The organism is Marinobacter orientalis (genome assembly GCF_004792665.1).
In the GTDB taxonomy this organism is placed as follows: Bacteria; Pseudomonadota; Gammaproteobacteria; order Pseudomonadales; family Oleiphilaceae; genus Marinobacter; species Marinobacter orientalis.
Map to the genome: position 1 here is coordinate 1,720,922 of NZ_SRZX01000001.1, position 56,228 is coordinate 1,777,149.

General features: G+C 58.4%; 52 protein-coding genes and 1 tRNA gene (2 of these 53 running past the window's edge). 24 read left to right on the plus strand and 29 right to left on the minus strand.

Translation table 11 applies throughout. The annotated features are described in order from the left end of the window. Together DIT72_RS07970 and DIT72_RS07975 are read left to right on the plus strand one after the other, a co-directional pair. Positions 1-245, plus strand: partial view of a PilT/PilU family type 4a pilus ATPase gene (locus DIT72_RS07970; protein ID WP_135954618.1) — the final stretch only. It extends 877 nt beyond the left edge of the window; 245 of the gene's 1,122 nt are visible here — the last part of the coding sequence; the start codon falls outside the window, past its left edge; its stop codon occupies positions 243-245. A gap of 122 nt (positions 246-367) precedes the next feature. Continuing rightward, positions 368-1,774, plus strand: a complete 1,407-nt coding sequence (locus DIT72_RS07975) for an OmpP1/FadL family transporter (RefSeq protein WP_135954619.1) — start codon at positions 368-370, stop codon at positions 1,772-1,774. Between the two features lie 48 nt (positions 1,775-1,822). Here DIT72_RS07975 and polA read toward each other — a convergent pair whose 3' ends face one another. Next, on the minus strand, positions 1,823-4,561 hold the full coding sequence (polA, locus tag DIT72_RS07980; protein WP_135954620.1) for a DNA polymerase I: 2,739 nt from the start codon (positions 4,559-4,561) through the stop codon (positions 1,823-1,825). Between the two features lie 128 nt (positions 4,562-4,689). On the opposite strand from polA, the gene DIT72_RS07985 reads away from it, so the two are divergent. Then, positions 4,690-5,025 (plus strand): DUF2782 domain-containing protein, encoded by a 336-nt coding sequence (locus tag DIT72_RS07985; protein ID WP_135954773.1) that lies wholly within the window; start codon positions 4,690-4,692, stop codon positions 5,023-5,025. Between the two features lie 136 nt (positions 5,026-5,161). After that, complete coding sequence (locus tag DIT72_RS07990) at positions 5,162-5,584, plus strand: hypothetical protein (RefSeq protein WP_135954621.1); 423 nt, start codon at positions 5,162-5,164, stop codon at positions 5,582-5,584. Positions 5,585-5,681: 97 nt separating this feature from the next. Here DIT72_RS07990 and DIT72_RS07995 read toward each other — a convergent pair whose 3' ends face one another. Together DIT72_RS07995 and pyrE are read right to left on the minus strand one after the other, a co-directional pair. Next, positions 5,682-6,281 (minus strand): DUF4124 domain-containing protein, encoded by a 600-nt coding sequence (locus tag DIT72_RS07995; protein WP_228260752.1) that lies wholly within the window; start codon positions 6,279-6,281, stop codon positions 5,682-5,684. Positions 6,282-6,411: 130 nt separating this feature from the next. Then, complete coding sequence (pyrE, locus tag DIT72_RS08000; protein ID WP_135954623.1) at positions 6,412-7,050, minus strand: orotate phosphoribosyltransferase; 639 nt, start codon at positions 7,048-7,050, stop codon at positions 6,412-6,414. A gap of 81 nt (positions 7,051-7,131) precedes the next feature. Here pyrE and DIT72_RS08005 point away from each other — a divergent pair, with 81 nt between their 5' ends. Continuing rightward, entirely contained in the window at positions 7,132-7,938 is an 807-nt protein-coding gene (locus tag DIT72_RS08005; protein WP_135954624.1) for an exodeoxyribonuclease III, read from the plus strand. A gap of 46 nt (positions 7,939-7,984) precedes the next feature. Here the strand turns inward: DIT72_RS08005 and rph are convergent, their stop codons facing one another. After that, complete coding sequence (gene rph, locus DIT72_RS08010; RefSeq protein WP_135954625.1) at positions 7,985-8,701, minus strand: ribonuclease PH; 717 nt, start codon at positions 8,699-8,701, stop codon at positions 7,985-7,987. Positions 8,702-8,866: 165 nt separating this feature from the next. On the opposite strand from rph, the gene DIT72_RS08015 reads away from it, so the two are divergent. The 5 genes from DIT72_RS08015 to DIT72_RS08035 all read left to right on the plus strand — a co-directional run bounded on the left by DIT72_RS08015 (position 8,867) and on the right by DIT72_RS08035 (position 13,602). After that, positions 8,867-9,733, plus strand: coding sequence for a YicC/YloC family endoribonuclease (locus DIT72_RS08015; RefSeq protein ID WP_135954626.1), 867 nt, complete (start codon positions 8,867-8,869; stop codon positions 9,731-9,733). A 117-nt stretch (positions 9,734-9,850) separates the two neighbouring features. Next, complete coding sequence (gene gmk, locus DIT72_RS08020; protein WP_135954627.1) at positions 9,851-10,483, plus strand: guanylate kinase; 633 nt, start codon at positions 9,851-9,853, stop codon at positions 10,481-10,483. 92 nt (positions 10,484-10,575) lie between these two features. Further along, positions 10,576-10,788 carry a DNA-directed RNA polymerase subunit omega gene (rpoZ, locus tag DIT72_RS08025; protein ID WP_135954628.1) on the plus strand — a complete coding sequence of 71 codons (213 nt, stop codon included), beginning with the start codon at positions 10,576-10,578 and terminating at the stop codon, positions 10,786-10,788. 176 nt (positions 10,789-10,964) lie between these two features. Beyond that, positions 10,965-13,112 (plus strand): RelA/SpoT family protein, encoded by a 2,148-nt coding sequence (locus tag DIT72_RS08030; RefSeq protein WP_135954774.1) that lies wholly within the window; start codon positions 10,965-10,967, stop codon positions 13,110-13,112. 103 nt (positions 13,113-13,215) lie between these two features. Beyond that, on the plus strand, positions 13,216-13,602 hold the full coding sequence (locus DIT72_RS08035) for a RidA family protein (RefSeq protein ID WP_135954629.1): 387 nt from the start codon (positions 13,216-13,218) through the stop codon (positions 13,600-13,602). A gap of 50 nt (positions 13,603-13,652) precedes the next feature. Here DIT72_RS08035 and DIT72_RS08040 read toward each other — a convergent pair whose 3' ends face one another. Further along, entirely contained in the window at positions 13,653-14,522 is an 870-nt protein-coding gene (locus tag DIT72_RS08040) for an NAD-dependent epimerase/dehydratase family protein (RefSeq protein WP_135954630.1), read from the minus strand. 87 nt (positions 14,523-14,609) lie between these two features. Here DIT72_RS08040 and DIT72_RS08045 point away from each other — a divergent pair, with 87 nt between their 5' ends. The 3 genes from DIT72_RS08045 to DIT72_RS08055 all read left to right on the plus strand — a co-directional run bounded on the left by DIT72_RS08045 (position 14,610) and on the right by DIT72_RS08055 (position 19,147). Then, on the plus strand, positions 14,610-15,569 hold the full coding sequence (locus tag DIT72_RS08045) for a hydrogen peroxide-inducible genes activator (RefSeq protein ID WP_135954631.1): 960 nt from the start codon (positions 14,610-14,612) through the stop codon (positions 15,567-15,569). 8 nt (positions 15,570-15,577) lie between these two features. Beyond that, positions 15,578-17,653, plus strand: coding sequence for an ATP-dependent DNA helicase RecG (gene recG / locus DIT72_RS08050; protein ID WP_135954632.1), 2,076 nt, complete (start codon positions 15,578-15,580; stop codon positions 17,651-17,653). 129 nt (positions 17,654-17,782) lie between these two features. Further along, positions 17,783-19,147, plus strand: coding sequence for an HDOD domain-containing protein (locus tag DIT72_RS08055; protein ID WP_135954633.1), 1,365 nt, complete (start codon positions 17,783-17,785; stop codon positions 19,145-19,147). A gap of 317 nt (positions 19,148-19,464) precedes the next feature. Here DIT72_RS08055 and DIT72_RS08060 read toward each other — a convergent pair whose 3' ends face one another. From DIT72_RS08060 to DIT72_RS08075, 4 genes are all read right to left on the minus strand, one after another. Next, complete coding sequence (locus DIT72_RS08060; RefSeq protein WP_135954634.1) at positions 19,465-19,920, minus strand: DUF2489 domain-containing protein; 456 nt, start codon at positions 19,918-19,920, stop codon at positions 19,465-19,467. Positions 19,921-19,940: 20 nt separating this feature from the next. Beyond that, positions 19,941-22,235 carry a molybdopterin-dependent oxidoreductase gene (locus DIT72_RS08065; protein WP_135954635.1) on the minus strand — a complete coding sequence of 765 codons (2,295 nt, stop codon included), beginning with the start codon at positions 22,233-22,235 and terminating at the stop codon, positions 19,941-19,943. 299 nt (positions 22,236-22,534) lie between these two features. After that, positions 22,535-23,137, minus strand: coding sequence for a PEP-CTERM sorting domain-containing protein (locus DIT72_RS08070; protein WP_135954636.1), 603 nt, complete (start codon positions 23,135-23,137; stop codon positions 22,535-22,537). A 166-nt stretch (positions 23,138-23,303) separates the two neighbouring features. Continuing rightward, positions 23,304-23,540 carry a TIGR02647 family protein gene (locus DIT72_RS08075; protein ID WP_135954637.1) on the minus strand — a complete coding sequence of 79 codons (237 nt, stop codon included), beginning with the start codon at positions 23,538-23,540 and terminating at the stop codon, positions 23,304-23,306. A gap of 95 nt (positions 23,541-23,635) precedes the next feature. Here DIT72_RS08075 and DIT72_RS08080 point away from each other — a divergent pair, with 95 nt between their 5' ends. Then, positions 23,636-23,968: a tRNA-binding protein gene (locus tag DIT72_RS08080; RefSeq protein WP_135954638.1), complete on the plus strand. Its 333-nt coding sequence runs from the start codon at positions 23,636-23,638 to the stop codon at positions 23,966-23,968. A gap of 12 nt (positions 23,969-23,980) precedes the next feature. On the opposite strand, the gene DIT72_RS08085 is transcribed toward DIT72_RS08080, so the two are convergent. From DIT72_RS08085 to rpsU, 4 genes are all read right to left on the minus strand, one after another. Continuing rightward, a tRNA-Ile gene (locus DIT72_RS08085) sits at positions 23,981-24,057 on the minus strand. A 114-nt stretch (positions 24,058-24,171) separates the two neighbouring features. Next, on the minus strand, positions 24,172-26,019 hold the full coding sequence (gene rpoD / locus DIT72_RS08090) for an RNA polymerase sigma factor RpoD (RefSeq protein WP_135954639.1): 1,848 nt from the start codon (positions 26,017-26,019) through the stop codon (positions 24,172-24,174). A gap of 181 nt (positions 26,020-26,200) precedes the next feature. Beyond that, complete coding sequence (gene dnaG, locus DIT72_RS08095; RefSeq protein ID WP_135954640.1) at positions 26,201-27,934, minus strand: DNA primase; 1,734 nt, start codon at positions 27,932-27,934, stop codon at positions 26,201-26,203. 153 nt (positions 27,935-28,087) lie between these two features. Beyond that, complete coding sequence (gene rpsU / locus DIT72_RS08100) at positions 28,088-28,303, minus strand: 30S ribosomal protein S21 (protein WP_007153483.1); 216 nt, start codon at positions 28,301-28,303, stop codon at positions 28,088-28,090. A 239-nt stretch (positions 28,304-28,542) separates the two neighbouring features. Here rpsU and tsaD point away from each other — a divergent pair, with 239 nt between their 5' ends. Then, positions 28,543-29,598: a tRNA (adenosine(37)-N6)-threonylcarbamoyltransferase complex transferase subunit TsaD gene (gene tsaD / locus DIT72_RS08105; RefSeq protein ID WP_135954641.1), complete on the plus strand. Its 1,056-nt coding sequence runs from the start codon at positions 28,543-28,545 to the stop codon at positions 29,596-29,598. On the opposite strand, the gene plsY is transcribed toward tsaD, so the two are convergent. Continuing rightward, positions 29,595-30,188 (minus strand): glycerol-3-phosphate 1-O-acyltransferase PlsY, encoded by a 594-nt coding sequence (plsY, locus tag DIT72_RS08110; protein WP_135954642.1) that lies wholly within the window; start codon positions 30,186-30,188, stop codon positions 29,595-29,597. The genes tsaD and plsY overlap by 4 nt on opposite strands. 151 nt (positions 30,189-30,339) lie before the next feature. Here plsY and folB point away from each other — a divergent pair, with 151 nt between their 5' ends. After that, complete coding sequence (gene folB, locus DIT72_RS08115) at positions 30,340-30,696, plus strand: dihydroneopterin aldolase (protein WP_169449989.1); 357 nt, start codon at positions 30,340-30,342, stop codon at positions 30,694-30,696. Further along, positions 30,696-31,214 carry a 2-amino-4-hydroxy-6-hydroxymethyldihydropteridine diphosphokinase gene (gene folK, locus DIT72_RS08120; protein ID WP_135954644.1) on the plus strand — a complete coding sequence of 173 codons (519 nt, stop codon included), beginning with the start codon at positions 30,696-30,698 and terminating at the stop codon, positions 31,212-31,214. Before folB ends, folK (DIT72_RS08120) begins: the two co-directional genes overlap by 1 nt. A gap of 15 nt (positions 31,215-31,229) precedes the next feature. Here the strand turns inward: folK (DIT72_RS08120) and pgi are convergent, their stop codons facing one another. From pgi to dksA, 10 genes are all read right to left on the minus strand, one after another. Further along, entirely contained in the window at positions 31,230-32,894 is a 1,665-nt protein-coding gene (gene pgi, locus DIT72_RS08125; protein ID WP_135954645.1) for a glucose-6-phosphate isomerase, read from the minus strand. 28 nt (positions 32,895-32,922) lie between these two features. After that, positions 32,923-33,771 (minus strand): pantoate--beta-alanine ligase, encoded by an 849-nt coding sequence (gene panC / locus DIT72_RS08130; RefSeq protein ID WP_135954646.1) that lies wholly within the window; start codon positions 33,769-33,771, stop codon positions 32,923-32,925. Continuing rightward, positions 33,768-34,562 (minus strand): 3-methyl-2-oxobutanoate hydroxymethyltransferase, encoded by a 795-nt coding sequence (gene panB / locus DIT72_RS08135; RefSeq protein ID WP_135954647.1) that lies wholly within the window; start codon positions 34,560-34,562, stop codon positions 33,768-33,770. Before panB ends, panC begins: the two co-directional genes overlap by 4 nt. 118 nt (positions 34,563-34,680) lie before the next feature. Further along, on the minus strand, positions 34,681-35,196 hold the full coding sequence (gene folK / locus DIT72_RS08140; RefSeq protein WP_135954648.1) for a 2-amino-4-hydroxy-6-hydroxymethyldihydropteridine diphosphokinase: 516 nt from the start codon (positions 35,194-35,196) through the stop codon (positions 34,681-34,683). Between the two features lie 2 nt (positions 35,197-35,198). Continuing rightward, positions 35,199-36,578 carry a polynucleotide adenylyltransferase PcnB gene (pcnB, locus tag DIT72_RS08145; protein WP_135954649.1) on the minus strand — a complete coding sequence of 460 codons (1,380 nt, stop codon included), beginning with the start codon at positions 36,576-36,578 and terminating at the stop codon, positions 35,199-35,201. 753 nt (positions 36,579-37,331) lie between these two features. Then, the gene (locus tag DIT72_RS08155; RefSeq protein WP_135954650.1) at positions 37,332-38,741 is read right to left on the minus strand and encodes a sigma-54-dependent transcriptional regulator; all 1,410 of its coding nucleotides are present in this window, start codon (positions 38,739-38,741) and stop codon (positions 37,332-37,334) included. A 7-nt stretch (positions 38,742-38,748) separates the two neighbouring features. Continuing rightward, positions 38,749-41,709: an ATP-binding protein gene (locus DIT72_RS08160; RefSeq protein WP_135954651.1), complete on the minus strand. Its 2,961-nt coding sequence runs from the start codon at positions 41,707-41,709 to the stop codon at positions 38,749-38,751. After that, entirely contained in the window at positions 41,699-41,875 is a 177-nt protein-coding gene (locus DIT72_RS18265) for a hypothetical protein (protein WP_168355032.1), read from the minus strand. Before DIT72_RS18265 ends, DIT72_RS08160 begins: the two co-directional genes overlap by 11 nt. A gap of 50 nt (positions 41,876-41,925) precedes the next feature. After that, positions 41,926-42,798, minus strand: coding sequence for a tRNA glutamyl-Q(34) synthetase GluQRS (gluQRS, locus tag DIT72_RS08165; RefSeq protein ID WP_135954652.1), 873 nt, complete (start codon positions 42,796-42,798; stop codon positions 41,926-41,928). 53 nt (positions 42,799-42,851) lie between these two features. Then, positions 42,852-43,292, minus strand: coding sequence for an RNA polymerase-binding protein DksA (gene dksA / locus DIT72_RS08170; protein ID WP_135954653.1), 441 nt, complete (start codon positions 43,290-43,292; stop codon positions 42,852-42,854). Positions 43,293-43,410: 118 nt separating this feature from the next. On the opposite strand from dksA, the gene sfsA reads away from it, so the two are divergent. Then, positions 43,411-44,139 carry a DNA/RNA nuclease SfsA gene (gene sfsA / locus DIT72_RS08175; protein WP_135954654.1) on the plus strand — a complete coding sequence of 243 codons (729 nt, stop codon included), beginning with the start codon at positions 43,411-43,413 and terminating at the stop codon, positions 44,137-44,139. A gap of 38 nt (positions 44,140-44,177) precedes the next feature. Here sfsA and DIT72_RS08180 read toward each other — a convergent pair whose 3' ends face one another. Next, the gene (locus DIT72_RS08180) at positions 44,178-45,803 is read right to left on the minus strand and encodes a bifunctional aminoglycoside phosphotransferase/ATP-binding protein (protein ID WP_169449990.1); all 1,626 of its coding nucleotides are present in this window, start codon (positions 45,801-45,803) and stop codon (positions 44,178-44,180) included. Between the two features lie 71 nt (positions 45,804-45,874). Between DIT72_RS08180 and mrcB the strand changes: the two genes are divergently transcribed. Together mrcB and DIT72_RS08190 are read left to right on the plus strand one after the other, a co-directional pair. Continuing rightward, positions 45,875-48,199 (plus strand): penicillin-binding protein 1B, encoded by a 2,325-nt coding sequence (gene mrcB / locus DIT72_RS08185; RefSeq protein WP_135954656.1) that lies wholly within the window; start codon positions 45,875-45,877, stop codon positions 48,197-48,199. Beyond that, positions 48,196-48,771 (plus strand): tetratricopeptide repeat protein, encoded by a 576-nt coding sequence (locus tag DIT72_RS08190; RefSeq protein ID WP_135954657.1) that lies wholly within the window; start codon positions 48,196-48,198, stop codon positions 48,769-48,771. Before mrcB ends, DIT72_RS08190 begins: the two co-directional genes overlap by 4 nt. A 51-nt stretch (positions 48,772-48,822) precedes the next feature. Here the strand turns inward: DIT72_RS08190 and DIT72_RS08195 are convergent, their stop codons facing one another. Further along, positions 48,823-49,776, minus strand: coding sequence for a DUF4382 domain-containing protein (locus DIT72_RS08195; protein ID WP_135954658.1), 954 nt, complete (start codon positions 49,774-49,776; stop codon positions 48,823-48,825). A 248-nt stretch (positions 49,777-50,024) separates the two neighbouring features. Between DIT72_RS08195 and DIT72_RS08200 the strand changes: the two genes are divergently transcribed. From DIT72_RS08200 to DIT72_RS08215, 4 genes are all read left to right on the plus strand, one after another. Further along, positions 50,025-50,615 carry an RNA polymerase sigma factor gene (locus DIT72_RS08200; RefSeq protein ID WP_135954659.1) on the plus strand — a complete coding sequence of 197 codons (591 nt, stop codon included), beginning with the start codon at positions 50,025-50,027 and terminating at the stop codon, positions 50,613-50,615. Positions 50,616-50,625: 10 nt separating this feature from the next. Further along, positions 50,626-51,330 carry a zf-HC2 domain-containing protein gene (locus tag DIT72_RS08205; protein ID WP_206081055.1) on the plus strand — a complete coding sequence of 235 codons (705 nt, stop codon included), beginning with the start codon at positions 50,626-50,628 and terminating at the stop codon, positions 51,328-51,330. Next, entirely contained in the window at positions 51,327-51,743 is a 417-nt protein-coding gene (locus DIT72_RS08210) for a hypothetical protein (protein ID WP_228260754.1), read from the plus strand. Before DIT72_RS08205 ends, DIT72_RS08210 begins: the two co-directional genes overlap by 4 nt. 149 nt (positions 51,744-51,892) lie before the next feature. After that, positions 51,893-53,203: a tetratricopeptide repeat protein gene (locus tag DIT72_RS08215; RefSeq protein ID WP_135954661.1), complete on the plus strand. Its 1,311-nt coding sequence runs from the start codon at positions 51,893-51,895 to the stop codon at positions 53,201-53,203. A 53-nt stretch (positions 53,204-53,256) separates the two neighbouring features. On the opposite strand, the gene DIT72_RS08220 is transcribed toward DIT72_RS08215, so the two are convergent. The 3 genes from DIT72_RS08220 to thiE form a co-directional block, all read right to left on the minus strand. Next, on the minus strand, positions 53,257-54,177 hold the full coding sequence (locus tag DIT72_RS08220; RefSeq protein WP_135954776.1) for a lipase family alpha/beta hydrolase: 921 nt from the start codon (positions 54,175-54,177) through the stop codon (positions 53,257-53,259). Between the two features lie 342 nt (positions 54,178-54,519). After that, positions 54,520-55,800: a glutamate-1-semialdehyde 2,1-aminomutase gene (gene hemL, locus DIT72_RS08225; RefSeq protein ID WP_135954662.1), complete on the minus strand. Its 1,281-nt coding sequence runs from the start codon at positions 55,798-55,800 to the stop codon at positions 54,520-54,522. 3 nt (positions 55,801-55,803) lie between these two features. Continuing rightward, on the minus strand, positions 55,804-56,228 hold the 3' portion of the coding sequence (gene thiE, locus DIT72_RS08230) for a thiamine phosphate synthase (protein WP_135954663.1). 289 nt of this gene lie beyond the right edge of the window; 425 of the gene's 714 nt are visible here — the last part of the coding sequence; its start codon lies beyond the right edge, outside the window; its stop codon occupies positions 55,804-55,806.

A 56,228-nucleotide genomic window follows, 5' to 3' on the forward strand; every position in this document is an offset into this window, starting at 1 on the left:
TGATTCGCAAAGGGGAGGTCCACCGGCTCAAGGAACTGATGTCCAAGTCCAACGAAGCCGGCATGCGTACTTTCGACCAGGCGCTCTACACGCTTTATGCCGAGGGCTCCATTACCTACGAAGACGCACTTGCCCACGCCGACTCGGCCAACGACCTGCGTCTGATGATCAAGTTGGGTACGGACTCGCAGGGGGCGGACAAGCTGGCCTCAAGTGCCGACAGGCTGTCAATTCAGCAAGATTGATCAATATGTCGCCAGGTTAGACTTTGGTCTGAAATGGTTAGGCGGATTAACCATTAGGGTTGGCAATTGAGGCCGTCGCTTCATGGTGCGTATACTTCGTGACAATGCTACACGGAGGAACCATGAGCAACAAAAAGTCCAACCTTTATAATGCTATCCGTTTTGCCGCATTTGCCGCAGCTGCAGCACCGGCCAGTCTGATGGCTGGCGGGTTTTCCCTCAACGAGCAGAGCGCCAGCGCCATGGGTGTTGCCAACGCGGGAACGGCAGCCAACCCGGAAAACGCTACCACAGTGTTCTTTAACCCGGCCGGCATGAGCCAGCTTTCGGGCAACAATATTTCCTTTGGTGCGGCAGTGCTGGATATTGATGCCGAGCTTAAGGAAGGCACTGGCCGCGCAGTCCGTGACAACGGCCGTCCCGTAACCGGCCGAACCGGCGGTGATATTGCCGACCTGGCTGTCCTTCCGAATCTCTACATGACCCGCGAAGTCAACGACTGGCTGGACGTGGGTTTCGGCATTCACGTTCCCTATGGCCTGGAGGCTGACTACGAGGATGACTTCAAGGGCCGCTTCTTCGCTGATGAGACCGAGCTGAAGGTCATTGCTTTCAGCCCGTCTATTGCCGTCAATGATGGCAATGGCCTGTCCCTGGGTGCGGGCGTCAACATTATTTATGCCGAGGGCAAGCTCACCAAGTTCCGGGATTACAGTGGTACGGAGGCCCGCTTCGGTCTGCCAGCGGGCACTCTGGATGACGGTTACGCGGATCTCGAGGGTGATGACGTGGCACTTACCTTTGCCTTCGGCATGCTGTGGGAGCTTTCCGAGCAGACCCAGTTTGGTCTCTCTGCGCAGACCGGAACGGAACTGGAACTTGATGGTGATGCGGAAATCCGCGGTTTTCCACAGGGTGGCCTGGTTGATGGCGAATTGGCGTTCAGTCAGCCGACAATCACTGAAAAGGCGACGGTCCCGCTGGAAATTCCGGAAAGTATCACTTTCGGTGCGCGCCACCGCCTCACTGACGCAGTGACACTCCTGGCCGGCGCGACCTGGGCGAAGTGGAGCCGCTTTGAAGCGCTGGATATAGTCAGTCGCGAGGATAATGGCCCCCTTTCTTCCCGAACCGGGCCGGCTCTGGGTGATGACCGCCTGATTGCTCATGTTTCGGAGAACTGGAAGGATACCTGGCAGGCAAATGTCGGTGCCATCTGGCAGGCCACTCCGGAATGGGCGTTCAAAGCCGGCTACGCCTGGGACGAGTCGCCGGTAAACGAGGATTTCCGCACTGCGCGGATTCCTTCCGGTGATCGTGAATGGTTGACGCTGGGTGCACAGTACGCCGATGCCCGTTCAGGCTGGACGGTGGATGTGGCTGCCGGTGTGCTGCTGTTCGACGACGAAGAAGTTGACGAGCAGAACTACGACGTCAATGACGAGCCGATGCCGGGCGAAGCTCGCTTTCAGGGTATCTACGAGCTTGATGCCTGGAGTGCCGGCATTCAGGTCAGCAAGTCGTTCTGATGGCGTCCTCTGGCAGGCCGGGCGGCCTTTCCCGCTCAGCCTGCCGGCTTAATGTGCTTCGTCCCAGTTGTTGCCAACGCCGGCTTCCACCAGCAGCGGAACATCCAGCCTGGCAGCTGCCGACATCCGCTTCTCCAGGCCTTCACGGATTTTCTCCACCGCTGACTCCCGTACTTCCAGGATTAACTCGTCGTGTACCTGCAGAATCATCCGGGCGTCATCCTGGTGATTCTCCAGCAGCCAGTCCTCCACACTGACCATGGCCCGTTTGATGATGTCTGCCGCGGTTCCCTGCATGGGCGCGTTGATGGCGGTGCGTTCCGCTGCCTGCTGCATCTGTTTGTTGCGGGCGTTGATTTCCGGCAGATACAGGCGGCGGCCGAAAAGGGTTTCAACGTAGCCATCGTCGTGGGCCTGCTTGCGGATATTGTCCATGTATCTTAGAACGCCGGGGTAGCGCTCGAAGTAACGATCGATGTATTCCTGGGCCTGGGTGCGGCCCACATCCAGCTGGCGCGCCAGGCCGAACGCTGACATCCCATAGATAAGCCCGAAGTTGATGGCCTTGGCGCTGCGGCGCTGGTCACCAGACACGTCGCCCACGGCCACGCCAAACACTTCCCCGGCAGTAGCCCGGTGAATGTCCTCGCCTTTTTCGAATGCCGTCAGCAGCCCCTTGTCGCCAGAGAGGTGCGCCATAATCCGCAGTTCAATCTGGGAATAATCCGCTGCCATCAGTTTGTAGCCGTCCGGTGCCACAAAGGCCTGGCGGATACGGCGCCCCTCTTCGCTGCGGATGGGAATGTTCTGCAGGTTGGGCTCGGAGGAAGACAGCCGTCCGGTAGCTGTCACCGCCTGATGGTAGGAGGTGTGAATCCTGCCGGTACGGGGATGGATCAGCTCTGGCAGCGTGTCGGTGTAAGTGGATTTGAGCTTGCTCAGGCTCCGATGCTCCAGGATCAGCCGGGGCAGGGCGTATTCATGGGCCAGCTCCTGAAGCACGGCTTCTGCCGTAGAGGGGGCCCCTTTCGGGGTTTTCTTCCCCACCGGCAGCCCCATTTTCTCGTAGAAGATGGTTTGCAGTTGCTTCGGGGAGCCCAGGTTGAAGATTTCCCCCGCTTCGTCGTGGGCCTCTTTCTCGAGCTCCGCCATGCGTTCCGCCAGTTCCTGGCTGTGCTTGCGCAGCGTGCTGGCGCTGATCATCGCCCCCCGTTGCTCCATCCGCGACAGCACCGGCACCAGCGGCAGATCGATGTTTTCATACACCTCCAGCAAGCGCCCTGTTTTCTCCAGTTGCGGGCGCAGCACGTGATGCAGGCGCAGAGTGATGTCGGCATCCTCAGCGGCGTAGGGGCCTGCCTGTTCCAGGTCAATCTGGTTAAAGGTCAGCTGTTTGGCGCCCTTGCCGGCAATGGATTCGAAGGTGATGGCCTGCTCGCCGAGATACTTCAGTGCCAGGGAATTCATGTCATGGCGCGAGCCCACCGAATTGAGGACATAGGACTCCAGCATGGTGTCTTCTGCGATACCTTCGAGGCTGATACCATGATTGGCCAGAACGTTCTTGTCGTACTTGAGATTCTGGCCGAGCTTGGCTTTTTTCGGGTCTTCCAGCAGCGGTTTCAGCTGCTCCAGCACTGCGCTCCGGTCCAGTTGTTCCGGCGCGCCCATGTAATCGTGGCCCAAGGGAATATAGGCAGCTTCGCCCGGCTCGATGGCGAAGGATACCCCAACGATTTCCGCGTCCATATAACGCAGGCTGGTTGTTTCTGTGTCAAACGCGAACAGGGGGGCCTTGCCGAGGCGTTCAATCCAGCTGTCCAACTCTGCCTGGTCAGTGACAACCGTGTAGTTTCTTTCTGTGGCGGCAGACGGTTTGCTGCTGTTATCGCCACTGTTGCCGGTCTTGCTGCTGTCGGAGTCACTTCCGTTTTCGAGTTCCGCAATCCAGGAACGGAGCTCGTACTCCCGGAACAGTTCAAGCAGCCTGTCGTCGTCCTGGGTTCTCAGTTTGAGGTCTTCGAGCCCGAACTCCAGGTCCACATCGGTTCTGATGGTAGCCAGCTCGCGGCTTAACGGGAGGGTGTCTCTGGCTTCCCGCAGATGCTCGCCAATTTTGCCCTTGACCTCGTCAGCGTGTTCAATAATGCCATCCAGATCGTTCCAGGCCTGCAGCCATTTAACCGCGGTTTTCGGGCCACACTTGTTCACGCCGGGAATGTTGTCCACCTTGTCGCCTACCAGTGCCAGGTAATCAACAATCTGTTCCGGGGTAATGCCGAACTTTTCTATCACACCTTCCCGATCCATGCGGGTGTCGGTCATGGTGTTGATCAGGGTGACGTGGTCGCTGACCAGTTGCGCCATGTCCTTGTCGCCGGTGGAGATCACCACATCGATCCCTTTGCTGGTGGCTTCATTCGCCAGGGTGCCGATCACGTCGTCGGCTTCCACGCCACTGACGATCAACAGCGGCAGCCCCATGGCGCGAACCATGTCATGGATCGGCTGAATCTGGACTGCCAGGTCATCAGGCATTGGCGGGCGAGTCGCCTTGTAATCTGCGTACAGGTCATTGCGGAAGGTCTTGCCCTTGGCGTCGAACACCACGACCATTTTTGAGCCCGGAAAATCCTGCTCCAGTTTCCGGATCATGCTGATGACGCCCTTGATAGCTCCGGTAGGATGTTCCTTGCTGGTCATCAGGGGTGGCAGGGCATGATAGGCTCGGAAAAGGTAAGACGAGCCGTCTACTAGAACCACGGGCGGAGTCTGCTGTTGTGTCATATCAAAACGGATCCGGATTCTGATTGAAGCGTTGAATGGCTTGTGCAACTCTGACAGCAAGCGGCATTGATTCGCAGTGTCAGGTCGGCTTTCAGCCTCCTTAAACAGAGTGGAAGAGTAACATGAAAATGAAACGTATCGCCTGCTGGGGCCTTGTGTTGGGTGTATTATCAGGGCCTGTGACAGCACAGGAAAGCATGGATGACAGCGAGGTTGTGAAGACGCCTCAGGAACCTCTGGTGGTTTCTGACTACCAGCCCTCCACCGACGGCCCCCAGGTTGTTATCCGCCCCGGAGAACAGGAGGTCTTCTATGAGTACCGGGTGAACGGTCAGCTGATGGAAATCAAGGTGGTGCCCGAAGTAGGGCCAGAGTACTACCTCGTGCCAGCAGAGGGCGGCGGATGGATCCGCGAGAATGAGACCGACATGCTGGTGCCAAGCTGGGTTATCTTCAGCTGGTAATTGATTTCGCGGTTTAGTATGAACATTCTAATTTTAAACCGTAGTCTTACCCATGTGATCACAAGACGGCACAGATTCCCTGGCCGCGACGATGCAACTTTTCATGTTTCGCATCCACAAACTAAGGAGATCCATCATGGGTAAACTCAAGAGCTATCAAGAACAACTTCAGGACATGGTAGAAAAAGGCATCAATGCTGCAGAAGAGCAGCAGAAAAAGCTGGCTTCCAAGCCTTTCGAGTATGCTGAAAAGCTGGAATCAGGTGCACGTGAGTACAGCGTCAAGAACCTGCGTACCCGTTACTACGGTTACAGTGAAAGCCTGTTTGACCAGTTGCGTAACCTGAACACTCGTGTCGGCAGTTTCGCGGCCGATCTGGTTGCCAAGCTGGAGAAAGAAGCAGCTGAAGGTGCAGATGTCGTTGCCGACGCAGCGGACGAAGCGACCAGCGTTGCCCAGTCAACCAAGGCAACTGCCCAGGCCAAGAAGCCGACTGCACGCAAGACCACTGCGCGCAAAAGCACCAGCACTACCAAGAGTGATTCCGCCACTGCCTGATTGGCAAACGGAAAAAGCTCAAACAGAAAAGGTCACCGCTGAGGTGACCTTTTTTGTGTCTGTTTTTTGTGGCTGCGTTCTGTCTCATGGGCTGCTGTTATTTTTTCGCCTCGTCCGGCTCCAGCGGTATAGTTCGTTTTTCGCCGGTTATCTCCTCAAGCCGTTCAATATCTTCCTCAAATCGCTTCCGCAAAGCCTTGATATCGGCATTCTGGGAATCGATTTCCCGTTCGATATCCTCAATCTGGGATTCCAGGCGCCGTATTTTCTTGAGTGTTGAACCGGGGATGTCACGGCCGGAGCGTTCCAGGTCTGCGGCCCGGCTCTGCTCGCTGTCCAGTTGATTGATGATTACCGAGATGTTGCCTCTTTTAAGCTGATTCAGCCCCTGCAGCTCTCGAATTTTCCGGTGCATGGCACGCACAGCGTCGTCGGGATGGCTGAATCGTTCCAGAAGCTTGCGATCAAGTTCCCTTTGCCTTTCTTCCTCGGCTTCGCGTCGCTCTTGTGCTTCCCTGGCCGCAATTTCTTCTTCCGTCGGTGCCGGATCAACCGTTTCGATCACGCGCCCGTTCTTGCTGAGAATATCGTAACCCCGTTCGGAGGCTTCCTGGGGAATGGTATTGCTGATGACAACCTGACCGTTTTCATCCAGGTAACGGTACATCCGGGCTTCCGCAATGGTGGTAAGTGTCATTGCGGCCACAGCAGATACAGCGATTGAAAACCTGGTCAGACGATTCATGGTGAAGGACTGGCGCTCCGATCAAAACGGGTTGTGTCAGCAGGAAGCATAACAAAAGCTGGAACAGAAACCATGCCCGGTTTCAGACACCGTACTCATTCCGGTAGGCGGCGACCTTTTGGGCATATTCATCAAATCCCGGCCTGCTCTGAAGGTAATCAAGAACCTGGTCAAGCGTGATGATGCTGACAACCGGGATGTCAAATTCCTTTCTCACTTCCTGTATCGCAGAGAGTTCGCCCACACCCCGTTCCTGGCGGTCAAGCGCGATCAGAACCCCGGCCGGCTCCGCGCCCGCTGCGCGAATAATCTCGATCGATTCGCGGATAGCGGTGCCCGCGGTGATAACATCGTCAACAATGAGTACATTGCCCTGCAGAGGAGCTCCAACGATATTGCCGCCTTCGCCGTGGTTCTTGTCTTCCTTGCGGTTGAAGGCAAAGGGTTTGCTGTCGCCTTCCGCCGCCAGGGCCATGGCCGTCACCGTTGCCAACGGTATGCCCTTATAGGCAGGGCCAAAAATAATGTCATAATCCAGCCCGCTGCGTTTCAGTGCAGCGGCATAAGCCTTGCTTAACTCAAGCAGATCCTTACCGGTATTAAACAGTCCCGCATTGAAAAAGTAGGGACTGGTGCGGCCGGATTTGAGCGTGAAATCGCCGAAGCGAAGAACATTACGGCGGATAGCAAATTCAATAAACTGTTGCTGATAGTCGTGCATGACAGGGCTTCTGGCGGGTGTGGATCTTTAATTAACGCGTAAAACCGGTATCATACACACAAACCGAATCAGGGAACACGTATGCGGGTAGTATCAATCAGCGTCAACGGTCTGGCCCAGGCTGTTGAAAAAGGTTTCTTTGAATGGCTGGCCAGGCAGGATGCTGACGTGGTCTGCGTTCAGGACCACCGCATGCGGGCGTACGAGATCGAGGATTACAACCTGATCCCGGAGGGCTACGAGGCCTACTTTATTGATGGCGAGCACAACGAGGACGGCGGTGTGGGTATCTATACCCGCCATTTCCCCAAGGCAATCATGTACGGCTTTGCCAATGAGCAGGCAGATCGCGAGGGTCGCTTTATCCAGGCTGATTTCGACAAGGTGTCCGTTGCCAGCGTCCTCTCTCCCTGCGCCCTGGGCCGGGAAGATGAACTGACTGGCGACGATGATCTGACCGTGCTTGATCACAAGGACGACTTTATGGAAGCTTTTGGCCTTCATATGCAGAAAACCCTGCGCAAGCGCCGCCAGTTCATCTTCTGCGCCAACCTGCAGACTGCTCATCACGTAACTGATGCCAGCCCGCTTTATCACAAGACCGACTTCTCCGGTTTTCTGCCCCACGAACGGGCATGGCTGGACCGTCTGTTTGATGAAATGGGCTGTGTTGATGCGTTCCGTGATATCAACAAGCAGAGCAACCAGTACACCTGGTGGCCCGAGCAGGCCGAGGGTTCGCGCAAGAGCGCAGGAATCCGGGTGGATTACCAGCTTCTGACGCCGGGCATCCGCAAGACCATCCGGGACGGCTGGATTGATGACAGCACCCGTTTTTCCGATCACGCGCCGGTAATAATGGATTACGACATAGAGATCGGACAGTAGGTCGGATTAGCCAAAGGCGTAATCCGACAAACCGCGTCGCAGAAAACTACACTTCCAGAGCCGCCTTCTGCACCTCAAACAACTGCCCGATACCCAACCTGGCCAGTTTCAACATGCCGTCCAGCTCTTCCTGAGAAAAAGGCGCAGCCTCCGCCGTCCCCTGAACCTCAATAAACCCGCCCTGGTCCGTCATGATCACATTCATGTCCGTCTCGGCTTCCGAATCCTCGGGATAATCCAGGTCCAGAACCGGCGTGCCCCTGTAAACACCGACAGAAAATGCCGCCACCATCTGCTTCAGTGGTGACTTCTTCAGCCGACCTTCTTTCACCAGGTGATTCAGGGCGTCCACAAGCGCCACACAGCCACCGGTAATAGCGGCTGTACGGGTGCCACCATCAGCCTGTATAACGTCGCAGTCGATGGTAATCGAATGCTCGCCCAGGGCGCTCAGGTCCACAGCGGCCCGCAGGGAGCGACCGATCAGGCGCTGGATTTCAACGGTACGGCCACCCTGTTTACCACGGGCGGCTTCCCGGCCCATACGACTGCCAGTGGAGCGCGGCAGCATACCGTACTCGGCGGTAATCCAGCCCTTGCCTTCACCCCGCAGAAACGGCGGAACCTTGTTCTCGATAGAGGCGGTGCAGATCACCCTGGTATCGCCAAATTCCACCAGTACGGAGCCTTCGGCGTGGCGGGTGTAGTGGCGGGTGATGCGAATATCCCGGGATTGCTCCGGCGTTCTTCCGCTCGGTCTCATAGTCGTTCCTGGTATCAGTAGTGAGTGTTCCGGGTGGATCGCCCGGATTGATTGCAATGTCGAAAGATTGCGGAGTATAACACGCACTTGAGGGCGTCTGTTCGCTGTGCATGCGGTCACCCTGCTAAACTGGAAATCCTGCTTCTTTGCAAATGCGGAGTCACCATGATCAGAAGTATGACGGCCTTTGCCCGCCAGGACACCCAGGAGGACTGGGGCACGCTGACCTGCGAGATTCGCACTGTCAACCATCGCTATCTGGAGCCGTCCTTCCGATTGCCGGAGGCGCTCAGGGAACTGGAAAACACGTTTCGCGATCAGCTTCGCAAAAAGCTGGGCCGGGGCAAGGTGGATGTGGCCTTTCGCCTGCAGACGACCGAAACTGCGTCTCAGGGCTTCGAGATAAACGAGGAGGTGGCCCATGCGGTGAATGAGGCGGCGAACCACATCAACAGGATGCTGGATAACCCGGCGCATGTGAGTGCCCTGGATGTCCTCAAGTGGCCCGGGGTCTTGGCCTCCACCGAACAGGACTATGGCCCGGCCCGCAAGGCGGCTGGAGAGCTGTTTGAGCGCACCATGAATGAGCTGGTGGCAGTCAGGGAGCGCGAAGGGGAGCGCTTGCGCCCGCTTTTTGACGACCGGCTTGCCACCATGGGCAAACTGGTTGCCGAGGTTCGGGAGCGCATGCCGGAACTGCTTCGTGCCCAGGAAGAACAGCTGAAAAACCGCTTCGAACAGGCGAAGGTTGAGATCGATGCGGATCGCATTGCCCAGGAAATGGTAATGCTGGCGCAGAAAAGCGACGTGGCCGAGGAGCTGGACCGGCTGGATGCCCACATCAGTGAAGTCTCGGAAACGCTCCAGGGGGATGACGCCATCGGCCGGCGGCTGGATTTCCTGATGCAGGAGCTTAACCGCGAGGCCAATACGCTCAGCAGCAAAAGCATCGACGCCCGGGTGACCAGGGCGGCTGTGGACCTGAAAGTGCTTATCGAGCAGATGCGCGAGCAGGTGCAGAATCTGGAGTGATGCCCGTTGGGTGCGGGGGGCGAGCAAAGACCGTATAATCCTGCCCTCATTGTTACTGCGGCAGGCGGGTTGTCCCGCGCCAGTTGAAAACCCGTCAGGGTCCGGAGTTGTTTGCCCATGAGCCAGGAATCAGAACAAGGCACGCTTTATGTCATTTCCGCGCCGTCGGGTGCCGGTAAAACCAGCCTGGTGGCGGAAATGCTGAAGCAGGACGGGAAGCTCGGCGTTTCCGTGTCCCACACTACGCGGCCCGTGCGTGAAGGCGAGCAGGATGGCGTAAACTACCATTTTGTCAGCCGTGAAGAATTTGAGGCTATGATTGCCCGGGGCGATTTTCTGGAACACGCGGATGTGTTCGGGAATTACTACGGTACCTCCCAGGTCTGGGTAAGACAGACCCTGGCCAGGGGGCAGGATGTGATTCTGGAGATCGACTGGCAGGGTGCGGAACAGATACGCCGTCTGATGCCGGACTGCGTCAGTATTTTTATCGTGCCGCCATCACCAGAAGCGCTGAGGAAGCGTCTGAACGGGCGTGGGACGGATGCGTCGGAGGTGGTGGAGAGGCGCCTGAACGAAGCGGCGGACGAGTGCAGCCACGCGGTGGAGTTCGACTACCTGGTAGTCAACGACGATTTCAACGTCGCGCTGGGTGACCTGTTATCGATTGTTCGCTGCCATCGCCTGCGCATGCAGGCACAACAGCTCAGGCATTGCGACTTGCTGATCCGGCTGTCTGAGCATCGCTGAGCACGGCTTTTTAGCTGTATACAAATTGAGCCGGTATCATTACACTACGCGGTCTGCTGAAATCAGTCATCATTGCTATTGTCGGGGAAGTTATGGCACGAGTTACCGTTGAAGATTGCCTTGAACACGTTGATAACCGGTTCCAGCTGGTTATGCTGGCCACCAAGCGCGCCCGCCAGATCGCGACCAAGGGCTTTGAGCCGCTGGTTCCTGAAGAGAATGACAAGCCAACCGTAATTGCTCTGCGCGAAATCGCCGAGGGCAAGATCTCCCGCGATCTTCTCAAGGAAGATGACGAAGATTAAGGCTGAAGGCGGCTGAAAACCGGAATATTTTTCCGCTGGGCCGGGCGAAGGCATTGAAATCTGTTCTTGCGGTTTTATAGTGTATCTATAAGCATTACGTAAGAACGTCGGAAGGACCCGGATGCATGCATTCGGGTTTTTTTGTCCCTGATATTTATGATTCCCACGGAGGCGCGGTGTCGGCAGAGGCAACGGTTGATGTGCTGGCCAGTGAGCTCAGCACCTATCTTGATACCAATCGCATCAACCAGGTGCGAAGAGCCTACTATTATGCCGAACAGGCCCATGAAGGGCAGATGCGCAAAAGCGGTGATCGCTATATTACTCACCCGCTGGCGGTTGCCCACATCCTCGCTGGCCTGAAGCTGGACCACCAGAGCCTGATGGCGGCCATGCTCCACGACGTCATTGAAGACACGGGCATTCCCAAGGATGCACTGGCAGACCAGTTTGGTGAAGATGTGGCTGAGCTGGTGGATGGTGTCAGCAAGCTGACCCAGATTGAATTCCGTTCCCGGGCCGAAGCCCAGGCCGAGAACTTCCAGAAAATGACCCTGGCCATGGCGCGGGACATCCGCGTGATACTGGTCAAGCTGGCGGACCGCCTTCACAACATGCGCACACTGGGCCCGATGCCCTATGAAAAACGCCAGCGAATTGCCAACGAAACCCTGGATATCTATGCGCCGATTGCCAACCGACTTGGCATGCATTCCATCTGTACGGAGCTGGAAGACCTCGGTTTTGCCTCGCTGTATCCGATGCGCTCGAAATACATTTCCAAAGCAGTGGCAAAACTGCGGGGCAGCCACCGGGAAATCATTGACGACATCCGGGGCAAGCTGGAGGAGAAGCTGGAAGAGCGCAGTTTGCCGGGACGGATCCTGGGCCGGGAAAAGCACCTGAACAGCATCTACAACAAGATGAAGTTCAAGCAGAAGTCTTTCCACGAAATCATGGATGTGTACGCGTTCCGCATCATTACCGACACCGAAGACGACTGTTACCGCATCCTTGGCGCCGTACACAGCCTTTACAAGCCGCTGCCGGGCCGTTTCAAGGATTACATTGCCATGCCCAAGGCCAATGGCTATCAGTCTCTGCATACCACCCTGTTCGGCATGCATGTGAACATCGAAATCCAGATCCGTACCGAGGAGATGGAACACATCGCCAATAATGGTATCGCCGCCCACTGGATGTACAAGAACGAGCCCTCCGGTGTTACCAGTGTCAATCAGCGGCGTGTGGACCAATGGGTGCAGGGCCTGATGGAAATGCGCGAGCGTGCGGACGACTCTCTTGAGTTCATTGAACATGTCAAGGTAGACCTGTTCCCGGACGAGATCTACGTGTTCACTCCCAAGGGCAAGATCATGGAATTGCCCAGCGGCGCCACGCCGGTGGACTTCGCGTATGCCATTCACACGGACATTGGCAACGCCTGCGTGGCCTGCCGCATTAACCGCACTCTGGGTTCACTGAGCCAACCGCTGCAGAGTGGCCAGACCGTGGAAATCATTACTGCACCGGGCGCACGGCCCAACCCGGCCTGGCTCAGTTTTGTGGTTACCGGAAAAGCCCGCAGCAGTATTCGCCACTTACTCAAAAATCAGAAGCGCGCAGAATCTCTGGAACTGGGCAAAACCCTGCTGAAGAAATCCCTCAAGGGTTTCGGCACCAGCCTGTCCCGCATCAGCGAGTCTCAGATCGGGACAGTGGTCAGGCACAACCAGGTAAACAGCTTTGAGGATCTGGTCAGCGATATTGGCCTGGGCAACCGCATGGCGTACCTTGTCGCCCGTCAGCTTGTCAGCGGCGACGCCGAAGACCAGGCTGCGGATACTGCGTCGGCTCCTGTCATGGACAAAGCGGATAACACCCCGGTCACAATTCGCGGTACTGAAGGCCTGGTAGTCCGCTTTGCCAGCTGTTGCAAACCCATCCCGGGAGATCCGGTGGTGGGTGTCATGGACTCCGGAAAAGGCATGGTCATCCACTCGGATACCTGCTCCAAATTGCCGGAAGACGGCGATAGCCGGGCGCGCCTGACCCACCTGAAGTGGGCCAAGGATATTGCCAACGAGTTTTCAGTTGAGTTACGGGTAGAGCTGGAACGCCAGCGAGGGGTCATTGCAGAACTGGCCAACGCCGTCGCCATGGCGGATGGCAATATTGAACGTATCAATGTGGAAGAGCAGAACGCCAGACTGGGAATTGTCAGCCTTGTAGTTCATGTTAACGGGCGCCGGCATCTGGCCAGAGTGATGCGGCGGATCAGGAATATTCGCGCTGTTACCCATATTAACCGGGTGAGGCATTGAGGCAACTGCTGATCGACAGGCCCGAGGCGCGAGGTTCAGCGTGTTGACAGGCTGGCCGTCCAGGGGTGACGATTGGCGTTTTGAAACAGAGGGTCCCAAGCTCATGACCAACAAATCCATAATCCAGACCGAAAATGCACCGCAGGCTATCGGTACCTATTCCCAGGCCGTCAAGGCTGGCGACACTGTCTACGTTTCCGGGCAGATTCCGCTGGTGCCGGAAACCATGGAAGTAGTAGCGGGCGATTTCGCCGCCAAGACCCGTCAGGTGTTCGAAAACCTGAAGGCGGTGTGCGAGGCCGCCGGTGGTGAGCTCAAGGACATCGTCAAACTCAACATCTATATGACGGACCTGAGCAATTTCGCCACGGTGAACGAGATCATGGCCACTTATTTCCCGGAGCCATACCCCGCCCGCGCCGCTGTCGGCGTAGCGGCTCTGCCCAAGGGCGTTCCGGTGGAGATGGAAGCGGTGATGGTGCTGAGTTGAGGCGCCGGCACTGACGAATCGATGAGGCGGCCCGCTGCAGGCCGCCTTTTCTATTTCTGCCAGGCAATCAGTTCCTGATAACCTGCCCGGAAGTCGGGGTAGCGGAAGCGAAATCCCGTCTCCAGCAAACGTTTGTTACTGCAGCGCTTGCTGCCTGCGCGGCCACCCCTCCGGGCATCAGGCTGCGGAGCGGCACAGGGCACCTGCTCCCTTACCCAGGCTACTACTTCATCCAGTCGAACAGGCTCACAGTCGCTGGCCAGATAACACTCTTCCAGCGGTTCCCCCTCCAGCGCCAGGTTCACCAGGTGGCATACGGCTGCTACGGCATCAGTCTCATGAATCCGGTTGCTGAACGGGGCAGGGGAGACCGGGTCCATGCGTCCGTTTATAACTGCTTCCAGAAACTGCTGGCGAGTGGGCCCGTAAATACCGCTGAAACGTATGACGGTTGCCGGGTTGCCACTGTCCAGAGCTGTCTGCTCACCCTCAAGTACCATCTGGCCGCTGAAGCGGGCAGGCTCTGTGGGGCTGGTTTCGTCAACCCAGGAGTCGTCGTTCTGGGAATAGACACTGCTGCTACTGACGAAGATCACTCGCTTGAGGGGTTGGGAGCCGAGAGCTGCCAGCAGATTCTCCAGGCCATGAACGTAGGCGTTGCGATAGCCCTCCTCATCGTAACTGGAGGGCGTCAGGCAATAGATCAGGATATCGAGATTATCCGGCAGGACCGATTCAACCTGCGCCCGGTCCATGAGGTCGGCGCCGAGAGCGTGAACTGTTTGCGGAATCCGGGCCGGATTGCGTCTTAAACCGAATACCTCGGCCTGGCGGGAAAGGGTTTCGGCAATGGCTCCTCCGAGTTTGCCGCAACCGGCAACCAGTATGCGCGGTGTTTGCTTGTGTTCAGTGATTGCCATAGGCAATATCAATCCTTATGCTTTGGCTAATAAATAAAGGGCGTTCGACTGCGCCCTGAGCTGGAAGACATCTGACCGGAGCCCACCATGACTCTTACCGAGCTAAGATACGTTGTTACTCTCGCACGGGAAAGGCATTTTGGCCGCGCCGCCGAGCGTTGTCATGTCAGCCAGCCCACTCTCAGTGTGGCGGTCAAGAAGCTGGAAGACGAACTGGGTATTCCCCTGTTTGAGCGCAGCAAAAACAGCATCCGGGTTACCGAAACCGGCAAGCGGATTATCGAGCAGTCGCAGCGGGTTCTGGACCAGGTCGGCGTTATCCGTGATATGGCCCAGGACGGCAAAAACCAGCTTAATGCGCCCCTGAAAGTGGGTGCCATCTACACCATCGGGCCCTACCTGTTCCCCCACCTGTTGCCGGAATTGCGCCGGGCGGCACCGGACATGCCTCTCTATATCGAGGAAAACTATACCGCGACACTGCGCCAGAAGCTTCGCCAGTCGGACCTCGACGCCATTATCATCGCGCTGCCGTTTGAAGAGCCGGAAGTGGTTACCCTGCCGCTCTACGATGAACCCTTTGTTGTGCTGCTGCCGGGGAATCACCCGCTCACCGGGCGCGAGAGCCTGACCGCGGAAGAGCTGGCCCGGGAGCAGCTACTGCTACTTGGTCCGGGCCACTGTTTCCGTGACCAGGTGCTGGAGTCCTGCCCGCCGCTGGTGGATGCGGTCACCCGCAATCCCAACGCCCAGGCGCCGTCACTGGTTACCGAGGGCAGTTCCCTGGAGACCATTCGCCATATGGTCGCCTCCGGCCTGGGTATTACTGTACTGCCCCTGTCTGCCGCTACAGCGATGCAGTATGACGAGAGCATCCTTGCGGTCAGGCCCTTTGCAGCTCCGGTGCCATTTCGCACCGTGGCGCTGGCCTGGCGAGTGACCTTCCCGCGACCAAAAGCGATTGATGTGCTTTCGCTGGCGGCGAGCCAGTGCCGGGTGATCGAGAAAGCGAAGATTGAAACCCCGGCTGCGGCCGCAACCGCCTGAGCGGAACTATGACGTCTCTGGATGACATCCCGGTTACCACTCTGAAGGGCGTCGGCGATGCCCTCGCGGAAAAACTGTTGAAGCTGGGCATAGGATCGCTTCAGGATCTGCTTTTCCATCTTCCGCACCGTTACGAGGACCGCACCCGCATCGTCCCCATGGGCAGTCTTCGTATCGGCGATGTTGGCGTCGTGGAAGGCGAAGTAATGAAATCCGACCTGGTCATGGGTCGTCGTCGCAGCCTGCAGGTCACTTTAAAGGATAACAGCGGCTTTCTGGTCATGCGTTTCTTCCACTTCAACGCCGCCCAGAAGAACCAGTTAACAGAAGGCACACGGGTGCGCTGTTTCGGTGAGGTACGGCCGGGTCGTGCCGGCTACGAGCTCTATCACCCGGAATACCAGGTCAATCCGCCGCCAATGCCGGCACAGGGCGAAGCCACGCTGACGCCGGTCTATCCCCTGACCGAGGGCATCCAGCAGCCCAGGGTGCGCAGCCTGTGCCAGCAGGCTCTGGGCTACCTGAAACGTTACCCCATCCGCGAGTGGCTGCCGGCCGAGTGGCTGGCGAGCTATCAGTTGCCCGGTATTACCGATGCGGTGGAGCTGGTGCATTCACCGCCGGCCAGTGCTCCGGTCCACCTGTTGATGGAAGGCCGCCATCCGGCCCAGCAACGTCTGGTGATGGAAGAGTTACTGGCCCATCAGCTCAGCCTGCTGAAGGTAAGACAGCAGGTCCAGGCCCGGGAAGCCCTGCCATTACTGCCCACCGGAGATCTGCCGCAACGTTTTCTCGACCTGCTTCCATTCAGGCTTACCGGTGCCCAGCGCCATGTGATGAGTGAAATCCGCCAGGACCTGAGTCAGCCGATCCCCATGTTGCGGCTGGTGCAGGGGGATGTGGGCTCTGGCAAAACCGTGGTCGCTGCGTTGGCCGCGCTTCAGGCAATCGGTGCCGGCGTTCAGGTGGCCCTGATGGCGCCTACCGAAATACTGGCGGAACAGCATTACCAGAACTTCCGTGGCTGGCTGGAGCCGCTGGGCATTCAGCTGGCGTGGCTGTCGGGAAAGATCAAGGGCAACGCGAGAAAGCAAGCCCTGGAGGCGGTTGGCAGCGGTGAGGCGGCCGTGGTTATCGGCACTCACGCGCTGTTCCAGGAAGAGGTTGCTTTCAGCCGTCTGGCACTGGTCATTGTGGATGAGCAACACCGCTTCGGGGTGCACCAGCGGCTCGCCCTGAGAGAGAAAGGCGTTGGCGGCACCATGGCTCCTCACCAGCTGATCATGACGGCCACCCCGATTCCGCGTACGCTGGCCATGAGCGCCTACGCCGATCTGGACACCTCGGTGATTGATGAACTGCCCCCGGGCCGCAAGCCCATAGAGACCATCGCCATCCCCGATAGCCGGCGCGATGACGTTACCGACCGTGTGCGCAAGGCCTGCAGGGAAGGCCGGCAGGCTTACTGGGTATGTACACTGATTGAAGAGTCCGAGGCGTTGCAGTGCCAGGCAGCGGAAGTGACTGCAGAGGAACTGGCCGTGCGATTACCGGACCTGAAAGTGGGCCTGGTTCACGGTCGCCTGAAAGCCGCGGAGAAGGCGGCCGTTATGGCACAGTTCAAGGACGGTGAGCTGGATCTTCTGGTGGCTACCACGGTGATTGAGGTGGGCGTCGATGTGCCCAACGCCTCGCTGATTATTATCGAGAATCCGGAGCGTCTGGGCCTGGCCCAGTTGCACCAGCTGAGGGGCCGGGTTGGCCGTGGGGGAGAGGCCAGTTTTTGCGTGCTGATGTACCATCCTCCACTGTCGCTTAACGGCAAGGCACGGCTGCAGGCCCTCAGAGACAGCCAGGATGGCTTCGTGATCGCGGAAAAAGATCTGGAAATACGTGGCCCGGGCGAAGTGCTGGGCACCCGCCAGACCGGCATGATGCAGTTCCGTCTGGCAGATTTCGAGCGGGACAAGGGCTGGATTGAGCCGGTGCGTGAAATGGCGCCGGCCCTGATGAACCAGCCGGCCGTGGTGAATGGCCTGATTCGGCGCTGGCTGGGTGAGCGTATTCGTTATGGCGACGTATAACCGGTAGCCGGTTAGCGCGAAATGCGGTCAGAAACCGGCTGAAGTCAACGCTGGGTCGTTGTTTGTACCCTATACTGAACGATAATCAATGTGCACCGCGGGGCACAGTCAATAGTTGGGGAGAGACTTATGGAGCTACCTGTCGCAGTCCGCCAGGCACTGGGCGATTCAGCCGCCGGTGTTTCTTTACGGGACGTTAGCCAGGCAGGAGGCGATGAGTTGCTGCGTATGGTGCTGCTCAGCGACGAACAGGGAAACCTCCAGGCGATTTGTCGTCAGGGGGATCTGCTTGATATCAATGCCCTGAATAAAGACCTTGGCCGGGATCTGCGGGTAATGAAGCAGCGTGAGCGGGTCCGCGTACAGGAGCGGTCCGGCCTGGCGGAACTGCCTGCGCTGCCTTCCCTGACAGGCTGGCCCACGGTGGTGGATAGCCGCGTGGATGAGCAGGCCTCTGTTGCATTGATGCTGGGTGACCAGGATCTGTGCCTGGTCATGCCTGGCGACGAATTCAGGACAATGACAGCTTCCGCCGAAAGACGGGCGTTCGCAGTGGCACCGGACACCATTGCCGTCAACCTGGATAGCCCCGAGCACGACAGGGACCAGTTGCATTCCGCCATCCGGCGATTTACCACCCTGCGTATCCAGCAGCGTCTTGAAGATACCCTGGAGTTGCCTCCGCTGCCTGAAACCGCACAGCGGATCATTCACCTGAGGGTCAACCCCAACGCTGTGATGGGCGATCTGGTGGATGTGGTCGAAAGTGACCCCAGCCTGGCAGCCCAGGTAGTCAGCTGGGCATCGTCGTCTTTCTATGCGGCGGCGGGGCAGGTGCGATCGGTGCACGATGCGGTGTCGCGGATTCTGGGGTTCGATCTGGTCATGAACCTGGCCATGGGGCTGTCCCTTGGCCGCGCCCTGAAACAGCCCCAGGATCACCCTGAAGGTTACGTGGACTACTGGCAGCAGGCCATCTGGCAGGCCCAGTCCGCAGGCATTCTGGCCAGCATGATGCCCCGCGGTGAGCGCCCGGTGTTTGGCCTGGCTTACCTTTCCGGCCTGCTGCATAACTTCGGCTACCTGGTTCTGGCCCAGGTTTTTCCGCCTCACTTCAAACTGGTTTGCCGGGCTCTGGAAGCCAATCCCCACATGGACTCATCGCTGATCGAGCATTATCTGCTGGGTGTTACCCGCGAGCAGATCGGAGCAGAGTTGATGCAGAACTGGGGCATGCCGGACGAAGTCTGCCTTGCTATCCGTAACCAGAAAAACCCGGGCTATGACGGCCCTCATGCCGTCTATGCAAAATTGTTATGGCTGGGGCGGCAATTGTTGATCGAGCGTGGTGTGGCTCTCGGGGCCGGAGAGGAAGTAACCGCAGAATTCTACCAGTCCCTGGGGCTGGACGCACAAAAGGTTGAGCGGCAATTTGACGAACTGGTGCACAATAAAGACAGCATCATGGCCATGGCGGGTATGATGAGCCAGTAACCCCAAAAAAGCCGGCCCGAAGGCCGGCAAGCTCACCCGCTTGTTGCAGATCAAACCAAACGTATGCAGGAGAAAACAACCAGAAGCATTGCAGGGTCGGTAATGGCAACGCTCTGATGTAAATTTAGCCAATCCGGAAGGAAATAAAAGCCGGTCCTGTTGGGGTTTGGTAAACGAGCGGGTTGTCCTATATCAGTAGCAACCGAAGAGATTGATTTGTAAAGCTAATCATATCTCTTGCCATGAAGCCCGGTTACAAAATGTTACAAAAATGCGTTCGATCGTGATGATCAGCCAGCCACAACCCGGCTTTGGGTCTAGAATGGGTGGCGGCGAATGGCCGTCGCCGCTCTTCGGATGGCATCCGCGTGTTCCCGCTCAACGGCCAGTCTTTCCCGGTCCATCTTCTCTACGAATCTGCCCTCGGTTCCCTGACGTGCCCGGTGAGTGGGCATGTGCTGGATCAGATCGTGTACTTCCTGGAACACCCGGAAAGGCGGCTGTTCCAGCAGTTCAGGGGCGACGTGGTCCAATAGCCCCTTGATACGCAGACAGGCCTCAGAGTATTCCATCTGGTCTGCTTCCACTGCCATCGCCAGTACCCGGATACTCTCTATCATATTTTCCCGGCGTTCCTTCTGGAACGCCTCGGTCTTGGCCTGCCGTTTTCTGCTCTCCTGCAGGGTACGGGACTGGCGGATGATAAACACCACCAGCAGGGTAATAGCCAGAAGGCCGGCACTAATCAACGTCCATTGAAGCCACAGGGGCATAGATTTCTCCGTTCAGAGGTTCAGGCCAGTTTGCGAGGGCGCTCGGAGCGCCAGACTTTTACGTTTACCATCTGTCCGTTAAGTACGGATGTGCCCACCAGCGGATCTGTTTGCTGGTCGCTGATGACATCATTAATACTCGCCCCGGCATGGGCCATGGCGACAGACTGCCGCGTGCCGTCGCGATGGTGGCCCCAGCCATGGGGTACCGAAACCACACCCGCCATGATGTCGTCGGTGATTTCCACCGGCAGCACAATTCTGCCCGCAGAGGAGGCGACCTCGGCCGAATCACCGGCTTGCAGTCCACAGCGGGAGGCATCCTGAGGATGCATCATCAGGGTACAGCGCTCCTTGCCTTTTACCAACCGCCGGCTGTTATGCATCCAGGAATTGTTACTGCGAACGTGCCGGCGGCCGATCAGTAACAGGCCATTTGCTGGAGGGGCAGACAGCAGAGCGTGCAGGCGGTCCAGATCCCGGAGGTAGCGTCGTGGTGCCAGGTTCACTTTGCCATCACGGGTAAACAGCCGGCCCGGCATGCAGGGGCGAAGTGGCCCCAGATCCACCCCGTTGGGCAGCTGTTTGAGCGCATTGATAGAAAGCCCCTTGGGCAGATCCTGCCAGTGCCGGTTCAGCGGGCTGAGTCGGGCGAGGCCACGCAGCGGATGCCGCTCTGGCAGAATATCCATCACCAGATCAATGGCCGGCTGAACCACGCCTCGGACACGACCAATATCGGCGCCGTAGGGCCCGGTACGCAACATCATGTCGAGAATCGGGTCAGGCCCGATCTGCTTGAAGGCACGCCAGCCCATTTCCGCCCGCACCGGCAGCCGTCCGTGTTTCCGTTTTTTCTCCAGGCGGTGGGCAAGCTCCAGCAGAATCTGCCAGTCGTGGCGGCTATCCTTGCCGGCATCGAACAGGGCCGGGCTGTATTTGGCAGTGTTGCGTACCGCGAACATGCTGAAAATCAGATCGTAGTGGCTCCGCTCCAGACCCGCCGTTGGCGGCAGAATAACGTCCGCGTGGCGGGTGGTTTCATTGAGGTAATAATCCACCGACACCATGAAATCCAGACTACCGAAGGCCTCATCGAGGCGACCACCATTGGGGCTGGACAGTACCGGGTTACCGGCCACGGTTACAAACGCACGGATCTGGCCTTCGCCCGGGGTCAGTATTTCATCAGCAATGGTGCTGGAGGGATATTCACCGCCGAACTCGGGTAACTTCTTTACCCGGCTGAAACGTCTGGCAAAGTGTCCGCGCTGGCCGGTCATGCCACCGAGGGCGATGAGATCGACCGCCGGCTGGGTGAACATCACGCCACCGGTGCTGTCCAGTTTCCCCGTCAGGATATTGAGCACATAAGCCAGCCAGGTGGCGACGCCGCCAAAGGCCTGGGTGCTGGTGCCCATACGGGTGTAAAGGGCGGCGCGCTGTGCAGTGGCAAGCTGTCGGGCCAGGTTGCGGATGTCTGCAGCCGCCACGCCGGTGTGCTCGCTCACGGCTTCGGCAGTGAATCCCAGGGAAGCCAGCCGGACCAGGTCCACATCCTTTGTCCAGGGTTCCGCGTGGCCAGGGTTGACCAGGTTTTCTTCGAACAGTGTGCGCACCATCGCCATCAGCAGCAAAGCATCGCTACCGGGGCGGATAAAATGGAATTCGTCGGCCAGTTTGCCGGTTTCAGTGCGGCGCGGATCCACTACGACCATCCTGCCGCCGCGACCCTTGAGGGCTTTCAGCCGGCCGCGGAAGTCCGGCACCGTCATCAGGCTGCCATTGGAGGCCATGGGGTTGGCGCCGATACAGATGAACAGCTCAGTGCGGTCAATATCGGGAACGGGAAACAGGATCTGGTGCCCGAACATTTCCAGACTGGCAAGCATGTGGGGCAGCTGGTCATTGGAGGTGGCCGAAAAGCGGTTCTGCGTGCCCAGGGCCCGCAGGAACGGCATGGTCGCCACCAGCGAGCCATGATTGTGGACGTTGGGGTTGCCCAGGTAAGCCCCAATGCTGTTGCGTCCATTTTCTTTACGCACGCTGTGAAGGCGGTCGGCAACCAGGTCAAAGGCCTCGTCCCACTCCATTTCCTGCCAGCCATCGGCAGTTCTGCGGACCGGCCTGCGCAACCGCTCCGGGTCTTCGTGAAGATCCTGAAGCGCCACCGCCTTGGGGCAGATATGGCCATGGCTTAACGGGTCGTCCTCGTCGCCCTTGATGGAGGCGATGTGGCCCTCCCTGACCTCGATCGCAACGCCACACATGGCTTCACACAGGTGGCAGGTACGAAAGTGGGTGCCGTTTTCCATGGGTTTCTCCAAACAGGTTTTTATTGTCTTACTCTGATTATGGCCAGGCGGGAACGGTGTTCCGAAACACGCTGTAAATACCTCCCTGTACGCTCGGGCTCCGCCATCCATGGCTCCGCACGGTTTCGGAACACCGTCCCCGCCTGGCCCAGGACTTCGGAGTTGGTTTCAACAGGCAACCAGATTAGCAGGAAATCAAGAAGAGGGGGAAACCGCTTTTGGCTTTACGGGCCACAAAAAATGGCTCCCTTGGGGGGAGCCATGAGGTTTATATACTAGCTGTCTAGGAATCTGACAGATTAACTGGCGCGGGTTTTCCGGCGCGTCAGGGTAAGGCCGACAATGCCCAGCCCAAACAGCGCAAGTGTGCCAGGTTCGGGAACCTCAACGGAGTCCTTGGCATAGATGTTCATATGCGAGAGGCCTTGACCCTGCTCAGCGTCGTAGAGCCAGTCGCCCGAGGAAACGCCTGAGACCAGTTCATAAACGAACCAGTTGTCTGGCTCATTACCACCACCGAATTTAAAGCCTAAAGCAATGGTGCCATAACTGTCCCAAACACTGCTGTCAAATTCCCAGGTGCCTGAGCCATTGTCTTCATCAGTGTACGAGAGGCTGTACATCGGTGTCGGACTGGATGTGCCTGTGGACTTCTCGAGGAAAGTGTATTCACTCCCGACACCGCTCAAAAAGGGGTCTAGAGTGCTGTCTCCCTGAAGATTACCTAGTCCGGAATCCAGGCAGGCAGAAGCCTGCGAATCATCCATTGACATGTGGTTGAGTTCCGGATCGGTACAAATAATCTCCGCCGCAGTAGTTGTGCCGGACACCAAGAGCCCCGAAAACAGTGTCGCTGTCATCAGTGACCAAATCTTTGTGTTTGTGTTCATATTTTTCATCATCCCTCACTCCCGGTTTGTATTCCTTAACGTCAGGGAGTTTGAAGCATGAATGATGCCACCATTAACAACGCTTTTTTTAACAACGACATGAGTGAAGCCGCTCGCTGATGACTGCTTGATTGTGTAAATAAAGTTGACGTCGCCCCCAGCACAGTTTTGTAAAGCCTCAGCTACTTAGCACCGACAGCACTCTCTGCGCGTGCTCCAGTGTTTCGCTGCCCAGGCTTGTCAGGTAACCGCCATCCTTCTGCGTAATCAGGCCCTTGTGGTGAAGTCGTTCAGCGGCAGTGACCATCTCTGGTGCTGCAGAATGCTGGTGAACCTTGATGCCTTCCTGGGCGGAAGACAGATCGAACATGGCAAGCAGATTGAGCTCATCAATATGGTCGGTTGAGAAGGGCATATTGCTTTCCTTGTGTTACTTTTAATGGACTTACACTATTTGTATACGAAGCTGACGCTTTCAGTAAAGCGATTTCGGGATAAGGGAAACAATGCATGATCAGTTGGGAAGACTTTGAGAACGTAGAACTGCGAATCGGCACGATCATTGAGGTTAACGAGTTTCCGGAAGCACGCAAACCGGCCTACAAGCTGAAAGTGGATTTTGGTCCGGAGATTGGCGTCCGCAAATCCAGCGCTCAGATTACTGACCTGTATGATCCAGAGGCGCTGGTTGGAAAACAGGTGCTTGCTGTGACCAATTTCCCGCCGAAACAGATTGGTTCCTTCATGTCAGAGTGCCTGGTCACCGGTATCCAGACCGATGAAGGTGCCATAACTCTGGTGAGCACTGATCATAAAGTTAGTAATGGACAGCGGCTAATTTGAATTTTGAGAGAGTGGTGGGCCCACCTGGACTCGAACCAGGGACCAAAGGATTATGAGTCCTCTGCTCTAACCAACTGAGCTATAGGCCCTTTTGTCAGCGAATGCTGCTTAAAGGTTTGCTTTCTGGAGGTTGCTCCCGGGCGGGAGCAACAAAGCGGGCGCCATTATACCGGTGACCGGTGGCGCCCGCTACTGTTGTGGTGTTATCCGTTGCCCTGATCGTCAATGAAGCCGCGCAGGTGGTCGGAGCGGGAAGGGTGGCGCAGCTTGCGCAGGGCCTTGGCTTCGATCTGGCGGATTCGTTCCCGGGTAACGTCGAACTGCTTGCCTACTTCTTCCAGGGTGTGATCGGTATTCATTTCGATACCGAAGCGCATGCGCAGCACCTTGGACTCGCGCGCGGTCAGGCCGGAGAGCACGGAGCGGGTGGCTTCGCGCAGGCCTTCCGCGGTCGCCGAGTCGACCGGCGACAGGGCCTGGATGTCTTCAATGAAATCGCCCAGGTGGCTGTCTTCGTCATCACCGATCGGGGTTTCCATGGAGATCGGTTCCTTGGCGATCTTCAATACCTTGCGGATCTTGTCCTCGGGCATTTCCATGCGCTCGCCCAGCTCTTCCGGGGTAGGCTCGCGGCCCATCTCCTGGAGCATCTGGCGGGAGATGCGATTGAGCTTGTTGATGGTCTCGATCATGTGCACCGGAATACGGATGGTGCGCGCCTGGTCCGCGATAGAGCGGGTGATGGCCTGACGTATCCACCAGGTGGCGTAGGTGGAAAACTTGTAGCCACGGCGGTATTCGAACTTGTCGACGGCCTTCATCAGGCCGATGTTGCCTTCCTGGATCAGATCCAGGAACTGCAGGCCGCGGTTGGTGTACTTCTTGGCAATGGAGATCACCAGGCGCAGGTTGGCTTCCACCATTTCCTTCTTGGCACGGCGGGCCTTGGCTTCACCGATGGAGACGCGGCGGTTGATTTCCTTGATATCGGAAACGTCCAGGTCTACCTCGTTCTGGATATTGGCGATGCGCTTCTGCAGGCGCACGATTTCATCGATGCGCTCGCCAACCAGCGGTGCATACGGCTTCTTGCTCCGGGAAATTTTCTCCGCCCAGTCGAGGCTGACTTCGTTGCCCGGGAACGACTTGATGAAATCCTTGCGTGGCATCTTGCATTCGCGCACGCAGATTTTCATGATCGCGCGCTCGTTTTCACGCACCAGATCGTTGGTGGAGCGGACCACGTTCACCAGTTCGTCGAAGGCCTTGTTGCCCAGCTTGAAGGGTGCGAACACCTGGCCAAGCTCGTTCAGGGCTTCCTGGGTCTTCTTGTGGCCGCGACCGTATTTGGCCAGGCACGCGTCGGCGGCATCGAGCTTTTCTTTGAGCAGCTCGAAGCGCAGGCGGGTTTCTTCCGGATCCGGGCCGCTCTCGGTTTCTTCTTCACTGTCGTCATCGTCATCGCTGTCAGATGAGTCGCTAGCACTGCTGGAAGTGTCCGGAGTGTTGTCTTCGTCCATGAACGGTTCGGCGCCGTCCGGGTCGAGGAAGCCGGATACAATGTCGCTTAGACGGCCTTCGTTCTCGACGATGCGGTCGTAGGCCTGGATAACAGTGCCGGTGATGCCGGGGAAATGCGCTACCGCGGCCATGACATCGCGGATACCTTCCTCGATGCGCTTGGCGATAACGATTTCGCCTTCGCGAGTCAGCAGTTCCACGGTGCCCATTTCCCGCATGTACATGCGGACGGGGTCTGTGGTGCGACCAGCGTCGGATTCCACGGCAGCAAGGGCGGCGGCGGCTTCAGCAGCAGCTGCTTCGTCGGCGGTGGAATCGCCGTCGGTCATCAGAAGTGTGTCTGCGTCCGGTGCAACCTCGGATACCTGAATACCCATGTCGTTGATCATGCGAATGATGTCTTCGACCTGGTCCGGGTCAGCAATGTCTTCCGGGAGGTGATCATTTACCTCGGCGTAAGTCAGGTAACCTTGTTCCTTGCCTCGTGCAATGAGGTCTTTCAAACGTGATTTCTGCGAATTGCCTGACATAGACACCCTGTGAACTCGCTGGTAAAAGTAAAAAAGTTAAACAGCCATTATAGCCGTCACGCTATTGGTCTGCCACCGGATGGTTAGATGGTGATCAACACTGCAAGTTTCAAGTGCAGTGCCCTTTCCGGCTGCAGTTATTGCCTTTTTCCGGCCCGCCGGCCTGCGTTTTGAGTGCCTTTCAGTCGTCGTTCTGGCCGGTCAGCGCCTTCAGTTCCTGCCGCTCTTCGGCGGTCAGGTCTGCAAGGCTGCGTTTCTCCGACAGCAGGGACGCCAACCGCTGCTTGCGTGCCACTTCCTGGTTCGGATTGAGCATCTCGCGGGCGCCCGCCAGGGTCTGCTCCCGTGCCGGCACGTGTTCAATGCCGTCGAACAGGCCGTAGAACCGTGCCCTGGCCTGTTTATCCGTTGCCAGTTGACGTGTCAGGGAGCGCCGGTTCCTGATGTCGTTTTCCAGAATCCAGCCGGCGAACTGGCCTGCCTGCCGGTACCGGCGGCTGCTTCTGCACAGCTCGGAAATCTCGCTGGCCATGTCCGGTGCTTCCAGCAGGGCCAGGCAAAGCTGGGTGTCCTTGCTGAGCTTTACGTCAATCCGTTGTTCCTGAACCCGGCGCTCGCCGTAACCGCCCTTGCTGTTCTGCTGGCGGCGGTTTTGCCAGTCACCCCGGTTGCTGCCGCATAGCCTCAGCATTTCGTGCCACATGGCGTCCCTGAGGGTGCTCCTGGGCATCCTCTTGAGCAGTGGCTCTATCCGTGTCTTCAGTTCGCCCCGGTCTTCCGGTAATGTCAGATCCAGCCCTTCGCTCTGCCGGTTGAACAGGTAGCGGGACAGGGGCGTGGCACCGTCGATGCGTTTCTGGAAAGCGTCCGCGCCTTCCTTGCGCACCAGTGTGTCCGGGTCTTCGCCGTCCGGCATCATCAGGAATTGCAGATGCAGGCCGTCGGTCAGCAGTTCCAGGGCGTTTTCCATGGCCTTGTCAGCGGCCCGGTAGCCGGCCTGGTCGCCATCGAAACAGAACACCAGGTGCCGTACCTGTTTCAGCAGGGCTGACAGGCTGTCCTGGTTGGTGGCGGTGCCCAGCGTAGCCACGGCAAACTGGATGCCGTTCTGCGCCAGGGCAATGACGTCCATGTACCCTTCCACTACCAGCAGTCTGTCGAGCTGGCGAATCGATTGCTTCGCCTCATAAAGGCCGTAAATCTCGCGGCTCTTATGAAATACATCAGACTCCGGGGAGTTGATGTACTTGGCCTTGTCGTCACCCAGCGTGCGACCGCCAAAGGCAATGGTCCGGCCACGACTGTTACGGATCGGAAACATAATCCGGTTGCGGAACAGGTCCCGTGGCCGCCCGTAACGGTCGGAGACGGTGCCGGTTTCGATCAGCGGCCCCTGCAGATCCTTGCTGGCACTGTCGAAAAGTGCCGTGCCGGTAGCAGGGGCGTAGCCCAGCATGTACTGTTCGATAATAGTGTCGTCCAGGCCTCTCTGTTTCAGGTAGTCCCGGGCGAATTCCCCCTGCTGGCTCTTCAGGGCGGAATGGTAGAAGCGGCTGGCGTAATCCAGGGCATCTGTCAGGGTTCGCGCCTGCTGCATTTCCTGGCGCGCGCTCTGGTCGTAGGGCACTTCCATGCCGGCGCGTCGGGCCAGTTCTTCCACTGCGTCGGTAAACCCGAGGCCGTCAAATTCGCGGACGAAGCTGATGGCGTCGCCATGGGCGCCACAGCCAAAGCAGTGGTAAAAGCCCTTGTCGGGCCGGACATTGAAAGACGGCGTTTTCTCATCATGGAAGGGGCAGCGGGCCTTGTAGTTACCGCCGGCCTTTTTCAGGGTGATACGTGATCCGATCAGCTCGGCCAGGTCTATGCGGTCCAGCAGGTCTTCAACAAAGCGTTGCGGGATCAGTCCACTCATGATGTCTCCGGTTGCAGGGAAAGTGCCGGGCCTGCAAGTACAGCCAAAAATGCCGCCGAAGCCAGGCCTCGGCGGCATTTTCGTAACGCTTTGTGCAGCCTGCGGCTATACAGGCAAGTAAAGGCTTGCAGTCAAGCGGCGTCCGGATAAAGCTTAGTACAGACGCTCGAACTTGCGCTGTTCCCGCTGAAGCTTCTTGAGATGACGCTTGACGGCTGCAGCGGCCTTGCGCTTGCGCACGGCTGTCGGCTTCTCGTAGTGCTCACGGCGACGCACTTCCGACAGAACGCCTGCTTTTTCACAGGAGCGCTTGAAGCGACGAAGGGCTACGTCAAACGGTTCATTCTCTTTCACTTTAACAGCTGGCATTCGAAAATCACCTACCTGATTGATTCGGTTTCTGTTTTGTCTGATCGACCGGTCTGTCAGATCGACTCGATGCCTGGCCGGGTTGGCTAAAACTCGACCAGTGCGTATTTAAGGCCGGCAATGATAGCGCCTGCCGGTGGCAAAGGTCAATGTTTGTTCGATGAAACTGACTGGGGGTTTCGGGTTTCTGCTAAAATGCTCCGCTGACGTTCACCAGTGCGGAGTTATGGTCCTTATTTATGCTGATTCTCGGTATTGAAACCTCCTGTGATGAAACCGGTGTTGCCCTCTACGACAGCGAACAGGGGCTGCTCGCGCATGCCCTGTTCAGCCAGATTGACCTGCATGCGGACTACGGCGGCGTAGTACCCGAACTGGCGTCCCGCGACCACGTGCGCAAACTGTTGCCATTGTGCGACCAGGTGCTGGCAGACGCCGGCAGGGTTCGCGGTGATATCGAAGGCATCGCCTACACCGCTGGCCCCGGCCTGGTGGGGGCGCTGATGGTAGGAGGCTCTGTGGCCCATGCCCTGGGGTTCGCGCTGGGTGTGCCGGTTCTGGGTGTCCACCATATGGAAGGCCACTTGCTGGCACCGATGCTGGAGGAGAATCCGCCGGCCTTTCCCTTTGTTGCCCTGCTGGTGTCAGGTGGCCATACGCAACTGGTGCTGGTCAACGGGATTGGCGAGTATGAAATGCTCGGCGAATCGGTGGACGATGCCGCCGGCGAAGCTTTTGATAAAACGGCCAAGATGCTGGGCCTGGACTATCCCGGCGGGCCAAGGGTGGCGGCGCTGGCGGAGAAGGGCGCTCCGGGGCGGTACCGGTTCCCACGCCCGATGACGGACCGGCCGGGTCTGGATTTCAGTTTCAGCGGCCTTAAAACCTTTACCCTCAATACAGTCAATGCAGCGCAAAGCGACGGTGGGCTGGATGACCAGACCCGCGCTGACATCGCTCTCGCCTTTGAGGCTGCAGTAGTGGATACCCTCACCATCAAGTGCCGCCGCGCTCTTGAACAGACCGGTAGCAGGCGCCTGGTGATCGCCGGTGGCGTGAGTGCCAACAAGCGGCTGCGCGCAGGGTTGGAGAAAATGACCGAAAAGCTCCGCGCCGGTGTGTTCTATGCCCGCCCCGAATTCTGTACCGATAACGGCGCCATGATTGCCTATGCCGGCTGTCAGCGATTGAAGGCGGGGCAACGTGACGGTGACCGGATTGTGGCGGTGCCGCGCTGGCCCATGCATACCCTGCCGCCGGTCGGCGAGCCGCGCGCGAGCGGTCTCGTGGACTAGAAGCCCGGCTCCCGGCCCTGGGCCATACGGATCAGGTTATTGCGGTGGCGAACCACAATGAGGATGGCCAGCAGACCAAACAGCGGCAGGGTCTCCGGCTCGATCAGTGCGCTGATGATCGGGCCGCTGATAATGGCCACAATCGAAGCCAGCGCGGAAATCTTCCAGCGCCACATCACCAGCGCCCAGATCGCCGCCATTATCAGTGTGGTCGCCGGCGCCAGTGCCAGCCCCGCCCCCAGGGCTGTTGCCACGCCTTTGCCCCCCTTGAAGCGATAGAACAGAGGAATCATGTGGCCCGTCACTGCGAACAGGGCCACCATCGACTGGGAAAGAATCGTCAGGTCCGCCTGGTGGGCCAGCCATACCGGCAGCCAGCCCTTGGCCGCATCCAGAAACAGCGTCAGTGCTGCCGGTGGCCAGCCGCCGGTGCGGTAGACATTGGTGGCGCCGGGATTGCCCGAGCCCTGGGCGCGCGGGTCGGGCAGCTGCCAGGCGCGGCATACTGGCAGGGCAAACAGCACCGAGCCTGCCAGGTAAGCGAGGGCGCAGAGCAAAACTGTCAGTACCGGGTGACTCAGGTAATTCATTGGCGGCGTTCATTGGTAAAGTGGCAAAGACGCATGCTGGTCATTTATGAGAAAATGCCGGCCCCGCGACGACGCAGGTCAGAATTTACACAGTATCCGCTGCCTGCACGTTATTCAATCAGCAAAGAGTGTAATCTTGGGAGTGCCTCCGTTGACCGATAGCGTACTGATTGAAGGTCTGGCCGTTGAGGCAGTCATCGGCGTATACGACTGGGAGCGGGAAGTCAGCCAGCGGCTGTTGGTGGATCTGGAGATGGCCTGGGATAACCGGGTGCCTGCGGCCTCGGATGATGTCCTGGATGCGCTGGACTATGCGCAGGTCAGTGAGCGGGTTTCGGCCTATCTGGTTCAGGCCTGTCCACAATTGCTGGAAACCGCCGCCGAAGGCATTGCCAGTCTGTTGCAGGAAGAGTTTGGCCTGCGCTGGTTACGGCTGACACTTCGCAAGCCCGGGGCGGTGCCCGCTGCGGCTGCGGTCGGAGTGAAGATTGAGCGGGGGAGCCGCTGATGACTCGGGTGTACATCAGCCTTGGCAGCAACATCCACCGCGAACATTATATTACGGCGGCGCTGGATGCGCTGGATGTCTGGTTTGACGAGCTGCTGATTTCCTCGGTGTACGAAAGCGAATCGGTGGGCTTCGACGGCTTTCCTTTCTACAACCTGGTGGTAGGGGTGGACACAGCTCTGACCGTGGCGGAACTGTCGTCCCGTTTCAAGCAACTGGAAGCGGACAATGGCCGGCGTCGGGATGTGCCCAGATTCAGCGCCAGAACCCTGGACCTGGATATCCTCACCTACGGTGACGAGGTGGGCAGGGTTGATGGCGTGGAGTTGCCCCGGGGCGAGATCCTGACGAACGCGTTTGTATTGCGGCCATTGGCGGAAATCGCGCCGGCTGACATTCATCCGGTCTGTGGCAAGCGTTATGATGAGCTGTGGCAGGCCTACGACCGTGACCAGAAGCTGTGGCCAGTGGATTTCACCTGGCAGGGCCGGCTGATTTCCCGGGCCGCTACCAGGTAACCCGACAGTTCCTGTTCAGGATGAATGGTGCGAGCGGAACAGCCGGATCAGATTGTCTGTTGAGCTGTCGCTGGGGCTGGCACTGTCGTCGCTGTCTCCGGTAAGACGGTCCAGAATGCCCTTGCCCATCTGTTTGCCCAGTTCCACGCCCCACTGATCGAATGAATCCACGTCCCAGATAACGCCCTGCACGAAGGTGCGGTGTTCATAGAGTGCGATCAGGGCTCCGACCGTTTCCGGCGTCGCCTTGTCCATCAGCAGGGTATTGCTGGGCTTGTTGCCGGGGATGACTTTGTGGGGCGCCAGTTTGTCGATCTCCCCGGCGCTCATGCCTTCGGCTTTCAGTTCCGCTTTGGCCTCGTCCAGGTTCTTGCCGGACATAAGCGCCCGCGACTGGCTCAGGCAGTTGGCAAACAGGGTGACATGATGGTTGGCCACTTTGTTGTGGGTTTCCAGGGGAATGATAAAGTCCGCCGGAATCAACCGGGTACCCTGGTGCAGCAACTGGTGGAAGGCGTGCTGGCCGTTGGCACCCACGCCACCCCATATTACCGGCCCGCTCTGGTAGGTCAGCGGCTCCCCGTTCTGGGTAACGCGCTTGCCGTTGCTTTCCATGTCCAGTTGCTGCAAATGCGCCGGCAGACTGCGCAGATAATGGTCGTAGGGCAGGATGGTATAGGTTTCTGCGCCCCAGAAGTTGTTGTACCAGAGCCCCAGCATGGCCATTACTACCGGCAGATTCTGCTCAAGTGGTGTATAGCGGAAGTGCTGGTCCATGGCATGGGCACCGGACAGCAGGGCGCGAAAATTGTCCATGCCGATGGTTAGCGCCACCGGCAGACCAATAGCGGACCATAGCGAGTAGCGCCCGCCAACCCAGTCCCATACCGGGAAAATATTATCCCCGGAAATGCCAAAGTTCACCGCTTCGGGCGTATTGGCGGTAACCGCCACGAAATGCCTGGCGATCTGATCTTCGCGTCCGCCGTTATCCAGGAACCAGTCCCGGGCGACTTTGCTGTTCTCCAGAGTTTCCTGGGTGCGGAAGGATTTGGACTGGATCAGGAACAGGGTGGTCTCAGGGTTTATCCGGCGAAGTATTTCGGCGATCTGGGTGCCGTCGATATTCGCTACGTAGTGACAGGTCAACTGGCCGTGCCAGTACGGGCGCAGGGCTTCCGACACCAGTTTTGGGCCAAGAAAGGAGCCGCCAATGCCGATACTCACCACGTCGGTAAAGGCTTTGCCGGTATGGCCCTGCCAGCGTTCACTGAGCACGTCGTCCACGAACTGCGACATGCGGTTCAGCGTGTTTTCCACTTCCGGCGTGATATTGGTGCCGTCTACATGAACTGGTTCACCACTGTTGTCCCGCAGGGCAACATGGAGGGCGGGGCGCTCTTCCGTCACGTTGATATACTCGCCGCGAAACATGGCCTCGGTGCGCTCCGGTACACCGCAACTTCTGGCCAGTGCCATCAGCCTGGTCATGGTGTCGTCGGTCATGCGGTTGCGGGAGTAGTCCAGCGACAGGCCGCCGCCACTGATGAAAAAGCGGTTGGCCCGGTCCGGATCATCGCGGAACATGGTCCGCATGTGGGTGTTCTTCAATTCCGCCTGATGAGTTGTCAGTGCCTGCCACTCGGGCCGGCTGGTGAGTGGAGCAGAGCCCTGGGACATAATGGAATCCTTTCGTCAGTCTGTGGGGTTAACGGCTGATCGACAGGTTGTCGATCAGCCGTGTGGTGCCAAGAAAAGCCGCCACCAGCAATGTCAGTTCGGTGTCCTCCGCGCTGGCCGGCTTCAGGGTCAGGCTGTTGGCGATATTAAAGTAGTCCGGGCGCAGGCCCGCTTCGCTGAGAGCTTCGTTGGCTTCCTTCTCCAGCGTTACAAAATCGTTTCGGCCCTTGCGTATCTGTTCCGCTGTGTTTTTCAGGGTACGGTAGATGACCGGTGCGATGGCGCGTTGCTCTTCCGTCAGGAAACTGTTGCGTGAACTCTTTGCCAGTCCGTCGTCTTCGCGGACGGTCGGGCTGCCAATCACTTCAACCGGAATCATCAGGTCCCGGGTCAGTTTGCGGATAACCGCCAGTTGTTGATAATCCTTCTCGCCGAAGACAGCGATGTCCGGTTGCACCATATTGAACAGCATGGTGACGACCGTTGCCACACCCTCGAAGTGCCCGGGCCGGCTGGCACCGCAATGGCCTTCACTGACTTCGGGAACGACAACGCGAGTCTGTCGTGCCAGCCCCTGGGGATAGATTTCCTCGTTGGAGGGGGCAAATACCAGGGTGCTGCCCGCCGCATCCAGCCTGTCCTGGTCTTCCTGCAGGGTGCGCGGGTAGGTATCCAGGTCTTCGGTGATGCCAAACTGCATCGGGTTCACGAAGATGGTGGTCACCACGATGTCGGCGGCTTCCCTTGCCTTCCTGACCAGCGAAATATGGCCCTCGTGCAGATGGCCCATGGTGGGCACCAGACCGATGCGCTTGCCCTGCTGGCGATAGCTGCGAAGCATGGCGCGGAGTTCTTTGAGTGTATGTACGGTTCTCATGCCTTGAACGTATGCTCCTCGGCGGGGAATGAGCGGTCGCGAACAGCGGCCACGTAGGCTTCGATGGCACCTTTTACGGATCCGGTCTCAGCAAGGAAATCTTTCACGAAGCGTGGCTTGCGACCGGTGGTCATGCCCAGCATGTCGTGGACAACCAGCACCTGGCCGTCAGTATCTGCGCCAGCCCCGATGCCGACCACGGGGGCCTGCACGGCCTGGGTAATGCGGGCTGCCAATGGTGCAGGTACACATTCCAGAAGAATGACATCCGCGCCGGCGGCGACCAGTTCACAGGCGTGTTCGATCATCAGCTCGGCGTGCTTTTCATCCCGGCCCTGGACCTTGTAGCCGCCAAACTTGTTGACAAACTGTGGAGTCAGGCCCAGATGGGCACACACCGGCACGCCCCGCTCACTGAGGGCGTGGATGGTGTCTTTCATCCAGTCGGTACCTTCCAGCTTGACCATGTGGGCGCCGGCACGCATCAGTTCGGCGGCGTTTTCCAGTGCCGCTTCGGTGGTGCCGTATGTCATGAACGGCATGTCGGCCATGACCAGTGAGCCGCGGTTGCCCCTGGCCACGGAAGAAACGTGGTACACCATCTGGTCCATGGTTACGGGCAGTGTGCTGTCGTGGCCCTGAAGCACCATGCCAAGGGAGTCTCCGATGAGGATGACCTCTACACCGGCCTCACTGACGATTTGTGCAAAAGTGGCGTCATAGGATGTCAGCATGGAGAAGGCTTCGCCCTTCTGCTTGAAGTCCCGCAGGGTATTGATGGTAACAGCCATAGAATCCTTGCCTTGTGGGTGGATGGGCCAAAACCCGGCCGGGGTGCGCCGGCAATCAGGTCTTAAGGGTAATCCGGGGGTGTGTCTGAGGCAATAGCGAGACACCGAAGCGTTCGTATCAGCCGGACGGGAAGGGACTCCGCGCTACCGGTTCGAGTTTTCGCAGGTTGTTGTCCGGGCACTGCTGCCTCAGGGCTGCAAGAGTGCGGCCGTCCGGCAGACTTCGTGCCGGGTCCAGGTCCAGCAGTGGCTGGAGCGCGAAATCGCGGCTGGCCAGCTCGGGGTGAGGCACCGTCAGGCGTTCACTGTGAATGGTCTCGTTACCATACAGAAGCAGGTCGAGATCCAGCGTTCGCGGTCCCCAATGCTGGACCCGCTCGCGGCCATGGGCCTGTTCTATGGCCTGCAACTGGTCCAGCAGTTCCAGTGGCGGGAGTTCTGTACGAAGCCAGACTGCGCCATTCACAAAGTCGGGCTGGTCCTGGGGGCCGACCGGCTTGCTGCTGTAAAAGGCAGACTGGGCCACCAGTTCGGTTTTTGGTAGCGCCGCCAGCCGCGCCACAGCGCCGGCCAGTTGTGCAGATGGCTCCGCCATATTGCTGCCAAGCCCGACAAAGGCGTCTTTGGCTGCCATGGTCAGGCCTTTTTGGCAGGTTTCTTGCGGCGGCGCTTCTTCGGCCCGTCGCTCCCCAACTGGGTTAGCATCCGCTCCTGGCCGCGTTCGTCCGTTTCCTGGAATTCGGTCCACCATTGGCCCAGCCCGGGTTCGATTTCACCGGACTCTTCGCGCACCAGCAGGAAATCATAGGCTGCGCGAAAGCGCGGATGGGACATGGTTACAAATGCCCGTTTCCCCTGGCGCCTTGGCAGGCGCATCTGCAGCTCCCAGATCTCTTTCATGGGCCCGGAGAAGCGTTTTGGAATGGACGTCGCCTGAACCTGGCGGCCAATCACCTTGGCGATGGACTGATGCAGGGCCGGCTGTACCGGCTCGCCGTTGTCCTGGCATTTGCGCCATTCTGCCTGCAGGGCAGGCCAGAGCATGGCAGCGAACAGGAAGTAGGGAGTAACCGATTTGCCCTGGGCGATGCGTGCGTCAGTATTGCGCAGGGCTTTGCGGATCAGCTCATCGGGCTCGCCGTTATCAATAGCCTGTACCGTTTCCGGAAACAGGGGCGCCAGCAGATTGTACTCCCTGAGCAGGTCGTAGGTAGCCTCACCATGACCCGCGGAGAACAGTTTCAGCACTTCTTCGAACAGGCGGGCTGGCGGGATGTGCGTCAGCAGCGGCGCCAGTTCCCGGATCGGGGCCTCGGTTTCCGGTTCGATATCAAAGCCCAGTTTGGCGGCAAAGCGCACGGCACGCAGCATGCGGACCGGATCTTCCCGGTAGCGTGTCTCCGGGTCGCCAATCAGCCGTATCTGACGGTTTTTCAGGTCTTCGATGCCGTTAGCGAAGTCCACCACAGTGAAGTCGCGGATACAGTAATAGAGAGCATTGACGGTGAAGTCCCGGCGCAGAGCGTCCTCCTCCTGGTTGCCGTAGACGTTATCCCGCAACAGCAGGCCATGCTCGCTGGTCCTGCGGTCATCGTCTTCGTCACTGTCATCTTCCGGTTCCGCGGCTTTGCCGCGGAAGGTGGTGACTTCAATGACTTCCCGCCCGAACAGAACGTGAACAATCCGAAAGCGCCGGCCAATCAGTCTGGAATTACGGAACAGGTCATGGACCTCTTCCGGGGTGGCGTTGGTGGCGATATCAAAGTCCTTGGGTTTGCCACCGAGCAGAATGTCGCGAACGCCACCGCCCACCAGATAGGCTTCGTAGCCGGCGTTATTCAGGCGGCTGAGCACTTTCTTGGCGGGTTCACTGATGGCGGTGCGGGAGACATTGTGCTGATCACGGGGGATCTCCCGGCGCTGGTAGGTGCGGGCTTTCTTTTTCCCGTTACCTTGCAGGAGCGACCGGAACTTCTGGACGGTTGATGACAAGAGATTTTGTGTATGAGTAGGCATTGAATTCCGTTATTGCAATTAGCAAAAGCGAGAGTTTAACGGTTTGAGCGGGATTTGCACATGTCTGGCATGATAAGCCGGCGAAAACTGCTGGCGGAGGGTGGATGGGGACCGGCAGGAAAAGCGCCGGGCCAGATAATCAAAAGGCGGATCCGTTTTCACGAATCCGCCCTGAAAGCGTTGACGATCTGCATTGTTTTTGTTTTTACCGGGATTTTTCTTAATTCTTCTACCCCACTGTCAATCCCCAAATCCGGGGATATCAGCAGTACAAACGGAAAGCTTTGAATACACAGAGCAGTCAGTGACATTGGGCAGGTTATCGTGTAAATGCCGTGGCGTCTGAATGACGATTCTTCTCCACATCTACAACCCGCACATGCCATGGGACCACTAAAAAGCAAAGTACCCAAAACACTCAGTTCGCTCACGTTCTGTATTTGTTTTTGTTACCGAACGTCTTCTACAGCTTTTTGTCTTTGTTGTTGGCGCTGCGTTATCACTGTTGTTTTTGTTGTTGTGCGCCCTATAGACTGCAGTCCATGTGCCAGGTTTTGAAATATGTTTATTAACAGCAGGTTAGTGGTTTGCAATCTTTCCTTCAGGGTATCTATAAGTCCGAAGTGTTACTGAGCGCCCGTTTTTTAGAACAGGAGTGTTACCGTGAGGAACACGGGGTAACAAGTGAGCCTCGCTTCAGTTTTTTCGGTAACACCTCCCCGGTTTTCGGCATGCTCGCTCGATACCCTTCTGTTAGTTGCCAGAACTCTTCTTGCGCGGGATGCCAAGGCGCTGACGCCGCTCCCAGAGCGATTTCCGACTGATGCCAAGTTTCTGGGCGAGCTCGGTTTCACTCATGCGATCCTGGTTTTCCAGCACAAAGTGCTGAAAATAGTCCTCAAGCGACAGATCACTGGTTGATTCGGCTTCCCGCGAAAGGGTCTGTTCGTTATTTCCTTCAACCAGTGACTCCGGAATGTTCACATCGCCGCCTTCGCCATCCAGGTCCAGCAGGGACGGGGTGATCAGGTCGTTGTCGCAAAGGATGGTAGCCCGCTCAATGGCATTCTCCAGTTCCCTGACATTACCGGGCCAGCGATGTCTTTCCAGTGCCCGCATGGCCTCAGGTGTCAGTTTCAGACCGGGTTTTCCCATTTTCTCGCCCTGACGTTTGAGAAAACGCTGGGCCAGACCCAGGATGTCGGCCTGGCGTTCCCGCAGGGGCGGAATGCGAACCTGCATGACATTCAGGCGATAAAACAGGTCTTCGCGGAATTCGCCGGTACGGGTCATGGCCTTGAGGTTACGGTGGGTTGCCGCGATCATGCGTACATCCACCTGGCGACTCTGGGTGGAACCTACCTTGCGGATCTCGCCCTCCTGGAGCACCCGTAGCAGGCGAGCCTGGGCTTCGGCCGGCAGTTCGCCAATCTCATCCAGAAACAGGCTGCCACCGTCGGCAGCTTCGATCAGGCCGGTGCGCGCGGAAACCGCACCGGTAAAGGAACCTTTTTCGTGGCCGAACAGCTCCGACTCGATCAGGCTTTCGGGGATTGCGGCACAATTCACCGAAATCAGCGGGTTGGATGTGCGCGGGCTCATCAGGTGCAGAGCCCTGGCCGCGAGCTCCTTGCCCGTGCCCGACTCGCCCTGGATCAGAACCGTGGTTTCAGTGGGGGCAACTTTGCGAATCAATGTGAAGACCTTCTGCATGGCTTCACAGTGGCCAAACATAATAGCGGCGGGATCGCTGTCGGGGTGACTTTCAAAGGGAGCGTGGTCGGGCTTTTCATCAGCGCCACCGGCTGATCTGGCCTGCCTTGCCAGGATACCCGCGACCGCTTCAAGCATTTCATCATGGTCGAACGGTTTGGCGATGTATTCGACCGCACCCATTTTCATGGAGTCCACGGCAGAGCGCAGGCTGGCGTAACTGGTCATGATCAGTACCGGGGTGTCCGGCGCTCGCCTGATCAGTTCGGTACCCGGAGCACCTGGCAGTCGCAGATCGGAAATGATCAGATCAAACCGGGCGGGCTCGTGGTTGTCTTCGGCTTCTTCTACGGATCCCGCATCCGCAACTTCATAGCCGGCGTGCGTAAGCAGCTTGCGGACGGCTGAGCGGATAATCTCTTCATCTTCTACGATAAGAATACGAGGCATAACGGTTTTACGACCCCTGGTTCTGGCTGATGGTGTTTCCGGCGTCCGGTTCGTAGGCGGGTAGCCTCAAGCGCACGCAGGTTCCACGGCCCCGGTCGGCATTTGCCGGGCTGTCCACCTGAATGTTGCCGTAGTGCTCTTCAATGATGCTGTACACCAGTGATAATCCAAGGCCGGTTCCCTTGTTGGGTGCCTTGGTGGTGTAAAAAGGCTCGAAGATATGGTCCAGCTGTTCTGTAGGTATACCGGGCCCTTCGTCAGTGACTTCGATAATAGCGGAGTAACCGTCGAGGTTTCCACTGATGTGGACCTCCCCACCGATTGGCGAGGCGTCACGGGCATTGGCCAGAAGGTTTATGAATACCTGAACCAGCCGCTGTTCGTCGCCCAGAATCAGCAGGTCTTCAGGACAATCGTTCACAAAGTGAACGCCCATGCTCTTATCGCTGAGAGAAAGCAGATTGATGGACTCATTCACGCAGCGGCGAATGGCCACCGGTTCATAGCGGTTGGCGTGGGCATGGTTACCCGTGCGGGCAAAATTCATCAGCGACTGGAGAATGGTGGAGATGCGCCGGGTCTGTTGCTGAATCTGTTCGGCGGTGGAGAGGATATCCGGGTCATCGGTTTCCAGCTTCAGATTCTGTGCCAGGGACGAGATCCCGGTGACAGGGTTGCCAATCTCGTGGGCAACACCGGCGGCCAGGCGGCCCACCGACGCCAGCCGCTCGCTGTGCATCAGTTCGTCTTCCAGCAAGCGGGTCTCTGTCTGGTCTTCTACCAGGATGATGCTGCCGCCCTCGGTGTGATCAGGGCCACTCAGCGCGGCCTTGTGGAGATTCAGCCAGTGGGGCCTGCCTTTCAGATCGAGCCTGTGTTTGTATCGATGCAGCTCCTCGCCCCTGTTGAAATCGTCGAGCAACAGGTGCCAGTGCTCTGGCAGTGCCATCAGCTTCGCCCCCACAACATCGTCGGCGGTAATGCCGGTGAGCGCTTCCATGGTATTGTTCCACATCAGGATTTCGCCATCCTCGCCCACGGAACAGGCGGGGATGGGCAGGTTGTGGAGGGTCTGGCGGTAATGCCGGCGCAGGTTGTCGAGCTCGCCTGCCAGTCCCGTGAGGCGATTCTGGTAGTCGCCGAGGGCCCGTTCCACGTATCGGATGTCCTGGGCTGTGCCACCGCTTGCCATGGGTTTGTAACCAAGATGTCTTTTGACCAGGTCGCTCGCAACAGCAGGGCCAAGAAGGCCGGAAAGATTCACTTCTACCCGGTCGCGGAGGCGTCTGAGCTGGTACGGCCGGTATTCAACATTGGGCAGTTTCAACTGGGCCAGCGCCCGCTCCACCTCCCGTCTGGCAACGCTGATCCCCAGTGGAACTGCCAGTTGCCGCACAAAATCTGCTGAGGATGTGGCCAGTAACTCTCTGCGTTGCGGGCGGGAAAGCGCCCCCAGTGAGCAGGCTTCCGCCGCACTGGCCTCTTCGGCGGTGCTGGTGCTCAGTACTGACACCAATGCAAAAACGACGACGTTTACCGTCAGGCTGGCGAAGGTAAAGATATGCCAGTTGCTGTAGTCGGGAATCAACGGAGCACCGAGGAATTCCAGCAGGTTGGCGGTGTGGGAAAAGGGCAGCACCAGTGTGACAACCCAGATAACCAGCCCGGAAACCAGGCCGGCGATCAGTCCCCGGCGATTCCCTTCCGGCCAGTAGATGACTCCCAGGGCTCCGGGTAACAGCTGCAGCATGCCAGACAGTGAAATCGCACCCAGAATGGCGAGGTCCAGGTTCTTGCCCAGGGTTTCATGAAACAGCAATGCCGCGAAAATAATGGCGGCAATCAGTAATCGTTTGACCCATCGCAGCCAGTGGTAGATGTCGCCCTGGTCTTTCGGTGTGCGCAGGGGCAGCACTGCATGGTTCAGAACCATACCCGCCAGCGCCAGGGTACTGACGATCATCAGTCCGCTCGCTGCGGACAGTCCGGCAATGTACATCAGTAATGTCAGTGCCGGGCTGCCCAGTGCCTGGGCGGTGCCAATGGCGTAGAAGTCCGGGCCGGTAGTGGCTGCCAGGGCCTGGCCACCCCAGAGAATCAGTGGCACCGGCAGACCCAGTAACAGCAGATAAAGCGGGAGGCCCCAGCTTGCCTTTGCCAGCGCCTTGGGGGATGGGTTCTCGCTGAATGTCATGTGGTACATGTGGGGAAGAACGAGGGCGCCGGCAAAGGACATCAGCATCAGTGCCCGCCAGCTGCCGTCATCAATGCTCATGGTCATGGAGCTGACCGGCGTGGTCCGGTCTGCCAGCCAGGTTTCCAGCCCGCCCAGGCCATCGAAGACACCAAAAAGGATGACGCCGCCGAGGGTCAGCAGCGCAAACAGTTTTACCAGTGAGTCGAACGCAATCGCCAGTACCAGGCCCTGGTGATTTTCCGATCCCTGGCTGCGCCGTGTGCCAAACAGCATGGCGAACAGGACCACAGTAATGCTGAACAACACGCTGATCAGTCGGGGTGAGGTGTCTGGCGCCAACAGGCTGGCAGAGGTCGACACTGCCTGGATCTGCATGCTCAGCAACGCCAGTATCGCAGTGCCGGAGCAGATGGTAACCAGGGTGCCGGCCCACTGACTGCGATAGCGATAGGCAAACAGGTCGGCAAGGGAGGTTAGCTGATAAGCACGGCCAATTCTCATCACCGGGTTGAGCAGCACGGGCGCCAGCAGGAACGCGCCGCTGATGCCGAGATAATAGGCCAGGAAGCCGAAGCCGGATTCCGCCGCCATGCCCACCGCCGCGTAGACCGCCCAGATGCCGGCATAGACCCCGAGGCTCAGGGTATAGACCAGGGGATGCCTGACCCAGCTACGGGGCAGTACGCCCTTTTCGGTAATCCATGCGATGCCGAAGAGCAGTATCAGGTATAGCAGGCTGGCCAGTAACAGGCCGGGAGCACTAAAATTCATTGGGATCCCGGCGCCATTCGAGCCAGAAGCCGATGGCAATCAGGCCTGCCCAGATGATGTATGGGCTGTACCAGGCATTCTCCGGTGAGGTCCACCAGTCAAGAATGTTGGGCGAGAATATGTAGATGGCCAGAACCAGAAGGAAGACCAGACGGTAGATATACATCGGGCATGATATCCGCACTGTCGTTTGTGAGAAGCTTTATAACACGTCGTTCACCGGGCTGTCAGGTGAATCCGTTCGGGCGACCAGTTGGCTGTCGCCCGGCTGAGCAGGGTATCGATGTCCGGTGCTCCGGACAACAGGCGCAGGTTCTGACCGAGTGCAGCGAGGGCCTGCTCGAGGTTTGCCTTGGCAATCCGGTCATCCAGCGCCGGTGCATGGTTCTGCTTGCTGAGTTTCTGGCCCTGGGCATTGAGAATGACCGGTATGTGCATCCAGTGGGGCGGCCTGGCGCCCAGTGAGCGGTATATCTGCTGTTGCTGTGCTGTCATGTCCAGCAGATCAGAGCCCCTGACCACGTGGGTGATGCCCTGGTCTATGTCGTCGGCAACCACTGCCAGCTGGTAGGCGTAAAATCCTTCCTTGCGCAGAATAACCGGGTCGTCCAGCTCGGCGTGCACGGTCTGCGACTGGGGCCCGAGCAACTGGTCCCGCCACTCGCTCTGTTCATCCTCCAGCGCGAACCGTACCGCAAACGGGCGGCCATCATTCGGGGCATGGCCTTGGCGGCAGTGGTCCGGGTGGCGGCCACCATGTTCCTTCAGTTGCCTGCGAGAGCAGGCGCAGCGATAGGCCAGCCCCTGGTCCAGTAACAGCTCGATCACTTTGCGGTATCGGGCATGACATGCAGACTGGAACCGGACCGGCTCGTCGGAGTGCAGGCCGTGGGCGCCAAGGCTTGCCAGTATCTGCCCGGTGGCTTCCGGTGATTCCCTCAGGGGGTCGAGATCTTCAATCCGCACAAGCCAGGTGCCACCATGGCTTCGGGCCTCAAGGAAGCTGGCAACCGCGGTCACCAGCGAACCAAAATGAAGAGGGCCGGTAGGAGAGGGCGCAAAGCGGCCCCGGTAACGGGATTCAGTCATGGTCTGCGTCTGCTGGCCCGGGGTCCGGGGCCAGCGTATTCAGGGAGCGGGCATTAAATGCCAGTCTGGCGCTCGCGGATTTCGGCGAGGGTCTTGCAGTCGATGCACAGTGTCGCGGTGGGTCGCGCCTCAAGGCGGCGGATCCCGATTTCAACGCCGCACTGGTCGCAAAAGCCGTAGTCGTCCTTGTCGATGCGATCGATGGTCTGGTCAATTTTCTTGATCAGCTTACGCTCGCGGTCACGGGTGCGCAGTTCCAGGCTGAATTCCTCTTCCTGGGTTGCGCGGTCGCTGGGATCCGCGTAATTTGCGGCGTCTTCCTGCATGTGGTGCATGGTGCGATCCACTTCTTCCATCAGTTCCTGCTTCCACTGCAGAAGCAGTTGCTTGAAGTGCTCAAGCATCTCTGGACTCATGTACTCTTCACCCTTCTTTATTTCATAGGGGGTGAAGTTGGTAATACGTTCGCGTGGTTGTGCTGCAGTATTTGCCATAAATACGGCCTCTTATCATCCTGAAAAGCACTCGCCCTGGAGCGGGAATTTGCGGAAAATAGCAGATTAGTCTCACGGGCGCCAGCCTTGTGATAACAACTTTAGCATGGAGTCATGAATGAAGTTACCCGCCCCGCTGATCGAAGGCAGGCTGATTCGCCGCTATAAACGTTTCCTTGCTGATGTGGTGTTGCCGGATGGCAGTGAAGTGGTCGCTCACTGTCCCAACACCGGCTCCATGCTGGGCTGCCAGCCGGCTGAAGCACGGGTCTGGCTGAGCGCAAGTGACAACCCCAGGCGAAAGCTGAAATACACCTGGGAACTGGTTGAAACAGCCCCTGAGGAAGTGGCCTGTATCAACACCTCGCGGCCGAACAGCCAGGCCCGCTACGCCATTGCTCAGGGTGTTGTGGACGAACTGGAGGGCTACGGGACCTGCCGCGCAGAGGTACGATATGGTGCTGAAAAAAGCCGGATCGACCTTCACCTGTCTGACCACAAAAGCCTTGCAGATGCCTGGGTGGAGGTGAAGAACGTTACCCTGTGCGAGGATGGCCTGGGTTATTTTCCGGATGCAGTGACGACCCGCGGCCAGAAACACCTGCGTGAGCTGATGGCCCAGGCGCGTGCCGGAGAGCGGGCGGTACTGCTTTTTGTGGTCAACCATACCGGCATTACCAGTGTGCGGCCGGCGGACCATATTGACGCCGCCTACGGCAGGCTGCTGAGGGAGGCGGAGGCCGCCGGTGTTGAATTGCTGGCCTACAGGGCAGATTTATCCGGCCCTGAAGGGCCGGATGGGGATATATCGCTGGTGGAATCCGTGCCGGTCATTCTGCAAGCCTGAGTGCTTGCTCTTTTGGCTTCTCCGCCGGCCGGACTGCGCTAGTGGGGCAGGCCGAAATGCTGGCGGATCCGGTCGGCGACGGCCTCGGCCACATGCTCCTGATCGGTATGCAGGTGGATGGTGTGAGTCTTTTCCTCGGTGGTCAGCGGCTCAAACCAGGTTTCCTGGGTTTCAAGCAGCTCTTCGGTGGCTTCGGACGCGTCACCGGCACGATTGCGGATCCATTCCCTGCGCCTTTCCAGCGGCGCCTCGCAGTGAATCAGGGCAAAGGGCATGCCCCGGCTTTCGGCAACATCAGCCAGCATCTCGCGTTCGGCCTGTTTCAGGCAGGCTGCGTCCACGATGACCGGCATACCGCTTGCCAGCAGTTCGCCCGCGAGATCCGCCAGGCGCTGGTAGGTGCGCTGGTTGGCTTCTTCGGTATACAGGTTCTCCCCGGCAGGCGACTTGCTCTGATCCAGCGGCCCCAGTCCGAAAAGCCGCTTGCGCTCGACATCTGAGCGCAAGCGGATCAAACCCAGTTCTGCGGCCATGGAACTGCTCACCAGGGATTTACCACTGGCAGACAGGCCGGTGGTGGCAAGCAGGTAGGGGTTGGGAATGGAGCTGTAATCTTCGGCCAGCTGGGCGTAGTCGCGGTACTTCTGCATCAGGCCTTCTTTATCGGCATCGGTCAGTGACGGGTTGCCCATGGTAAACAGCGCAATCTTGGCCCGAACCATGGCGCGATACGCCTTGTAAAGTGGCAGCAGGGACAGGGCATCGAAATCGCCCCGGTACTCCAGGTAAGTGTTCAGTACCAGGTTGGCCATCTCCGGCTCGCGGCGGGATTCCAGATCCATCAGCAGGAAGGCGAGGTCGTTGATGACGTCAATCCAGCGGAAAGATTCGCTGAACTCGATGCAGTCGAACACTGTTACCTTATCCTCATACAGGGTGATGTTCGCCAGATGCAGGTCGCCATGGCATTCGCGAACGAAGCCGGCGTCATATCGCTGTGCAATCAGGGGCGAGTGCCGTTCAAAGGTGGTGCGGGTCCATTGTTCCAGGTTGTCCAGTTGCAGTAACAGCGCCTCGTCGGCAATCATCGGACGGATCTGGTCGAAGTTTTCCTGCATGCCGGCATAGACGGCGTCTGGCGTGCCCAGGGGCCTGCCGGGGGTGACGGGCGGCTGGCTCTTATGGAAGTCCGCCACCTGGCGGGCCAGAGTGGTGAGCAGGTCCGGCGTCAGCTTGCTGTTTTCCTGTCGCACGTCGAAGAGGTCATTCTGATCGAACTGGCGCATGCGGATGGCGTATTCGAAAGCCTCGCCCTGGCCGCCGAGTTCCGGGGCCTCTGCCGAACCGGTAATGGGCAAAACCTCCAGGTAGAGGTTTTCGGCAAGCCGGCGGTTCAGGCGCAGCTCTTCCTCGCAGAAGTACTTGCGCTGCTCCAGGCTTGAGAAGTCCAGAAAGCCGAAATCCATGGGCTTTTTGATCTTGTAGGCGAAATCGCCGGTCAGGATGACCCAGGAGATATGCGTCTCGAGAACCTGAAACTCTTTCACCGGGTGGTCGTACAGCGCCGGATCCTGCAGCGCCAGAATCAGGTTATCGGAAGTTGCATCGCTCACGGCTATCTCCTTGGGTTCCTCGAACTCATTGATTTCTAATGCGCCTATCATAACGGGCAGATTACAGAAATAACACACGGATGGCCTGCCTTACCGGTCCCCGGATTCGTTATAATCCCGCCATGAAAAAATCTGCCTCTTCCAGGAAATCCCCGAAAAAGAACAATCGCAAAGGCAAAGGTGCCCGCAAGCCCTGGTTCTGGCGACTGTTTTTCCGCGTATTTTTTGTTGGTGTGGTCCTGCTTGCCGGCTGGATGGTGTATCTCGATGCGGTGGTGACCTCCCGCTTCGAGGGCCGCCGCTTTGAGGTGCCGTCGCGGGTCTATGCCAGGCCACTTGAGCTGTACGACGGCGCCAGTGTCAGCTCCGGTGCGCTGCAGCGGGAGCTTGAGCTGTCCGGCTATCGTGCCGGTGATGGTAGCAAGGCCGGCACCTATCGCCGAAACGGCGGGCACTTCACCATCAGTACCCGCGGCTTTCTGTTTACAGATGGGCTGGAGCCCCGTCGGCGGCTGTCGTTGACCATATACGGGGACAGGGTAGCGGAGTTCAGGGTGCTGTCGGGTGACAGTACACCCATAGTTCGCCTGAAGCCGGCCCAGATCGGTGGCATCTATCCGGCCCACAAGGAAGACCGGGTTCTCGTTCAGCTTGATGAAGTGCCGGATCTTTTCATCGCTACTCTATTGTCGGTGGAAGACCGCAACTTCCGGGATCATTTCGGCATCGCCCCGTTGTCCATAGCCCGTGCAATGCTGGCCAACATCCAGGCCGGCCGGATTGTGCAGGGAGGCAGTACCCTGACCCAGCAGCTGGTGAAAAACTTCTTCCTGACCCGTGAACAGACGCTGCTTCGCAAAGGAAATGAAGCGCTGATGTCGCTTTTGCTGGAACTGCATTACCAGAAAGATGACATTCTGGAGACCTACCTCAACGAGGTCTATCTGGGCCAGGCCGGCACGCGGGCCATTCACGGTTTCGGCCTGGCCAGCCAGTTCTACTTTGGTGAATCGATTCGTGACATCGGTGCCCATCAGGTTGCGTTGCTGGTGGGAATGGTGAAGGGGCCAAGTTACTACAATCCCAGGCGCCATCCGGAACGCGCGCTTTCCCGCCGTAACCTGGTGATTGACGTCATGGCAGAAACCGGCCTCCTTGGTGAGCAAGAAGCCAACAGGGCCCGCGCCCAGCCACTTGACGTGACCGATCGTGCTTCATACTCGGAGAACCGTTACCCGGCCTACATCGACCTGGTGCGTCGCCACCTGGCCAGGGACTACCGGCAGGAAGACCTGCAGAGCGAAGGCTTGCGCATTTTCACCACGCTGGACCCGGCGATCCAGTATGCCGCAGAGTTTTCCGTCAAGGATATGCTGGGACGCATGGAGGGAAGTTCCGATACCAAGCTGGAGTCGGCGCTGGTGGTTACCTCCCGCGACAGCGGTGAGGTACTGGCGCTCGTGGGCGGACGTGACCCGCAGTATGCCGGTTTCAATCGTGCCCTGGATGCCCGTCGCCCGATCGGCTCGCTGATCAAGCCGTTTACTTACCTGACGGCGCTTCAGCAGCCGGACCGTTACAACCTGATTACGCCTGTAGAAGACCGGGGCTTTTCCCTGGTGTTCGACGACGGCCGACGTTGGGAGCCAGAGAACTATGACAGTGAAGAAAGAGGGCTGGTACCCCTGCACCAGGCACTGTCGCATTCGTATAATCTGCCGGCTGTCCGGGTCGGGCTCGATGTGGGAATTGAGGCAGTCAAGTCCACACTTCAGGGCTTTGGGGTGACCAGTGATATATCCGGATACCCCTCCATGCTGCTTGGCTCCGTGGCCATGACGCCGGTAACCGTGGCCCAGATCTACCAGGGCCTGGCCACGTCCGGCTTCAATACGCCCCTGAGAACCATCCGTCAGGTAACCGACGCGGAAGGCAAAGCGCTTTCCCGTTACAGCCTGAAAGTGAAGCAGGTGGCCCACCCGGCAGCTGTTCACCTTGTCCAGTATGTGATGCAGGAAACCATGCAGGAGGGCACTGGCCGGTCAGCTTACCGCACCGTGTCCCGTGAGCTGACGCTTGCAGGCAAGACCGGAACCACCGATGATGGCCGCGACTCCTGGTTTGCCGGTTTCAGCGGCGACCTGCTCGCGGTTAGCTGGGTGGGCCGCGACGACAATGGGCCTACCTCACTGACCGGCGCTACTGGAGCGCTGCCGGTCTGGTCCCGGTTCATGAGCCAGGTGCCCCAGCACGGATTTTCGCCGGTGGTGCCGGATGGCGTGGAATACCACTGGGTGAATCCGGCAGAAGGCGCCCTCACCGATGAACACTGTGAAAATGCACGCCTTGTGCCGTTCATAACAGGTAGCGCGCCCGACAGGGAAATCTCCTGCGGCGGCAATCTGGAGCAGCGCGTACGAGGCTGGTTTGAAGGACTCTTCCAATGAAAACGAACACGCTCAGATATGCGGGCTTGATCGCCCTGGCGTTGGCGCTGGCCGGCTGTGCTTCGAGCCCGGGTGGCGGTTCCATTTACGTACCCGCCGGCGGCTCCTCTTCCCGTGACGAAGCACCCCAACCCCCGCAGACCAGCAGCAGGGACGAGGAACCAAGGGTGGTGCGCAAGAGTGAGCAACCCGAGGAACCGGTGTCCCGGCAGGAGTACAGCGCTCCGAGTTATCAGGATGAAGGCGATGCACTTTCGCCGGCCGCCCGCAGCCTCATCAAACGGGCGGACAGCCTGATGGCATCCGGCGAAACGCAGGCGGCAGTGGCACAACTGGAGCGGGCACAGCGAATTGCCCCGCGTTCTGCGGAAGTGTATTTCAAACTGTCGGAGGCCTATGTGGCAATGGAGCAGCTGGGCTCTGCAGAACAGTTCACCCTGAAAGGGTTGTCGCTGGCGGGCAGTGATGCATCATTGCAGCGCTCAGGATGGATGCTGCTGGCGGATATTCGTCGTGCCCGGGGGAATGTGGCGGGGGCAGATCAGGCTGAGGCGCGGGCCGGAGCCCTGTAAAAGAAAACCCCCGCTGTGATGAGGCGGGGGTTTTGCGGCACTGGCTCGATATTACTGAGCCAGCGGGATAGTTTTCGCCTCGGTTTCCACATCTGCCACAACGGTCACGGTCTGATGGCCAAGGAACTCAAGCGTTTCCTTTGACTCGTTGTCATCATCCTGACACGAGTAAGCTATGGTGTATTCACCTGCGGGAAGGAAGGCGGCCTTGAAGCTATGGATTCCATTCAGATCTTCGTCTTCAACCGGGACGGCTAGTAAAGGCCCTTCGTTGGAGTCCAGATTTTCAGAATTCAGATCCGTCAGCTCTTCTGCAGGAATGTCTCCGCTGTAGACATACACTGAACCTTCGTAATCACAGGCAACCAGAGCGTCGTTTTGATTGATGCTTACGTAGTCGACATCGCCAATGATTGAGCCAGCTTCAGTATTATCGATCAGGCGATGGGCAGGTTTCAGGATGTATTTTGAATCTCCGGTGCCCCTTTCACCTGCGTTGACGATGGATTTGCGAACGTCAAAGTCAATCGTGAAATCTGCAGAGCCCCCTGCCGGAATTATGAACCCGCCCTGAAGTTTAAGACCAGTCTGGAAGCCGGAAGGAACAAACAGATCAACCTCGGTATCGGGAGTCGCGTTGTCTTCTTTGACGTATGGATTGTCGCCAAGGTGCAAACGTATCCACTCGTATTCCCCAGCGGGAAATTCCTGGCCCTCAAATAACTGGACAACCTTTCCGCCTTGGAAATCGAGAAGATTGATGTCAAGCGAAGTCTCGCCTTCGTCAGTCTCAACTTGAACTGTGACACTTTTCCCCTCAGCAGGTTTTACCTCAACAGATGTGATGTTGAGATTCACTTCAGTAAGGTCGGTAACCGGAGCATCTGTCAAACCCAGCGACATGGTGCCAGTGGAATCACTGTCGCTGCTGCCACTTCCACCACAGGCTGCCACAGCGGCTGCCAGTGCGGTGATACCAAAACCCTTGATCAATGCGTTATTCATGGTTTGTCTCCAGTACTGCTGTTCAATGAACTCGTTGTCCAACCTTGTTGGTATGATGGCGGGATTCCCTTACCCTCGTGCGGAGTCCGCTGCCTGAGGGTACAACGCCGGGTTTCGGTCACAGGTTCCTCTCTGGTGTGTTACAAACTGTACAGAACTAAATCTTTCACCAGCGGGCACAGGTTCAGCGCGCCGCGGAACTTTTTCTGGTATAAGCCGGTTTTAACGAATGTCCATGGGTTAACATTTTGGCATTGATACCTTTCCGGAGGCCGGCAAGGCCTTCACGATTCGAGAAACTGGTCCAGCCCCACCTGGAGGCCATGTACCGCTTTGCCTTCCGCTTGGCGGGACAGCAGCAGGACGCCGAGGATCTGGTTCAGGATGTCGTGGTCAAACTCTACCCCCGGCTTGAAGAACTGGAGGCCATTGAGCAGCTGAGGCCGTGGCTTAACCGGGTGCTGTACCGCCATTTTATCGATCAGGTGCGACGCAGGGGCCGCCGCGCGGACAGGCCGGTGAGCGATGTGGTCGAACCGGAGCAACAGGCCACATTCCTTGATTCCTATGCGGCGGATGTGCCGGAGCTGACGGAGCAGATCAGTGCCGAGCGCCTGAAGCCTGTCATGGATTCGGTCATCCGGGAGCTGTCGCCGGATATGCGTGCATTGATGCTGCTGCATGACGTGGATGGCTGGAGCCAGGAGGACATCGCGCGGGTTCTTGAGATACCCGTTGGGACGGTCAAATCGAGAGTGCATCGTTGCCGCGCATCGCTGAAGAAAAAACTGCTGGAGAGACCGGAACTTTTTCAGCAGGCCGGGCGTGTTGAACAATGAGGTGATGGACATGTTGTGTAACGAATGTAAAAACAGTCTGGGTTCCTGGGTCAGGAGCGAGCTCTCTGCGGCGCAGGCCAGCCGTATCGAGGGGCATCTTGCGGTGTGTAAAGACTGTGCCGTCGTTGCGCGTAACGAACAGGCAGTTTTCGACTCATTGCTCCATAGCCAGACGTTGCCGCCTCCCTCCTCCGGTTTTGAAGAGCGGGTCCTGGCCGCGGCAACTGGCAAGGACCGTCAGGCGCGGAATGGCTCCCGAGGTTATGGCTGGAGCACGCCCGTCGCCGGTGGCGCAATTGCCGCCGCCCTGGTAGTGGGGATTGCGCTGGGTTTCGGGTGGAAACCGGAACCGGGGCCGGGCACTGATCTGGCGTTTTCCAAAGCGGAGGGGCCAGCCAGTGACGCGACCCTCGTCGCCGAGCCTGTTGCACGCAATGTCCGGCTTGCATTCAGCTCCAGGGAGGCGCTTGAGGGGGTGACCCTGACGGTGGAGTTACCTCCCCATGTGGAGGTGTCGAGTTACCCGGGGCATCAAAAACTGAGCTGGAAAGTGGATCTGGACAAAGGCGAAAATATCGTGAATCTGCCACTTAACATACTGTTTTCGGGTGACGGTGAGCTGGTCGCTCATCTCGACGATGGCGGCAGAACGAAGACATTCCGTACCCGTCTCGACGGGCCGGTGGCGAATGGAAAACCGGAGCCCTCATCATGAAATCCGCAGTCAGGCATGGCATTGTTGTTTATGGCTGCGCCGGATTGCTGCTGGCGATAGCGCCAGCCGCTATTGCCGACGAGGATCTGGGTGTGACCATGCGAATGGTGACCGACGATGACAACCTGACCGAATCCGTTGTTCGCGAAATAGAGCTGAACGATCCGGTCGCCCTTGAACGCCGTGGTGGCGAGTCGGGCAAGCCTGCTGATTCGCCCGCTGCAGCGGGAGGCGCGGATAATGCCCTTGAAGTACAGGACCGGGGGCGCGAAGCAGCCCGGGCTGCCACGGAGCGGGCAGGGGAAGTACGCGAGCGTAACGAACAGCGCAGTCGCCCGGAACGGCCGCAACGCCCCGATGCCTCAGAGCGCCCCGAGAGGCCGGATTTACCTGAGCGCCCTGAACGCCCGTAGCTACCCTGACTCATGTCATTATTCCCACCGTAACGTTTCTGTTGTGCGACGAATTCCTTCGTCCCTTGCTATACTCCCGGTTTTATCGCCCCGCACCTGATTGTTTTTCATAGCGGGCAGTGAATCTCACGATATCTCCGGAGCAAGGCTTGCGGCCCTCAGGTTCAGCCATACTTTTTGTTGCCCTTATGATTCTGGCGCCGGCATTAGTGGCGGAAGAGCCAGGGGTACGTGCAGATTTTGAATCCGGCGTGTCAGCATTCGACGAGGGCGACCTGTCGACTGCCCGGGCGCATTTCGAGCGGGCAAGGGATGCTGGACTGAATACTCCGTCACTGCTTTATAACCTTGGTGTGGTTTACTTCCGTCTCGGGCAGTATGAGTCGGCCGAAGCCGTTTTCCTGGAATTGCTGGGCACCCGCCATGCCCCGCTGGCCCGTTATAACCTCGGGCTTGTCATGCAGGAGAAAGGGCAGGATGACGCCGCACACCAGTGGTTCGAGCAGGCGGCCGGGCCGGATTCGCCGGAAAAAGTGCGGGCGCTGGCCCTTCGCCAGCTTGACAGGACCGACCCTGACCGCTCAGGAGACACCAGCGGCAGCGGGTACCTTCTGGCAGCCGGCGGCTATGACGACAATATCGCGGGGGCACCGGATGACGCATCGAGTAATCAGGCCGGTGCTTTTGCGGATCTTCTGGCCGTAGGCAATCTCCGCATCGGCAGCGGGGACTTTGGCCTGCATGGTATCGCCTATACGCGTCAATATCCCGGGGATACCGAATTCGACAACAGTTTCCTCAGCACCGGTGCCTCCTGGCTGAAGGATGTCGGTGCCGGCGAGCTAACCTCCACTCTGAGCCTCGCGGGCTCTTGGTTCGGGGGCGACGCTCTTGAGCGTGAGGTGCGGTTGGAGGCCGAGTATCGTCCTGATCAATGTCTTTTCGCGTCCATCTGGTCCGGGATTGAATGCAGCGCCAGCGGATCGGTTTCCACCATTGATGGCGGAAGTGACTTCGCTGCTTACGATGGAGAAATGTTGCGGTTGGGTGTCAGCGCCTGGAAGAGTCTGGAGAGCTGGTTGTTCAGGGGCGGATATGAGCTCGAGGTCAACGACCGGAAAGATCTGGCAAGCCGGGAGGAATTTTTCAGCGTATCGCCATTACGCAACCTGGTCTCGGCTGAAGCCCGATATTATGCGTCAGGCCGGCTCTCCCTGGGAGCCAGGGGTGATATCCGCCATTCCCGTTACCGGGATGATCATCGGTTGGTATCCGGTACGGATGTGGTCACCAGGCGCCGGACAGACAGTCGCCTGCGGGGGGTGCTGCTGGCAGAATACCGGCTGACTGGCCCATGGCTGGTGCTGGCGGAGTACAGTATCGTTCACAATGACAGCACCATCGATCGATACGATTACAACCGCCGTGAAGTGATGATCGGTATTGAAAGGGCTTTCTGATGCCTGGCCGGGCATCCGGTCCCGGCCAGCTCCCAGGGCAGGGTTGCCCCGAGTTACAGACCGGCGTTTCTGAGCCGGTTGGCTTGTTGCAGGTAGACTGTCTTCGGGTCGGTCTCGAACAGACTGTGCAGGCCCAATGCCTGGTTCACCTCGTCCAGATGGTTCATGAAGTAGTTGTCGCGAATAACCTTGCCAAAATGATTGCTGCAACGCCCGACCAGGCCGTCATTGGCGCTGAAGCCAAACGCCAGGCGGGTTGTGCCCAGCAATGCGTCCGACGGATCAAGCACGTTGGTCAGAACGCCGGTACCGCCCCAGGAATAGAAGCGTACTCCGTTAGCTGAATAAGCCCCTTCACCACAGGCAGTGGCAGGAATCCCCGCTGGTGCAAAGTTATTGAACTCGGAGCTGCCTTGAGCAGTAAGTGAGTAGAGGCTGGAGCGCATGTCTTGCCTGTAGCCGCCACCAGCGAGCAGGTCGATCACGCCGCCAAGAGCGTCCCCCAGCGATGCCGCCAGGCTCTCGGCCGGGGAACCGTAAATCAGGTCTGCCACCGGCGAGCCCTTGTGGGGTGAGCCTACCGAGGTAACCGAGGCCACCAGGTCAGGCCGCACTCTTGCGATGTATCGAGCAGTAGGTCCGCCATGGCTGTGACCAATCAGGTTTACCTTGCCGTGAATGGCCGCAATTGATGCTACTTGCGGAAGCAGTGCTTCACCCCTGGCAATGGTACTGTCCAGGGCGGGCACCTGGGTGGTGTAAACATCCGCACCATACCTGCGCAGATCTTCGGCGATGCCGTACCAGTAATCGACACCCGCGATGGAGTCGAAGCCGAACATGCCATGAACCAGCACAACGGGATAGCGGGTGTCAGTGTAGTCGGAAGGAGTGGAGTCCCACCACCAGGCCATTGTTGGCGCCGACCATGCCAGCACAAGCAACACGGCGAATGCCTTGATCCATTGTTTCATCATTGCACCTACAGTTTGCTGTTGTATTTGTTGTCAAACTGCGGCTCGACCTAACGGGCTCAGCCGATATCTTTGTGCAGGTGCTCCGGGGCAATTCCGTGTGGCGTCCCTGCGCTGACTTTTGCCTTGTGATTGTTAGATGGTCGCAGTCAGTGCATCTCTTAGCACGAGATCTGCGTATAATTTGATCAAAAGGAGGGTTAAGTCAACGGCAGGAGGGGCTATGATGCGTGGATTATTGCCATAGTGTGACGCGGTTCATGGGTGTGGCGCTTAAAGACACGTGTTATAGGTCGACAGACTTCCGGATGGAGGCCCGGAAGTCTGTAACGTTAATGGCAATCAGAGGGTGGCCATAACCCTGCGTGCTGCCTCTGTTGTCTGGTGGATGTCGTCCTCGGTCAGGGCAATGCTGGTGAATCCGGCCTCAAACGCAGACGGCGCAAGGTAGATACCTTCCTTCAGCATACCCTGGAAGAATTTCCTGAAGCGTTCGACATCACAGGCCATGACCTGGTCGAAGCGGGTAATCCGGGGTTCATCGGTAAAGAAGAAACCGAACATGGCGCCGGCGCTTTGCACGGCCAGGGGAATGCCGGTGCTGTCCGCCGCTGCTTTCAGACCATCACGAACGGCATTGGTTTTTTCCGTCAGCCGCTGGTGAAAGCCGGGCTCGGAAATGGCATTCAGAGTGGCCAGCCCGGCGCACATGGCCAGCGGGTTACCACTGAGTGTTCCGGCCTGGTACACCGGCCCGAGCGGCGAGATGTGTTCCATGATCTCCCGCTTGCCCCCGAACGCTCCGACCGGCAGGCCACCGCCGATAACCTTGCCCAGCGCGGTCAGGTCCGGAGTTACGCCGTAAAAGCCCTGGGCGCCGCCAAGAGATACGCGGAAGCCGGTCATGACCTCGTCAAAAATGAGTACGGTGCCATGCTCGTTGCATACTTCCCGCAGGCCTTCCAGGAAGCCCGGCACCGGCGGGATGCAGTTCATGTTGCCGGCAACCGGTTCAACGATGATAGCTGCAATCTCATCGCCCATTGCGGCGAAGGTTTCCCGCACGCTGTCGATATCGTTGAATGTCAGGGTCAGCGTGTGTTCCGCAAGGCTGGCGGGAATACCCGGGGAATTGGGCACACCAAGAGTGAGGGCGCCTGAGCCGGCCTTAACCAGCAGTGAATCCACATGGCCGTGGTAGCAGCCTTCAAACTTCACGATTTTGTCCCGGCCGGTATAACCCCGTGCCAGCCGCACAGCACTCATGGTGGCTTCGGTGCCGGAGTTCACCATGCGTACCAGATCAATGGATGGCACCAGTTCACAGACCTTCTTCGCCATTTCTGTTTCGAGGGCAGTAGGTGCGCCGTAACCGATGCCCTGGTCCACCTGGGCGTGCAGGGCATCCTTGATAGTCTGGTTGCCGTGGCCGAGGATCATCGGGCCCCACGAACCGATGTAGTCGATGTAGCGACGGTCGTCTTCGTCGTACAGATAGGCGCCTTGGGCATGTTTGAAAAACAGCGGTGTACCGCCCACCCCCTTGAAGGCCCTGACCGGCGAGTTGACGCCGCCGGGAATGTATTTCTGAGCCTCGGCAAATAGGGTTTCGGACTGGGTCATGGTTCAGGACTCCTGATGAACGGATGATGAAAAAAGTGGGTGATGCGTTGCAAACAGCCGGGCAAATTGGCGCGCACGCGCCTCAATGGATGCCGGATCACCTTTGAAAAGGCCGCCAACCACGGCGAGCATGTCGGCGCCGGCGCGGATCAGGGCTTCGCCGTTGTCCGGGGTGATGCCGCCAATGGCCGTCACCGGCTTGCCAAAATGTCTGGCCCTGGCCAGTACCGCGGTGTCCGCTGGCGGAGCATCGGGCTTTGTGCCGGAGGTGAAGAATCGGCCAAACGCCAGGTAATCGGCGCCGTCACGGTCTGCACGTCTGGCCAGGGCCAGATCGGCATGGCACGTTGCCCCTATGATCGCATGTTCCCCCAGCTGTTGTCTGGCATCAGCCAGGGAACTGTCCGTTTGACCCAGATGCACGCCCG

What these genes read in the sequence shown, in the direction of transcription:
- panC (WP_135954646.1), bottom strand. Translation starts at nt 33,771, where the DNA reads ATGAGAACCGTACATACACTCAAAGAACTCCGCGCCATGCTTCGCAGC.
- rpoD (WP_135954639.1), bottom strand. Translation starts at nt 26,019, where the DNA reads ATGTCAGGCAATTCGCAGAAATCACGTTTGAAAGACCTCATTGCACGA.
- DIT72_RS07995 (WP_228260752.1), bottom strand. Translation starts at nt 6,281, where the DNA reads ATGACACTTACCACCATTGCGGAAGCCCGGATGTACCGTTACCTGGAT.
- dnaG (WP_135954640.1), bottom strand. Translation starts at nt 27,934, where the DNA reads ATGAGTGGACTGATCCCGCAACGCTTTGTTGAAGACCTGCTGGACCGC.
- DIT72_RS18265 (WP_168355032.1), bottom strand. Translation starts at nt 41,875, where the DNA reads ATGTATATCTACCGTCTGGTCTTCCTTCTGGTTCTGGCCATCTACATA.
- gluQRS (WP_135954652.1), bottom strand. Translation starts at nt 42,798, where the DNA reads ATGACTGAATCCCGTTACCGGGGCCGCTTTGCGCCCTCTCCTACCGGC.
- pcnB (WP_135954649.1), bottom strand. Translation starts at nt 36,578, where the DNA reads ATGCCTACTCATACACAAAATCTCTTGTCATCAACCGTCCAGAAGTTC.
- DIT72_RS08160 (WP_135954651.1), bottom strand. Translation starts at nt 41,709, where the DNA reads ATGAATTTTAGTGCTCCCGGCCTGTTACTGGCCAGCCTGCTATACCTG.
- DIT72_RS08045 (WP_135954631.1), top strand. Translation starts at nt 14,610, where the DNA reads ATGACTCTTACCGAGCTAAGATACGTTGTTACTCTCGCACGGGAAAGG.
- DIT72_RS08040 (WP_135954630.1), bottom strand. Translation starts at nt 14,522, where the DNA reads ATGGCAATCACTGAACACAAGCAAACACCGCGCATACTGGTTGCCGGT.
- DIT72_RS08155 (WP_135954650.1), bottom strand. Translation starts at nt 38,741, where the DNA reads ATGCCTCGTATTCTTATCGTAGAAGATGAAGAGATTATCCGCTCAGCC.
- rph (WP_135954625.1), bottom strand. Translation starts at nt 8,701, where the DNA reads ATGAGACCGAGCGGAAGAACGCCGGAGCAATCCCGGGATATTCGCATC.
- recG (WP_135954632.1), top strand. Translation starts at nt 15,578, where the DNA reads ATGACGTCTCTGGATGACATCCCGGTTACCACTCTGAAGGGCGTCGGC.
- mrcB (WP_135954656.1), top strand. Translation starts at nt 45,875, where the DNA reads ATGAAAAAATCTGCCTCTTCCAGGAAATCCCCGAAAAAGAACAATCGC.
- DIT72_RS08065 (WP_135954635.1), bottom strand. Translation starts at nt 22,235, where the DNA reads ATGGAAAACGGCACCCACTTTCGTACCTGCCACCTGTGTGAAGCCATG.
- DIT72_RS08080 (WP_135954638.1), top strand. Translation starts at nt 23,636, where the DNA reads ATGATCAGTTGGGAAGACTTTGAGAACGTAGAACTGCGAATCGGCACG.
- rpsU (WP_007153483.1), bottom strand. Translation starts at nt 28,303, where the DNA reads ATGCCAGCTGTTAAAGTGAAAGAGAATGAACCGTTTGACGTAGCCCTT.
- pyrE (WP_135954623.1), bottom strand. Translation starts at nt 7,050, where the DNA reads ATGCACGACTATCAGCAACAGTTTATTGAATTTGCTATCCGCCGTAAT.
- DIT72_RS08220 (WP_135954776.1), bottom strand. Translation starts at nt 54,177, where the DNA reads ATGAAACAATGGATCAAGGCATTCGCCGTGTTGCTTGTGCTGGCATGG.
- panB (WP_135954647.1), bottom strand. Translation starts at nt 34,562, where the DNA reads ATGGCTGTTACCATCAATACCCTGCGGGACTTCAAGCAGAAGGGCGAA.
- rpoZ (WP_135954628.1), top strand. Translation starts at nt 10,576, where the DNA reads ATGGCACGAGTTACCGTTGAAGATTGCCTTGAACACGTTGATAACCGG.
- DIT72_RS08055 (WP_135954633.1), top strand. Translation starts at nt 17,783, where the DNA reads ATGGAGCTACCTGTCGCAGTCCGCCAGGCACTGGGCGATTCAGCCGCC.
- DIT72_RS08005 (WP_135954624.1), top strand. Translation starts at nt 7,132, where the DNA reads ATGCGGGTAGTATCAATCAGCGTCAACGGTCTGGCCCAGGCTGTTGAA.
- DIT72_RS07975 (WP_135954619.1), top strand. Translation starts at nt 368, where the DNA reads ATGAGCAACAAAAAGTCCAACCTTTATAATGCTATCCGTTTTGCCGCA.
- DIT72_RS08070 (WP_135954636.1), bottom strand. Translation starts at nt 23,137, where the DNA reads ATGATGAAAAATATGAACACAAACACAAAGATTTGGTCACTGATGACA.
- DIT72_RS07990 (WP_135954621.1), top strand. Translation starts at nt 5,162, where the DNA reads ATGGGTAAACTCAAGAGCTATCAAGAACAACTTCAGGACATGGTAGAA.
- folK (WP_135954644.1), top strand. Translation starts at nt 30,696, where the DNA reads ATGACTCGGGTGTACATCAGCCTTGGCAGCAACATCCACCGCGAACAT.
- DIT72_RS08075 (WP_135954637.1), bottom strand. Translation starts at nt 23,540, where the DNA reads ATGCCCTTCTCAACCGACCATATTGATGAGCTCAATCTGCTTGCCATG.
- DIT72_RS08190 (WP_135954657.1), top strand. Translation starts at nt 48,196, where the DNA reads ATGAAAACGAACACGCTCAGATATGCGGGCTTGATCGCCCTGGCGTTG.
- DIT72_RS08060 (WP_135954634.1), bottom strand. Translation starts at nt 19,920, where the DNA reads ATGCCCCTGTGGCTTCAATGGACGTTGATTAGTGCCGGCCTTCTGGCT.
- folK (WP_135954648.1), bottom strand. Translation starts at nt 35,196, where the DNA reads ATGGCAGCCAAAGACGCCTTTGTCGGGCTTGGCAGCAATATGGCGGAG.
- tsaD (WP_135954641.1), top strand. Translation starts at nt 28,543, where the DNA reads ATGCTGATTCTCGGTATTGAAACCTCCTGTGATGAAACCGGTGTTGCC.
- sfsA (WP_135954654.1), top strand. Translation starts at nt 43,411, where the DNA reads ATGAAGTTACCCGCCCCGCTGATCGAAGGCAGGCTGATTCGCCGCTAT.
- hemL (WP_135954662.1), bottom strand. Translation starts at nt 55,800, where the DNA reads ATGACCCAGTCCGAAACCCTATTTGCCGAGGCTCAGAAATACATTCCC.
- plsY (WP_135954642.1), bottom strand. Translation starts at nt 30,188, where the DNA reads ATGAATTACCTGAGTCACCCGGTACTGACAGTTTTGCTCTGCGCCCTC.
- DIT72_RS08195 (WP_135954658.1), bottom strand. Translation starts at nt 49,776, where the DNA reads ATGAATAACGCATTGATCAAGGGTTTTGGTATCACCGCACTGGCAGCC.
- DIT72_RS08015 (WP_135954626.1), top strand. Translation starts at nt 8,867, where the DNA reads ATGATCAGAAGTATGACGGCCTTTGCCCGCCAGGACACCCAGGAGGAC.
- DIT72_RS08205 (WP_206081055.1), top strand. Translation starts at nt 50,626, where the DNA reads ATGTTGTGTAACGAATGTAAAAACAGTCTGGGTTCCTGGGTCAGGAGC.
- dksA (WP_135954653.1), bottom strand. Translation starts at nt 43,292, where the DNA reads ATGGCAAATACTGCAGCACAACCACGCGAACGTATTACCAACTTCACC.
- DIT72_RS07985 (WP_135954773.1), top strand. Translation starts at nt 4,690, where the DNA reads ATGAAACGTATCGCCTGCTGGGGCCTTGTGTTGGGTGTATTATCAGGG.
- DIT72_RS08035 (WP_135954629.1), top strand. Translation starts at nt 13,216, where the DNA reads ATGACCAACAAATCCATAATCCAGACCGAAAATGCACCGCAGGCTATC.
- polA (WP_135954620.1), bottom strand. Translation starts at nt 4,561, where the DNA reads ATGACACAACAGCAGACTCCGCCCGTGGTTCTAGTAGACGGCTCGTCT.
- gmk (WP_135954627.1), top strand. Translation starts at nt 9,851, where the DNA reads ATGAGCCAGGAATCAGAACAAGGCACGCTTTATGTCATTTCCGCGCCG.
- DIT72_RS08180 (WP_169449990.1), bottom strand. Translation starts at nt 45,803, where the DNA reads ATGATAGGCGCATTAGAAATCAATGAGTTCGAGGAACCCAAGGAGATA.
- DIT72_RS08210 (WP_228260754.1), top strand. Translation starts at nt 51,327, where the DNA reads ATGAAATCCGCAGTCAGGCATGGCATTGTTGTTTATGGCTGCGCCGGA.
- pgi (WP_135954645.1), bottom strand. Translation starts at nt 32,894, where the DNA reads ATGTCCCAGGGCTCTGCTCCACTCACCAGCCGGCCCGAGTGGCAGGCA.